The following is a 56375-nucleotide window of genomic DNA, read 5'->3' on the forward strand; positions in this document are numbered from 1 at the left end:
CGAAGCCGAAGCGCGTCGCGCCACCAGCCTGCTCTATCACGTCGCCAGCGCTGTGAGCCTCGCCTGGGAGGCCGGGCACATCGACGAGATGCGTGGCGACGCGCGCCGGTTGCTGTTGTCGAAGCTCGTCGTGGAGCATCGGCTGACGCCGGCCGATCCGTTCCGGCTTGAGGATCGAAAGACCGATGACGCGATCGCGACGCTGCTACTCGGCGACCGCGTCGCCGGCATGGCTGAGGTTGGCGAACTGCTTGGACCGAAATAGCCTCGCAAGCATGCCGCAACGACGAGGCGCGATATTGGCGATACATGATGTTGTTTCGAAGCGGTCGCTCCGAGTCGGTGCACCCTCTCCCCTTGTGGGAGAGGGTGGCATGATCGAGCGAAGCTCGATCATGCCGGGTGAGGGGTCTGTCTCCGCAGCGACGATGCGCTTGTGGGGACGAACCCCTCACCCAAGAGAATGTGACGCAGGCGTTGGTGTAGCCCTCTCCCGCAAGGGGAGAGGGCGTAGTCATCGGCGCAAGCTCCTGGTGAGGCGCTGGCGCCAAGCACGTCATCGCTTTCGGCAACAAGGCTGTGAAGCTTGCTGCGTTTTTCAAAAACCGATCCGCTGAGCACGCAATCGCATGGTGGAGAAAGCGTGATCCGTAGACGCTTGAAGCGCGTCACTGCGACGAGAGCGAGTCGCCCGACAGGCCGTCAATGCACTGCGAGCGAGCTTTGCGAGCCGTCCAATGCTGGTGAATTGCCAGCGCCAATCGGCGAAATTCGCCAGCCGCTTCAAGCTGATTTGGCCTGTCCAGTCTCTTCGCGAAAAATATCTCTGTTTCTCTTTTTCAGAAATCATGGTTGTCTATCGCTATCCTGTCCCGAGCAGAGGGGCGTTTCGGCCGATCGTCACGATCCGTGGGGCAGGGATGCGATGGCCGTGGGTGCGACAGTGGACGACTGCCGCAGCCGCGGACGACGAAATCGTGTGGTCCTGGCGTCCCGGTGCTGGCGCCGAGCGCAACGCGCCTCGCGCGTTGTCGCGACACGGGGGCAACAAAGCCGGTCCCCGAGGAGATCACGTATAAGGCGTAAGCCCATCGCGCAGGGAATGCCGGTTGATCGGCTGATCCTGTGGTGACTGCCGCCTGCTTTCTTTTCTGCAGGCGGGCCATGGGTGAGGCCTTCACCCGGCATTCCCTGCGCCCTCTCGATTTTCTGAGAGCGGCCGATCGATGCAAAGCTCGGGCGTATTCGCCGCGAGAACGCGAGATCGTGTCCTCCCGCTGTTTGAGATGTGAATCAGGAATAGGCGTGGACGAGCGCCACTGTCGCCCCGGCCTTGAGCCCTCTCAAGGCCGGGACGACAGCCGGATCTATATTCTCAATCATCGAACATCGGCGGTGGCACGAAGCCGCCGAATTCGCGCTCGATCAACTCGGCGAGTTTGAGCAGGGTGCGGTCTTCCAGCCATGGCCCGACGATCTGCACGCCGACCGGGAGCCCGTCCGCCAAGCCGAGCGGAATCGCGGTGGCGGGCAGGCCGGGCAGGGTAGCGATGCCGGGCCAGGCGAGCTGATCGGTATAGACGTGGTCGACGCCGTCGATCTCGATGCGGCGTTGCTCCTGGTCCGCCGAGTGGTCATGCGGGAAGGCGGGGATTGGCATGATCGGACAGATCACGGCATCGAAGCTTTCGAACAGTTTGGCCCATTGCGCCTTCAGTCGCGCACGGGCGCCGTCGCCGATCAGCCAGTCGCGCTGGCTCAGCACGAGACCGCGCAGCCGCTCCGCGGCAAGGCTCACATCCTCGGCGGGCAGGTTGGCCGCGGCCTGTTGCGCGCCGGCGTAGGCGTCCGGCGGCATGCCGGCGCTCAGTGCCGACAGCAGCAGCCGCATGTAGAGCCGGCTGGAGGCCGCGAAGTCCGGCAGCAGCGGGCTTTCGCGTATCACCATCACACCGGCCTTCTCGAGATTGGCCGCGAGCGTCTCGATCGCGCCGCGCACCGCTCTGTCGGTCGGCATCACCGGATCGCTTGCGATCAGCAGCACCCGAAAATCTTTCAGCGAGGTGTGGCGGGGCGCCGGCAGCTCCAGCCGATAGGCCTTGCCGACGTCGAGCGGGTCCGGCCCGGCCATGACGTCGAGCAGGAGCGCAAGATCGGCGGCCGAGCGCGCCATCGGGCCGATCACGCTCAGATCGCGCTGGACCGGTATGGCGGGCAAGGTCGGGGGGAGATGTCCGCGCGTGGCCGCGAGGCCATGGGTCGGCTTGTGCGCATAGACCCCGCAATGGAAGGCCGGCGCCCGCAGCGAGCCGCCGATGTCCGAGCCGAGCGACAGCGGACCGTATCCGGCCGCGAGCGCCGCCGAGGAGCCGCCCGACGAGCCGCCGGGCGTGCGGCCGAGATCGAAGGGATTGTTGGTGGTGCCGTAGATCTCGTTGTAGCTCTGCCAGTCGCCGAGCGCGATCGGCACGTTGGTCTTGCCGAGAATGACGCCGCCCGCCTGCTTCACCCGCGTGATCGCCAGCGCGTCTTCCGTCGGCCTGAAATCCTTGTGCTGCGGAAAGCCCCAGGTGGTCGGCAGGCCGGCGACGTTGAACGATTCCTTGACTGTCAGCGGCAGTCCGAGCAGCGGCTTGGTCTCGCCGCGGGCCAGCGCGGCATCGGCAGCGCGGGCGGCCTCCAGTGCCCGATCGAAGTCGCGCACGCAGACGGCGTTGATCTTGCCGTCATGCCGCTCGATGCGCGCGATCGCATCCTGCGCCAGCTCGACGGCCGAGACTTGCCTTGCTGCGAGCGCTTGCGCAGCCTCAACGGCGGTTGCGAAACTCCATTGCGATGTGGCCAAGGCGAACTCCCCGTTTTGCGCATCGGATGTGCCAGGAGAGTTCTTTAGCCGAAGCGGGCGGCCTTTGCTGGACCAAATTGCTACGCGGCGGGCTTGCCCGGCAGCATGCGTTCCATGATCCGGTCGCGATAGACGAAGATATGGACCAGCGCCGCGCCGACGTGGATCACGATCAGCGTGAGCAGTAGCCATTCCGCCGCCTGATGCAGCCCGTCGATGGCGCGGCCGGCTGCTGCGTTGTCGGAGGCCAGCATCGGTATCGGAAACAGATAGAAGAATGATACCGACCAGCCGCGGAACGAGGCGAACAGCCAGCCGGTCAGCGTGGTCGCGAGCACCGCGACGTAGAGCATCCAGTGCACGACTTCGGAGCTGAGCCGCTGCCAGGTGGGCAGCGTGCTCTCCGGCGCGACCGGATGGGTCAGCCGCCAGATGAGACGCAGCACGATCACGATCAGGATGGTGAGCCCGAACGAGACATGGAACGTCATCGGTGCGCCCGGCTGCATGCCGCGATGGAGGTCCGGCATCAGCCAGCCGATCGGATATTGTATGGCGAGCAGTGCGACCACCAGCCAATGGAACACTTTGGCGGGCGTACCGTAATGCAGCTGAGGCGTCATGGCCTGCTATCCTTTCCTGATGCGGCGTCGTTACGGCTGGAAGTTGCGCATTGAAGAATGCGCCATCGGATTGATGCCGCCGGTCGGCGTGTGCTCGCTGGACGATGGATCCCCACCCGGCACCGGGAAGGCATAGCCGACGATGCTCTTCACGACCCAACGATCGGAAGACGACGTCAGGCCGTAGCCGACGCCGAAATTGACATCGAACACGCCGACCTTGAAGTCGGTAACCGCGAACAGCGTGTGTTGTTGCTCCTGGAGCGGCGAGAAGGAGCCGATCTTGCCGAAATCGGCGTAATATTCGAAGCCGGCAAACAGATCCTCGCCGAATTTGCGCACCAGGCGGACGGCGGGAGCAAAATCCGCCTCGCCATATTTGCCGAAGCCGACATCGACGATCGGGTTGACGATGAACTCGTAGTCGGCGTTGCGCCAGCCGATGATGGGACGAACTTCCAATGCCCAGCGCGTCTGCGAGAAGCCCGGCGCGTCGTTGGAGAGCTCGAAATTGAGGCCGTAGAAAAAGATCTTCTGCTCGGCATGCGGCGTCACGAACAGGGTGCGGATCTTGAAGTAGTCCGAGTAGAAGCGGTTGTCCTGCACCGAGAACGGCAGATAAAGCCCGAGCTCGAACCAGTCGGTGACGCCATAGGCGAATTCCGGCGTGCCGTTCAGGCTGTGATTGGAGACGATGCCGCCCGGAAACGGCGGCTCCTTGATGCCGAGCGGGATGTAGTTCAGGTGCTGCTGGATCGTGAACTGCCCGGGGGCAGCGATTCCGGCATTGTAGACCTGGATTTCATCGGTGGCGTGAGCAGCCGGCGACAGCGCCAACCACCATGTTGCGAAGGCGAGCGAGATCGAGGCGCGACCAGGCGTCGAACCGAAAAAGCGTACCATCAATTTCCCCAGTTAGGCTGCGCCGATGAGAATGCCGACGCCGAGCACGATGATGCCGCCCAGCACGATCTGGAACACCGCCTGTAGGAACGGCGTATCCATGTAGCGGGCGCGGATGTAGGCGATTGCCCACAATTCGAAGAACACGACGATGCCGGCGATCGCGGTCGCAATCCAGAACGCGTTCGACCATGAGTCCGGCACGAGATAAGGCAGTGAGTGGCCGAGGCCACCGAGCGCCGTCATGGCGCCGCAGACGGCGCCGCGAAGCCAGGGGGAGCCGCGGCCGGTCAGTGAGCCGTCGTCGGAGAGTGCCTCGGCAAACCCCATGCTGATGCCGGCGCCGATCGAGGCCGCGAGGCCGACCAGGAAGGTTTGGAAGTTCTGATGGGTGGCAAAGGCGGCCGCGAACAGCGGCGCCAACGTCGAGACCGAGCCATCCATCAATCCGGCGAGACCAGGCTGGACATATTGCAGGACGAAGATGCGGCGCCGCGTCTCGTCCTCCTTCTCGCGTACGCCTTCGGTCAGGATCTTGTCGGTCAGCTTCGCCGCGACCTGTTCATGTCCCTTCTCGGCCTCGGCGAGATCGCCGAGCAATCGGCGCACGCCGACGTCCTGGGCCTGCTCGGCGGCCTTGGCGTAGAAGCGCTCGGCCTCGAACTCCATCGTGCCGACTTCCTTGCGGATGGTGTCGAGCGACAGGTTCTTGGTGAGCCAGATCGGGCGACGGCGCAGAAATCCCTTGACGTCATCGCGGCGGATGGGGGGGAGATTGGGGCCGAAGCGCTGCTCATACAGCTCCAGCAGCATGTGACGATGGCCCTTTTCTTCCTCGGCCATCTGCTCGAAAAGTCTTGCCGAATCCGGGTATCTTTCCGCCAGGTCCTCGGCGAAGGTCATGTAGATGCGGCCGTCTTCCTCTTCCGCCGAAATCGCGATCGCCAGGATCTCGCGCTCGGTCAGATCGGCGAAATTCTTCATTCCAAAGTCCCCGGATGGCCCAGTTCAACGCCTTCTCTTTTAGAACGTTTCTAAAAGCTATATGGGATTTGCCGCCAACCGGTCAAATTGCTGCCGCGCCGGTTACGCGAAACTTTTGCAGGCGTGGCCGCGCGGCCACGGAACCCGTTGATGCGGTCGCCGTTCGAGTTCCGCATTTCGGATCAAAGCCCGGGAGTTGTTATGGAGACCGTTAAATTTCGCATGAACGATCCGCGGCTCGCGCCACGGCGGACCAAGATGGACATCCCGGGCTGGGCCGGCGAGCGTGAGCCGCGCGCAGACGGGTCGCATGAGCAGGTCTGGCATTGCGTGCCATTCTCAGAAGGCGCGCAATATGGCATCGAGCTGTTCTATCCATATGATTTCGAACTGCACGTCACCACGCGGGACGGCAAGCTGAATCTCACAGGCGATTGGGGCGAACCTCCGTCGCCTACCTTGCAATGGCCGCCGTTCCGCAACTTCGGCGATAGTTTCTACACCTATCAGATCCTGCTCGATCTCAAGGCGCCGAAGGGGTTTGCGATCCGGACCGAGCCGCATCCCCGCTTCTATACCGATCGCACCGATACCGTGCCGATTGCGGTGCCCGCGCTGATCCGCAATTGGTGGCCGATGCTGTTCTTCTGCGTGTTCAAAGCGCCGGCGGAGGGACGCACGCATATCTTCCGGCCCGGCGAGCCGTTCGCCCAGGTGATCGTGATCCCGGAGGAAGCGAATTTTGCGATCGAGCCGATGGGCCCGGATGAAGCGGCCGAGCGCGAGCTGCAGGCGCGCCGAATCCATGCGAGCCGTCCGAACTTGGCGCAGGGCACGGAATGGACGTCCACCACCGACACGGTGTTCGACGGCACTTACCGTCATCTGCACCGCGCCGCGAAGGACAAGGCTCGCAAGTCCTGACTCCTGCCGCCCTAAGAAGAAGGCGCCGGTCCCGTCGGGGCCGGCGCCTCATCGTCACACCATTCGGCCTGCGATCAATAGCCGTCGTAATACCAGTGATGGTGATGATGATGGTGATGATGATGGTGGTGGTACCAGCGGCGCGGCGGGACCACATAGACGCGTGGTCCGTACCCGTAGTAGGCACCGCCGCCCCAATAGCCGTGATGGTGATGATGGTGGTGATGATGGTGGTGGTGGTGGTACCACTGCGCCAACTCGACCTTCGGCTCCGTTGCCGGCGCCTGCTCGTCGAGCGCCTGCAGCACCTTCGCTGCATTCGGAATCGGCTCGAGCAGATCGGCGTAGGAATTGGCCTTCAAGACATCGGCGGGTGCCGGTGCCGGCGAGGCCTGTGCTGTGCCGAGCGCGCCGATAGCGGCCACCGCGCCCAACAAGCCTGCGATCTTCTTATCCATAAATTCTCCTCTTGATGCGCATCGCCCGGATGCGGAAACGCCAGCCCATCATGTTCGTTCCTCGATTCGCTTATTGGTTCAGCACGGCGTCGAAATTCAGGCTGTCAATTCATTCATGCTGTCAATTCGTTCATAAAGCGAAGCAGCAACTGATTAACAGACTCCGGCTGCTCCTGCTGCACCCAATGTCCGGCACCATCGATCAACTCGCACATCGTCATGTTGGTGCAGACGCGCGTTTGCATCGCTTCGAACGCACCAGGTTTCTGATACGTGCCCCAATCCTGCTTGCCTGAGATGAACGCCGACGGAATCTCGATGCGGCGGTCGGACCACATCTGCAGCTCCGCGTCGAAAGCCCCGGATGTCCCGCAGCGATACCATTGCAGTCCGCCCTGGAATCCGGTGCGTTCATATTCGGTGCTGTAGAAGCCGAGTTCCACATCCGGCAGCCATCTGTTCGCGGCAATCGTCCGTTGGTCCGGCATCGCTTCTGCAACCGTTTCCGCCATCGTCTTGTCGAGGTCCATCACATAGTAGGTAGGAAGCTTGGCAAGCTCCGCGGCCGACCACGCGCGAAGCGGATAGGGCTGGTTGCCCGGCCAGTCCGCGCTTTTGTGGTGATAATAGCCGCGCAGGAATTGATGCAGCCCTTGCGGCGCCCGATGCATGTCGGCGTTTGCCTGTCGCGTCGTGTAGTACCATTGATAGTGCTTGCGCGGCCGCGGCAGCGCGGCGAGCGCGCCATGCACGGGATCTTCTGCTGGAGGCGCGGCAGGCCTTTCGGCCGTGTCGAATGGCAGCGACGGCGGCCCCGCGAACGGCGCGCTCATCATCACGACCGACCGGAAGACGTCGGGGCGAATCATGGCGCACCACGCCGCGACGGCGCTGCCGAAATCATGCCCGACCACGGCATCGACCTTGCGATAGCCGAACGCATAGACCAAACCGAGCGCGTCGCGTACCAGATTGGTTAGCCGGAAGGGCGCGAGATCGCCGTCGTAGTCCGCGCTCCATCCGCGCGTTCGTCCATAGCCGCGCTGGTCTGGCGCGATCACGTGATAGCCCGCCGCAGCGAGGGCCGGCATGATTTTGCGCCAGCTGAAAGCGAGTTCCGGAAAGCCGTGCAGCAGCAGGATGCAAGGACGGCCTTTGGTCTCGAAGCCGGCTTCCAGCACATGCACCGAGAGGCCATTGATGGCTTCGACTTGGCGGGAGCGAATCGTAGGAGGGAGTGGCGGCGGTGGAAGGGAGGTCATTGTTGTGTTTCTCCGCTATGGCCGGGCTTGACCGCCCGCGCGACCGAAGCCTCTATGGAGAGCCCGGCCATCCACGTCTTCTTTCGCAAGACGTAGATGCCCGGCACAAGGCCGGGCATGACGGAATTTGCGGAAGGAGGGCTATGCCGTGGCCTTCTTCGGCCAGTAGCGCTCGCGCAGGTGGCGTTTGATGAGCTTTCCGGTTGGCGTGCGTGGCAGCTCCGGCTCAAAGTCGATCGACCGCGGACATTTGATAGCGGATAGATGCTCGCGACAGAACAGAATGAGCTGCTGCTCGAGCTCCTTGCCGGCACGGCTCATGTCATGCGGCTGCACTACCGCCTTGACCTCTTCGCCCATCTCCTCGTTCGGGACGCCGAACACGGCGACGTCGGCGACGTCAGGATGGGTGATCAGGACGTCTTCGGCTTCCTGCGGATAGATGTTCACGCCGCCGGAGATGATCATGTAGGACTTGCGGTCCGTCAGATAGAGGAATCCGTCGGCATCGAGGTAGCCGACATCCCCGAGCGTCGACCAGCCCTTGTCGTTGTAGGCGCGCTGCGTCTTCTCGGGATCGTTGTGATAGGTGAATTGCGGTGCGTCGGCGAAATAGACCGAGCCGATTTCGCCGGTCGGCATTTCCTCGCCGTTCTCACCGAGGATCTTGACTTTGCCGACCACGGCTCGCCCCACGCTGCCGCGATGGGCAAGCCATTGCTCCGACGTGCATACCGTGACGCCGTTGCCTTCCGATCCCGCGTAATACTCGATCAGGATCGGGCCCCACCAGTCGATCATTCTCGCTTTGACGTCGATCGGGCATGGTGCGGCGGCGTGGATCGCGCCCTTCAATGACGAGACATTGTAGCGGGTCCGCACCTCGTCCGGCAGCTTCAGCATGCGCACGAACATCGTCGGCACCAGCTGCGATTGCGTCACCTTGTGTGTCTCGACCAGCCGAAGGAACTCTTCTGCGTCGAAATGCTCCATGATGATCGATGTGCCGCCGAGCACCGTCACCATCATGTTGAAGCGCAACGGGGCGGCATGATACAGCGGCGCAGGCGACAAATAGATGCTGTCGGCGTTCATGCTGCACATGTCGGCGCACAGCACGCGCAGGAACGGGTTCGGTTGATCGATGCGGCTGTTCTCGAACGCCTTCTTGATCCCCTTCGGCCGGCCTGTGGTGCCGGACGAATAGAGCATGTCGTAACCCGCAACCTCGTCGGCAATGGGCGCCCTCGGCTGTGCCGCGGCTTCCTTGTCCCAGGAGCGAAAGCCGGGCTCAGCCTCGTCGAGCATGAAGAAGAGCGGCTCGTCCGCTGCGCCGGTCACGAGCTCCCTGACCTGCTCGGCGCATTTCGGCGAGGTGATGAAGACCTTCGCGCCGCAATCCTTGATGATGTAGGCGATCTCGTCCTTGGTCAGGTACCGGCTGATCGCGGTGTAGTAGAGTCCCGAGCGCTGCGCCGCCCAGGCGATTTCCATGAACGCCAGCCGGTTCTCCATCAGGAAGGCGATGTGATCGCCCGGCTTGAGGCCTAGGGCTCGAAACAGATGGGCGCCTTGATTGGAGAGCTCGTCGAGCTCGCGATAGGTGATCGCCTTGCCGCTTCCGGCCATCTGGTAGGCGATCTTGTCGGGTGAGTTGCGGGCGTGGATCGATGGATGGGTCACGGGCACACCACGGAGAGAATTGATAAGGTGTCGTCCCGGCCCTGCGCCGGGACCCATAGCCACAGAACTCTGTGGGTACACCGAGCTGAGGCTCCAACTCGTCGCCAAATTGAACCAGATGATTATGGGTCCCCGCGTTCGCGGGGACGACGCCATCGATGCGGCTGACGCCTACAACCGCTCCACGATCGTCACGTTCGCCATTCCGCCGCCTTCGCACATGGTCTGCAGGCCATAGCGCTTGTTGCGCTGCTTCAGCGCATGCACGAGCGTGGTCATCAGCTTGGTGCCGGAGCCGCCGAGCGGATGTCCGAGTGCGATCGCGCCGCCATTGACGTTCAGCCTGTCAGGATCGGCCCCCGTGGTTTTCAGCCACGCCGCCGGCACCGAGGCGAAGGCTTCGTTCACCTCGAACAGGTCGATGTCGTCGATGCTCATGCCGGCCTTTTCGAGCGCCCGCTTGGTCGCGTGCAGCGGAGCATCCAGCATGATGACGGGATCGCCGCCCGTCATCGTCATGTGATGGACACGGGCGAGCGGTTTGACGCCGAGCGACTTCAGCCCGCGCTCGTTGACAACCAAGACGCCGGAGGCGCCATCGCAGATCTGGCTTGCGGTCGCCGCCGTCAGCTTGCCGTTCTCGGCGATCAGCTTCACACTCTTGATGCCATCGAGGCTGACATCGAAACGGATGCCTTCGTCGATATGGTGCGTGTCGCTCGAGCCGTCGGCGCGAGTGATCTCGAGCGGAACGATCTCGTCCTTGAAATAGCCTGCCTGCGTCGCAGCGATCGCGCGCTGGTGACTGTTGTAGGCAAATTCGTCGAGCTCGTCTTTGGACAGGCCGTATTTCTCGGCCATCATTTCCGCGCCGGTGAACTGGCTGAACTGGATGTTCGGATAGCGGCTCTCGATGCCGGGGCTCTTATAATGCCCAAAACCATTCTTGGCCGGCAAGGTCGAGGCGAGGCCCATCGGCACCCGCGTCATCGACTCGACGCCGGCGGCGATCACTACATCCATCGCGCCCGACATCACGGCTTGCGCGGCAAAATGCAGTGCCTGCTGCGAGGAGCCGCACTGCCGGTCGATCGAGGTGCCCGGCACGCTCTCGGGCAGCTTGGACGCGAGCACCGCGTTGCGCGCGATGTTGTTGGACTGCTCGCCGGTCTGCATGACGCATCCCATGATGACGTCTTCGATCTGGTCGGGAGCGGCGCCGGAGCGCTCGACCAGCTCGTTCAAGACCTTGGCGGCGAGATCGGCCGGATGCCAGCCAGCCAAGCGGCCTCCCTTGCGGCCGCCCGCAGTGCGCGCAGCCGCGACGATATAGGCTTCCGCCATGGCGTTTCCTCCCTAGACTTGGTCTTCTGTGATTGGTCTCGATTTAAACGAGCAATTAGGGCTTAGTCAATCGATCAATTAAATCTTGTGATCTGGGACGCCTTCGGCTTATCTGGCTCGATCTTTTGGAAGGCGAAGATGGGACCTCAGCTCCAGAGCAGCGCGCCGAATAAGCTTCCCGCGGGGCGGAATGCCACGGCGGAGAAGCTCCTGGTCGCGGCCAGCGAGCTGATGATCGAGCGCTCCTCGATTGACGTCTCGCTCAGCGACATTGCCCAGAAGTCCGGCGCGAATGCTGCGCTGGTCAAATACCATTTCGGCAACAAGGACGGATTGTTGCTCGTGCTGCTGGCGCGCGACGCCGCCACCGAAGTGGCCAATCTCGAATACCTGCTGGCCCAGCCGATCTCGCCGACCGCAAAGCTGAAATTGCATATCGGCGGCATCATCCGCGCCTATTACCGCTTTCCCTATATGAACCGGCTGATCCATTACCTGCTGCACGAGAGCAGTGCTGAGGCGGCCGATGAGGTGTCGAAATTCTTCGTCGCGCCGCTCCTGGACTTTCACCGCCGCCTGCTCGCGGAGGGCATCGAAGTCGGAGAGTTCCGCGAGGTCGATCCGGTGCTGTTCTACACCAGCCTGATCGGCGCCTGCGATCATCTGTTCTTCGGCCGCCACGCCATGTCGCGCGCGACCGGCGTCGGGCCCGTGACCGATGAAGTCTGCCGCCAATACGTTGCCCATATGGAGGCGCTGATCTGCGGCGGAATACTCAAGAGGGCGAGTGGCGAATAGCGAAAGCGAGCAGGGCAAAACTTCCTTTTCCCTATTCGCTACTCCCTATTCGCCACTCGCCAATCCGAAGAAACGTTGAGGGAGAAAAACACCCATGCAGCTCAAAGACATTCCCGTTCTTGTCACCGGCGGCGGATCGGGGCTCGGTGCCGCGACCGCGCGGGCGATGGCGGCCAAGGGCGCCAAGGTCGCCGTGCTCGACCAGAGCAAGGAGAACGCGGAGAAGGTTGCGGCCGAGATCAAGGGGGTCGCCCTCCACGCCGACGTCACCGATGAGGAGCAGGTCAAAGCCGCCATTGCCAAGGCCGAGGCCGCCCACGGCATCGCCCGCGTGCTGGTGAACTGCGCTGGCATCGGCGGCTCGCAACGTATCGTCGGCAAGGACGGCGTCTACCCGCTCGCCAAATTCGCGCGCATCATCAATGTCAACCTGATCGGCACGTTCAACGTGCTGCGGTTGTTCGCCGAGCGTCTCGTCACCGCTGAACCCATCGGTGAGGAGCGTGGCGTCGCGATCAACACGGCGAGCGTCGCGGCCTACGAAGGCCAGATCGGTCAAATCGCCTATTCGGCATCCAAGGGCGGCGTGGTCGGCCTGACGCTGCCTGCGGCGCGCGATCTCGCCAGCCAGAAGATCCGCGTCAATACGATCGCGCCGGGTCTGTTCCTGACCCCGCTGCTGATGGGCCTGAACGAAGAGGCGCGCAAGAGCCTGGGCGCGCAGGTGCCGCATCCGGCGCGGCTCGGCGATGCGTCGGAGTACGGCAATCTCGCGGTCCACATCGTGGAGAATCCCATGCTCAACGGCGAGACCATTCGTCTCGATGGCGCTATCCGCATGGCGCCGCGCTAACTACGCGCTCTGCTGTCGTCCCTGCGAAAGCAGGACCCATACCGCGTGACGTTACCATAGGAATCAGGCGGCCGACATGGTGCTCCATAACGACATCCCGTGGTTATGGGACCCGGCTCGCGCTTCGCGTGGCCGGGACGACGGGGACAGCAAGCTCGTCTAACACCGACGAACGAACATCAGATCCGCAAAGGACGATTGCATTCGGGAGACGCAAGATGGACGGAAACGCTGCGGCTGTGCTGGATAAACCGGCCTTTCGCAAAGTGGATTGGCTGAAGCGCGATATCGCGGTGGAACGGCGCCCCGATGGCGCCATCGTCATGAAGTCGCGGATCCCGCTGCAGGATTACGAGCCGCACATTCCGGCATCCCTCGCCAAATGGGCGAAGCTGGCACCCGAGCGCACCTGGCTGGCACAGCGCACGGGACCGGAGCGGCAATGGCGCAAGATCTCCTATGGTGAAGCCAAGCGCATGGTCGACAGCCTGACGCAAGGCCTGCTCGACCTTGGCCTCGAAGAGGGGCGGCCGATTGCGATCCTCTCGGGCAATTCGATCGGGCACGCACTGCTGACGCAGGCCGCCATGCAGGCACGACTGCCGGCCGCGCCGGTGTCGCCGGCCTATTCGCTGATGAGCCATGATCACCTCAAGCTCAGATATTTGTTCGACCTGATCAAGCCGGCCGCGGTGATGGTGCAGGATGGGCCAACCTTCGAGAAAGCGCTGAAAGCACTCGAGCTCGATGGCGTTACCGTGATCCATGTCGCGCGTCCGTGCGACGGCATCGAGAGCATCGGCTTTGCCGAGCTGGCCGCCACGCCCGCCACCGCGGAGGTCGAAGCCTCGATTGCGAGGATCACGCCGGACACGATCGGCAAGCTGCTGTTCACCTCGGGCTCGACCGGCATGCCCAAGGCCGTCATCAACACCCAGCGGATGATGTGCGCCAATGCCGCGATGATGATGCAGGTGCGGCCGCGCGGATCTGATGCGCCGATCTCGACCGTGCTGGATTGGATGCCATGGAATCACACCATGGGCGGCAACGCGCTGTTCAATCCGCTGCTGATCGAAGGCGGCACGCTCTATATCGACGACGGCCGGCCGCTGCCCGGCCAGTTCGAGGAGACGATCCGGAACCTGCGCGAGGTGTCCCCGACTTACTACGCCAACGTGCCGGCAGGCTATGCCGCACTCGCCGCGGCGATGGAGCGGGACGACGCCTTGTGCCGCAGCTTCTTCAGGGATCTCGGCATCATGGCCTATGGCGGCGCGCGCCTGCCGGACGATCTCTATGACCGGATGCAGGCGCTTGCGGTGAAGACGACGGGCGAGCGTATCGTGTTCTACACCGGCTGGGGCTCGACCGAGACCGGGCCGACCTCCACCGGCACCTATTGGAACACCGAACGCGTCGGCCTGATCGGACTGCCGTTCCCCGGCGTCGAATTGAAGATGGTGCCGACGGGCGCCAAATACGAGCTGCGGCTGCGCGGGGCCAACGTGATGCCGGGCTATTTCGGTCAGCCGGAGCTCACCGCGAAGGCCTTCGATGAGGAAGGCTTCTATTGCATCGGTGATGCCGGGGTGTTCGTCGATCCCGACGATCCGGTCCAGGGAATCATCTTCGCGGGGCGCGTCGTCGAGGATTTCAAGCTGACGACCGGCACCTTCGTGCATGTCGGCTCGCTTCGCACCGATGCGATCGCGGCCGCCACGCCCGTGATCCAGGACGCTCTCGTCACGGGACAGGACCGTGACCATGTCGGCCTGCTGGCCTGGCCGAATCTGCACGCGTGCCGGCAATTGGTCGGCGATCCCAATGCCGGCTTTGACGATGTCGTCAGACACCCTGCGGTGATCGCCTGCCTCAAGCGCGGGCTCGAAGCTCACAACGAAGAGTGCGAGGGCGCGACCAGCCGGCGCATCGCCCGCGCGATGCTGATGGTGGAGCCGCCCTCGATCGACGGGCACGAGCTGACCGACAAGGGCTACATCAACCAGCGCGCGGGCCTCGAGCGCCGCGCGGCGCTGGTCGATAAGCTCTATGCCGATCCTCCCGGCGACGACGTGATCGTGCTGCAGTGAACGACGTCTCGCAATACGATGTCATTCCGGGGCGAGGCGAAGCCTCGAACCCGGAATCCAGAGCCTATTCATATCGAGATTCCGGGTTCACGCTGACGCGCGCCCCGGAATGACAGCCAAAAAAGGTGGGCGATGAATTTCGATTTCTCCGACGACCAGAAGCAGCTGCGCGATCAGGCCTGCAAATTCCTCGCCGAGAAGTGCCCGCCCAAGGCGGTGCGGGTCGTGCTCGATGGCAAAGAGCCTTACGATCGCGAGCTATGGAAGGGGCTGGCCGAGATGGGGTTTCTCGGTGTCGCCATTCCCGAAGAATTCGGCGGTGCCGGTGCGGGCCATCTCGAGCTCTGCGTGATCGCCGAGGAGATGGGCCGTGCCTTGGCGCCGGTGCCGTTCTCCTCGACCGTGTATCTGGCGGCCGAGGCCCTGATGCTCGCGGGGAGCGAGGCGCAGAAGCGAAAATGGCTGCCCAAGATCGCCTCCGGCGAGGCGATCGGCACGCTCGCTTTGTTCGAAGGCGCCGGCAATCCGTCGTCGAAGGCGATCAAGCTGGAAGCATCGAATGGTGTGCTGAACGGCAGCAAGAAGCCGGTCGCCGATGGCGCGATCGCGGATTTTGTCGTTGTCGCCGCGCGCACCGCGTCCACCGGCCGCGACAGCGATGTTTCGCTGTTTTTGGTCGACGTGAAGGCCGGCGGCATCGAAGCCAAGTCGCTTACCAATCTCGACCCGACACGCGGCCAGGCCGAGCTGACCTTCAGCGGCTGCAAGGCCGAGCCGCTCGGTACGCCCGGCGAAGGCTGGAGCCTCGTTACGCAACTGCTCGACCGCGCTGCGGTCCTGATTGCCTTCGAGCAGGTCGGCGGCGCCGACCGTGCGCTGGAGATGGGCCGCGACTATGCGCTCGACCGCATCGCCTTCGGCCGGCCGATCGGCTCGTTTCAGGCGGTCAAGCACATGCTGGCGGACATGTATGTATCGGCCACGCTTGCGCGCTCCAACTGCTATTACGGCGCCTGGGCGCTCTCGACCAACGCGCCTGAATTGCCTGAAGCGGCAGCCTCGGCGCGCATCAGCGCGACGCAGGCGTTCCAGCACTGCGCCAAGAACAACATCCAGGTTCATGGCGGCATGGGCTTCACCTGGGAGTTCGACTGTCACATGTATTATCGCCGCGCCAATGCGCTGGCCTTGGGCCTCGGCAGCCTGAGCTACTGGGAAGATCAGTTGATCGAGCGCATGCGCAAGCGCAATGCCGCTTGAACCATGGCTGTCATTCCGGGGCGTCCGCGTCGCGGACGAACCCGGAATCCCGAGATGAACAACTTCTGGATTCCGGATCGACGTGCTTCGCGTGTCGTCCGGAATGACGGAAAGGGGAACGAAATGAACTTCGACGATACGCCGCAAGAGGCTGCCTTCCGCGCTGAAGCGCGCGCCTGGATCGCCGCCAACGCGCCGAAGCAATACGAAGCCGAGCTGCGCGCGTCTTCGCTCGGCCGTACCGCGCTCACGAATGCCGATATCCTCGAGGTCGCCAAGGCCTGGCAGAAGAAGAAAGCCGATGCCGGCTGGGCGTGTCTGCACTGGCCGAAGGAATATGGCGGCCGCGGCGCCTCGCCGATCGAGCGCGTGATCTGGCAGCAGGAGGAGGGCCCCTTCGGCAAGCTCTCCGCGATGTTCATCATCGGTCACGGCATGTGCGGTCCGACCATGATGGCCTACGCCTCCGAGGACCATAAGCGGCACTATCTGCCGCCGCTGGCGTCGGGCGAGAAGATCTGGTGCCAGCTGTTTTCCGAGCCCGCCGGCGGCTCCGATGTCGCGGGCCTGCGCACGCGCGCGGAGAAGCGCGGCGACGAGTGGGTCATCAACGGCCAGAAGATCTGGACCTCGGGCGCACATTATTCCGACTACGGCATCCTGCTCACCCGTACCGATCCCACGGTCCCGAAGCATAAGGGACTGACGATGTTCTTCCTGGACATGAAGAGCAAGGGCGTGGAGGTGCGCCCGATCAAGCAGGCAAGCGGGCACTCGGATTTCAACGAGGTCTATTTCACCGACGTGGTGATCCCGGATTCGCAGCGGCTCGGCGCGGTCGATGACGGCTGGAACGTCGCGCTGACCACTTTGATGAACGAGCGCATGTCGATCGGCGCCGGCGTTGCCACCGGCTTTCCGGAACTGTTCGAGTTCTGCTCCAATCTGAGGCTCGATGATCAGCTGGCGATCGAGGATCGCAACGTGCGATCCAAGCTCGCGACTTGGGCCGTCAAAGCGAGCGGCCTGAAATACACCAGCTTCCGCGCGATCTCGGCGCTCTCGAAGGGCGAGCGGCCAGGCCCGGAGAATTCGATCGGCAAGCTGGTCGCCGCCTCCATGGTTCAGGACATTGCGACCTTCGCGCTCGATCTGCAGGGGGCGGCGGGCGTGCTGAGCGGACCCGAAGCCGAGCTCGCCGGCAAATTCCAGGCGATGCTCTTGCGTGCGCCGGGCACCCGCGTCGAGGGCGGCACCGATGAGATCATGCGCAACATCATCGCCGAGCGCGTGCTCGGTCTGCCCGGCGACATCAGGGTCGACAAGGATCTGCCGTTCAATCAGGTCCCGACCAAGGGACGGAACTAACGGGTCATTCCCGGGCGGTCGCACAGCGACCGAACCCGGAATCTAGAGCTTATTATATCGAGATTCCGGGTTCGCGTCTGCGACGCGCCCCGGAATGACGGTGCCGGGAAGGATGGGATGATGAACTTCGATGACACCCCAGAAGAAGCCGCGTTCCGCGCCGAGGCGCGGAGCTGGATCGCGGCCAACGCGCCGAAGGAGCTCGAGGCGGAGCTTGCCAGTTCGTCGCTTGGGCGCATCCGCCTCAAGCACGCCGATATCGTCGAGGTCGGCAAGCACTGGCAGAAGAAGAAGTTCGAGGGGGGCTGGGCTTGTCTGCACTGGCCGAAGGAGTATGGCGGCCGCGGCGCTTCGCCGATCGAGCGTGTGATCTGGCAGCAGGAAGAAGGTGTCTACGGCAAGCTGACGCAGCCGTTCCAGATCGGCGAGGGGATGTGCGGCCCGACCGTGATGGCCTATGGCAGCGAGGCCGATAAACGCCGCTATCTGCCGAAGCTCGCCTCGGGCGAGGAGATCTGGTGCCAGCTGTTTTCCGAGCCCGCTGCCGGCTCCGACGTCGCGGGCCTTCGCACCCGTGCGGAGCGGCGCGGAGACGAATGGGTGATCAACGGCCAGAAGATCTGGACCTCCGGCGCGCATTATTCCGATTACGGCCTCCTGATCACGCGCACCGATCCCAACGTGCCCAAGCACAAGGGGCTGACGATGTTCTTCCTCGACATGAAGAGCAAAGGCGTCGAAGTCCGTCCGATCAGGCAGGCCAATGCCATGCAGGAATTCAATGAGGTCTATTTCACGGATGTGGTGATCCCGGACAGTCAGCGGCTTGGCGCCATCGGCGACGGCTGGAACGTGTCGCTCACGACGTTGATGAACGAGCGAATGTCTATCGGCGCCCGGCTCGCGACGGGCTTCCCGGAGATGTTCGCGTTCTGCGCCAACCTGATGACCGAGACCGGACTTGCGATCGACGACCGCGCAGTGCGCAGCAAGCTTGCCTCATGGGCGGTGAAGGCGAGTGGACTGAAATACACCAGCTACCGCACCATGTCGGCGCTTTCGAAGGGCGAACGGCCTGGGCCGGAGAATTCGATCGGCAAACTGGTGGCCGGCACCATGCTGCAGGACATCGCGGCCTACGCAATGGACCTCGAAGGCGCAGCCGGCGTTCTCACAGGCACCGACGAAGCGACGACGCATGGGCAGTTCCAGCAGATGCTGCTCACGTCGCCATCGATGCGGATCGCGGGCGGCACCGATGAGATCCTGCGCAACATCATCGCCGAGCGCGTGCTCGGACTGCCGGGCGATATCCGGGTCGACAAGGACGTCCCGTTCAACAAGGTGCCGACGAAGGGGCGACGCTAGATTCGGTGCCGGTGTTCGGTGCAAAATGGCGCCGCTATTTTCATGGCGACGCCGCGGCCTCGGAATAATATTGAGTTTCGAGCAGCCGTGCCATCGGTCAGGAAAGGTTCTGCATGACGATCGCCGCCAAACCCGAACAAGACGCCATCACCACGCTCGAATCCTTGATGCGTGCGCGCTTCTCGTGCCGCAGCTTTCGGCGCGATGCGGTGCCGCGCGCGACCATCGAACGCATTTTGTCGGCCGCGCAAACCACCGCCTCCTGGTGCAACAGCCAGCCCTGGCGCGTCGAAATCACCTCGGGCAAGGCGACCGACAAGTTCCGGCAGGCCATGTACGCTGCGGCCTCGAGCGGCAGGCCTACAGTCGGAGATTTCGAGTTTCCGCGCGAATACAGGGGGGTCTATCTGGAGCGGCGGCGAGAGAGCGGTTTTCAGCTCTATAATGCGGTCGGCATCGCGCGCGGCGACAAGGCCGGCTATGCGAAGCAGGCGCTGGAGAACTACAATTTCTTCGGCGCGCCGCATGTTGCGATCATCCACACCGACGAGGCGCTGGGGGTCTATGGTGCGGTCGACTGCGGCGGCTATGTCACGAGCTTCATGCTGGCGGCACAGGCGCTCGGCGTGGCGACTGTCCCGCAGGCGGCGCTCGCCTTTCATTCCGACGTGGTCCGGGAGCATTTCGGCCTGGACGAAGACCGCAAAGTGGTTTGCGGCATTTCGTTCGGTTATCCCGACCGCGACCACAAGGCGAATTCATACCGCACCAGCCGCGCCGCCATCTCCGAGGCTGTTCGTTTCTTAGATGACTAACGACGTCTTCGACGATCAACGGCCTCGTTTACCGCATTGCGCCAGGCGCGCCCTCAATCCGGCGTCGGCCCATGGGGCGTGCCGGCGAATTTCGGAACCGAAGCGCGCCGGCAGATCATTGCACCTGCGACTCCCTGCAAGTCATTGCCTTTAATGAGGGCGTCTCATGAGGGACTTGAATTTGAAGTTCCGATGACGCGTGCGCGGAAAAATTGATCGGAAGTTCAAATTCGCCCGTTAGTGGCAAAGGCTTCCATTGCGGTGCTTGCCCAAGCTCTCCTTGAGTTCGTGAGCCTCCAGCAGCGATATTGACAAAACCCGTTCCAACATCTTGAGTTGCATGGCTCGGGCGTCGACGATGCAAAATTGCAGACGCTCAATGATCTTCTCGAGTGAAGCTTCGGTCACGGCTCAAACCCTCAAAAAGTCAGCGATGGATCCCACGCAGATGTCGCCTGAGCGCGCAGCTCTGGAACTGGACGAGACGACGGTGCTCGGCCATCGTCTCCTGAAATCGTTCCACAAGCTGCGTCTGAAGCGGCATCGCAAGCAACTCATCGCGATGGCTGAATGGCTGGTGGAAGAGGAAGAAAAATATCCGGCAGAGCCTGACGACTGAGGTCATCGAGACCTTGCCACGTCAGCGTCGGCCGGTTGAGGCCGATCTGCTGGCACAGCGATTTCCAAGTTGCTTCATCGCAATCGACAAGCACCGCCAGCACCGACATCCCGTCGATCATGCGCGGTAGCCCCAGCGGGCGAGCCTTCCAGCCGCAGCGCTCGAAGCGCGGCAGCCACCAGCTCTCCAGCACGATGGAGAAACCGCTCAGGCCGATCGAAATGCCGTATTCCATGATCGCGGTGAGCAGCAGCATGTCGATCCGTGGTCCAGCATGTTCGCCGCGCCGCTCCGGAATGACGAAGATGCGCGACAGTTCGTAGATGTCGGGGCGGTGGATGGGCCCGCGAATGTTGAGATACGGGAATATCTCGCTCATCAAGGTCGGCAGCAAAGTCGGTACCGCTCGCATCGCGCCGATCAGTTGTCCCTGATCGAGGCAGAACAAGTAGACCGAATCCTCGGTGTCGAACTGGTCTATTTCTCGCCCATCCGGCCGGTCCAACGCCATCCATTTGCGCTGCTTGACGTAGATGTCATGGCGCAGCCGGAAGTACGGGTCGAAGTAGGACTCGTAGAGGTGTCTGTTATCCTTTCGAACGACGTGGATCTCAGGCATCGCAGCTCCCGCTTGAATAGTTTATCAAGCTTGAGCATGCCCAAGTGATCGAGATCTTCTACTGGTAGAAACGCCAGCACATCACCTCTTCATTGACACAATTAGAGGATGATCTCTCCGTTAACGAGCGCCGTCGCGACGGTCGCGGTCTTGTTGTTGGTCATCAGCTTGCGCTGCGCCTCTTCGAGATGCCAGCGCACGTTGCGTTCGGAGAGGCCGAGTATTCGTGCCGTCTCCCAAGCAGTCTTGCCTCGGGCCGCCCAGCGGAGGACCTCGGCCTCGATCTCGGACAGTCGCCGGCCCGGTTTGGCGACCGATGGACGCGCCAACGCGCGCAAGCGGCCGTAAGTGAAGATGCTAATCAGATGCACCGCACTCTTGCTCTCGGCGTCGAGATGCGGTTGCTCGCCGGCCAGGCTGATCGCCCCGACGGCATCGTCGTAATGAATCGGGATGCAGAAGCCCTGGTGAAGGCCGAAGTCCCGCGCCCGCATCATCACCTCATGTGCCGAACGATCTCGCTCGCAATCATACGGCGCTTCCGACCACAGGAAGGGGTTCAGGGTCGCCAGACAGTGGCGCGGGATCGGATCGGCGATATGGAGGTTTTGGCGCGTGTAGAACTCGAACCATCCCTCCGGCCAACCATTGGCCAGCGTCAGTTGATCGAGCGATTGGCTCGAGGTCGGTATGCCGGCGATGATGTAGGCATAGAACCCGATCTCGCCGATGAGTCTTTCGAACTGGGAGATGACGCTTGCGCTCGTCGTCGACTTCTCGAGGGCGTCGACAAAGTCGAGCGCGCGGCGTCCCCAATATGCATCAGTCCCGTCCATGCTGCAGATCTCCGCCCACGGTCAAGCTAGCCGCCGACGGATGGCTGTCAATGATAAACTACAGCTAAGCTACACATGCTGTTAGCAACCGGTGCGGGATGCGGCGTATCTAACTAAAATGCGCGCCGCCGACCGCCCAATCTGCTCGTCTTTGTATACTGCTCAACTTGTATGCCTGTTCAAAATCTCGGCGGGCGTTTCTCTGCAAAGGCCTTGATCCCTTCCCGGATCTCCGCGCCAGACATGCTATCGCGGTGCCGCTGTGCGGCGGCCTCCTGGTCAAGGCAGCCACGGGCGAATTCGTTGATCGCGCGCTTCATGCCAGCCATCGCGACCGGTGCATTGCCGGCAAGCTGGCTGGCGAGCCGGTCGACTGCAGCATCGAGCGTCTCGGCCGGCACCATGGTCGTGAGATAGCCGATGCGCAGCATCTCCTGGGCATCGATCTTCTCCGCCGTGAGGAACAAACGCTTCGCATTGTCGGCTCCCAGCCGCGAGACGTAACGCCTGATCCCGCTCGGATAGTAGTGCAGCCCGAGCCGCGCGGCCGGCATGAACATTTCAGCCGTATCGATCCCGATCCGGAAATCGCAGGCGAGGGCGAGATCGGTCGAGCCGCCATAGACGCCGCCATTGAGTCGGCAGATGGTGGGAAGCGCCAGGTCTTCGAGCCGGTTGACCACGACCTCGAAATTGGCGCCGGGGTTGTCCTGCTCGGTGCTCTCGGCACGCTGGGCGATCGAGCCGAGGTCATAGCCCGCGCTGAACGCACGGCCGGTGCCGGTCAGCACCAGCACCCTGATGGCCGCGTCGGCTTCGATGCGATCGAATAGCGCAAGCAGCGCCTCGAGGTCCTCGCGTTGCAGCCGGTTCAGGTGCCGCGGCCGGTTGAGGCGGATGGTCGCGCGGGCGCCCTCGATGGACAGCAGCGGCGGGGTGCTCGTCTCTGCGGCGGCCTGGTCGGCCTGTGCATTCGTCATGTCGTATTCTCCAATGCGCGCCGTTTGGCCTCGGCGTCGATGCTCTGAACAAGATCGGGATGGCGGGCCATCAGCAGCCGGAAATCGACGAGGTCGAGCATCAGGAGCTTGGACAGCTTGGTCGTCGAGATGTTGGCCGACCGCAGATTGTTGCCGAGCAACGCCATCTCGCCGAAAAAGGCGCCTTCACCGAGCCGTACCTTTTTACCGGGCAGGTCGACTTCCACCTCGCCGGTGGCGATGAAGTACATGCAGTCGCCCGGTTGACCCTTGCGGATCACCATGGTCCGCGCCGGCAGGTCGATCGTGCGTAACATGTGAGTCACGTCAGCGATCGCGGAGGGGCCGAGCGTCGCAAAGAACGGAACCTTGCCGACGGATTCCCAGGTCTTGAGGAAGTTGTCCCGCTTGGTCTCGGCGGCAAAGCCGGTGGCGAGAATACCGGTCCATAGTCCGAACACGCCGAGACCCGAGATCATCACCATGGCTGCGATCACCCGTCCGAGCGGCGTGACCGGTACGACGTCGCCATAGCCCGTGGTGGTGAGGGTGGCCACCGCCCACCACAAGCTTTGCGGCACGCTGCCGAAGGTGGCCGGCTGTGCCTCGTGCTCCAGCATGTATTCGGCGACGGAGCCCAGAAACAGGACCAGGAGGAACAGGGCGAGGACGCTCAGCAGGGGTCTCGCTTCCACTACCAGCACCCTGCGCAGCTGCTGCAATCCCGGAATAGCTGGGATGATCTTCATCATCCAAACCATGGCCAAGACCCAGGCGGACCGCTGGTCGACGCCGAACAGGAGCGTGACCGGCACGGCCAAGGCCGAGGCGCTGTCAAGCACGCCAGGCTCGGAGCAGAGATAGGCGAGCGCGTAGCGGGACTGCAGCGCCGCGTGAACTCTCACCCCCCATTCGAAGACAAAGAAGGCGAGGCAAGCCCAGAGCACGCCGCAGATGGAACGCGGCGCGGCGTCATATACCGCATCCACCGTGAGCAGGACCATGGCGGCAACGCCGATGACGACCGCCGCATAGCTCGCCCTCGTCGCCTGACGACCGGCCGTGGCGGCCATGAACGCCGCCAAAGCGGGAAAATGCAACGGTTTGGACATCGAAAATGGGGGCCTGTCGCGATGAAAATCCCGCCTGGGGTGTTTACGGATAATGGCAGGCCAAGGTGCCTGTCAGGGTAAGCCGCGTCAACGACGCGCCCTATGTCCGCTATCGGGCGCCCTGCGGAGCGGAATTTCACCGCAAACCGCCGGAAGCCGGTTAAAACGTCGCTTTTTCGCCGTATATCACGAGTCCTGGCTGACATATTGAGATGGGGGCGGAAACGCTGGTACGGCTCCGCCTCCGCCGTGGATCCAGAAAGTCTGGTTGATCCGAATGGATACCTCACACCTCGTACAGCACGCAGGCGCCGCCGGCAGCCTGTTTGCGTCGATCTTCGTGGTTGCGACGCTCTCGATGCGGACGATGATCCCGCTACGGGTCTTTGCGATCCTGACCAATGTCGTTTTGATCGCGACCGCTATTCCGACCCACAACTATGCGGTCTTGGCGCTTCACGGCGTGCTGCTGCCGTTGAACAGCTACCGCCTGCATCAGATGCTGCAGCTGGTTCGTGACGTGAAGCGGTCGGTCAACAGCGATCTGTCGATGGAATGGCTCAAGCCGTTCATGACCGAGCGGAAATGCACCGCCGGCGAAGTGTTGTTCTACAAGGACGAGAAGGCGGACAGCATGTATTACATCGTCAGTGGCCGCTTTCGCCTGGTCGAATCCGGCATCGTGCTGCCGGTTGGCGCCATCGTCGGCGAGTTCGGCATGATCTCGCCCTCCAACACGCGGACACAGACGCTGGAATGCGACGAGGACGGCTTGATCCTCTCGGTCAGCTATGACCAGGTCGAGCAGCTCTATGTGCAGAACCCCGCCTTCGCCTTCTATTTCCTGCGGCTCGCGAGCGCGCGATTGTTCCAGAACATCGAAACCCTGGAGCGACGCTTGGCCCAGCAGACCGCCGCGGCCGCTGTGACCGTGAAGTCGGCCTGATCGGGAGGCTGGTGCGGCTGTGACGAGCATTCTCTCCTCACTGCGTTACCTGCTTGCCGATGTTCTCGGCGATGACGATGCGCCCGTACCATTCCTGCCCGAGAATCTGCCCGAGGCTGCGGCGGCCATCGTCGCGGAAGGCGTTCATCTGCTGATCGACTATCAGGGGCCGAGCTATGCCCAGCTCTATGTCGATCGCGTCAAGCGCTTCATCGGTCGGCCGCATGTCGATGCGGCTCTGCTGTGCGAGATCGCGCGCCTGCTCGCGCTGCGGATGGCCTATGAGGATTTGATCCGGATCGCGCAGCTCAAGCTGACGGCAATGGAAACGGGCCATGCGGCCCGAGCTCACGCCGCCGCAGAGGTGCGGCGGTTTCGACTCGACGAATTGGTCGGCGTGCTGCCGAAGTTCGCCGCGGATTCGCTGATGAGCACGTTCGAGAAGATCGGCTGGTTGCGCCGGAGGCGCGTATCGGTCCGCTTTTCGACCGCCTCCAAACGGGCAGTCGGCCGGTTGAAGCTTTTCGCCGGGCTCAAGCGGTGGCGACTGCAGTCGGTGCGATACGCCGAGGAGCGGATTTGGGTCGAGCGCTGGCTCCACATGATTGCCCGCTGCTTGGATAAGCAGCCAGCCTCGGCCGCCGCGGTCGTTGAAACTGCGACCATGATCCAGGGGCAGGGCGACGCCTACTGGCAGGGCCTCGCCGATTGGCACGCAATCGTCGGAGGGCTGGCCAAGCCGACCTTCGATGGCGGGTTGCCGCTTGCCGATCTCGCCGAGGCGATCGCGGAAGCGCGGGCGGCGGCGATGCCCGATCCCCGTCAGGCCTCGCTCAAGCGCACCATCGCCCAGATCCGGGCGCGGACTCTCGCAGACCATCCCGGCGCTAAGGCCGCCGAATGAAGCTGCGACGAGGTCGCAGTCCGGGGCTGGCGTATTCCGGCAGTATCCAATTTCGCAATCCTCCAGATGGCGAGACCAATTTTCTAGAGAGCGAGCACGCGGACCGTCTTCTGACCGCGCGATGCACAAATTTACCCTATGGACGGGCCGGTGCAGCGAGGTCGGCTGCTGAGTTCCCTTTTTCGTGCAAATTTGCATCAGAGATGTCATAAATGCAGCACACGCGTCGAACTGGCCGGCCTTCGAACCGATGCCGCTGAACGCCTCCCGTTCCCGGTGCGTCCAAGGTGAGTCGTAGCGAGAGCGTCAGCTTTGTCTTTTCCCTCTTTGTCGTCGTCGGTTCCGCTCGGTGCGCTGCTCGGCTGGATGCTGCTGCTCACCTTCAAGCACATCATCGGCGATTTCGTCCTGCAGAACGCCTGGATGGCCCACGGCAAGGATCAGAGAAAGGGCTGGGCTCTGCCGCTCCTGGTGCACTGCCTGATCCACCTTGCCGTCGCACTGGCTCTCATCCTGATCGTTGCGCCAAGATTCTGGTTCGTCGCCTTCGTCGACTTCGTCATCCACATCACCATCGATCGCGCCAAGGGCATCTGTTCGTCCCATTTCGGTATGACGCTGGAGCATCCCTGGTTTTGGACCCTGATCGGGGTCGATCAGGCGTTGCATCACCTGACCGGGTTCGGACTGTCGATTTTCATGGCTGCGAACGGCTGATCCGGCTCATAAACGGGTCGCCGCGCAGCGATCGACGCTGTGTCAATGGTCTCCGTACAACTACTGGCCATCGTGGTTAATCCTTCGTTAGCGATTCCCATGCAATCTGCGCATGAGGGGATCGACCGATGTTTCCAAACCGCGACGCGTTTGACGAGTCCTGCCCGGTCGGCGAGGAACTGCTGGGCGAGATGTATCGCGCCAATGAGAACGGCCTGCCGGCACTGGTCGACAGCGTGTCAGGTGACGTAAGGGCGATGCTGGCGCTGTTCTGCTACCGGCGAAGCCATCTGCATTCGCTGGCCCTCGCGATCGCCGCAAGCTGCAGCGAGCGCGACCTGCTGCAATGTGGCGGAAGGGTCGGCGGCGTGCTCTACGCCCAATCGCGCGACAGCAAGGGTTTGCGCGCGGGCGCCGCCTCGGGCGGTCGCAAGCCGATCTCGCTCTCGACCAAGCCTCTCTCGGTCCTCGCTCCCCTGGATGACGATCTCGACGATGATCTGGCGCCGGCCGCAGGCTGATCGGCCAGCCCACGTCACGTGAGCCCTTCCTGCGCAAGACCTCGGTGAACGGTTCCGGCTGGGCGAGCCGGTGCGTGATCAGAGCTTCGACAGGCCGTATTTTCGGCGCGCCATGTTGCATTCGGGATCGCCGGGCATGCAGGTGCGGCACACCTCCGGCCGCAACGCATAGATGCCGCAGGCGGTGGCTTCGCCGATCGTCCCCTGCAGCGCCGCGCAGCGATTGCCGTCACAGCGCATGCCCGACAGCCGCGCGTTGACGAACGCCGCCGGAATCAGATCCAGCGCAGCATCCTCCTCGATCGTGAAGCGCGGCCAGTTCTCCGAATAGGCGCAGCAGGCGCCGCAGGCCTGGCACGGGCTCGCCGTGGAAGCTTGCAGGTCAGACATCCTTTGGTGCCTCCCAGACCAGGCTGCGCCGCCATTTCGCGCGCAACGCCTCGCGTCTTTCAGGGTATCTCTGGTCGAGATAATCCGCCTCGACCACCCGGTCGGTCCGGAAGCTGCGGAAGTCGCGCCGCAACTCGCACCAGGCGGCGAGAATGCGCACCGCCTCGTGATAGCCGATCGCGATCGGCCAGATCGTGCGCTCGCTGTGGCGGCCCTGCTCGTCACAATAGCGCAGCGCGATCTTCTTGCCCTCGTGAATCTGGGTGCGCGTGCGCGCCATGTCGATGCGGTCGGGCTCGCGGGCCCAGGGTGGCCGCGCGCGGCTTGCGGGTTCCAGCACGAACGGCCGCAGCCGCTCCGGCACGGTGTCCGCGATCTTGGCCATCAGGTCCTCGGCGGCGCGCGCCAGCACCGGGTCGGCATGTCCGATCACCCATTGTGCACCGAGCACGGCCGCCTCGATCTCGTCCGGCGTCAGCATCAAGGGCGGCAGGTCGAAACCCTTCTCAAGAATATAGCCCATCCCCGCTTCGCCGCGGATCGGCACACGCTGGCCGATCAGGGTTGCGATGTCGCGATAGATGGTGCGTTTCGATGTCTCCAGTTCGGCCGCGATCGCGTCCGCGGTCAGCGGGTTTCGCGATCGTCGCAGCACTTGAATGATCTGAAACAGCCGGTCGGCGCGTCTCATGGCTCGTCCTGCGAAGGCTCCCTGATGCTGACAGCATGTTGGCAGCAGCTGGGTTTTATACCGAGCTCATGCTGCAATTGAAGGGGTGATATCGATGATGATGGCTTATGGCCTGGGACTTTGGACGGCGCTACAGCCGCTGCTGACACCATGGTGGCAGCAGGGTCTCGATAGCGTTCGGCGGCTGTTGAAGAAATCGGGAGCGCTTCGATGATCACGCTGTTTGGCTTGGGCGCAGGCTTCAGCCTGCCGGAGATCAGCCCCTTCGTCACCAAGACGGAGGTGCAGTTGAAGATGGCGGGCCTCGCCTATCGCAAGCAGCGGGCGATGCCGCCGTCCTCGCCGAAGGGACAGTTGCCGTTCATCGAGGACGACGGCGAACTGATCGCGGATTCGACCTTCATCCGCGCCCATCTCGAGCGCAAATACGCGATCGACTTCGATGACGGCTACGATACGGCGGCCCGTGCGCAGGCCTGGGCGTTCGAGCGCATGCTCGAGCACCATATCTATTTCGGGCTGGTCGGCGCGCGCTGGGTCGATCCGGTGAACTTCGCCAAGGGGCCGTCGCATTTCTTCGACGGCGCGCCCGACGACAGGCGCGAGCGGCTGCGCGAGGACGCGCAGTTCCGGGTTGCCGAGAACTACCTGATCTCGGGGCTCGGCCGCCATGCGCCCGGCGATGATGTCGAGCTCGCCGCGCGCTCGGTGCGTGCGCTGTCGGTTCAACTCGGCGACAAGCCCTATCTGCTGGGCGACAGGCCGTGCGGCACCGATGCAACCGCATTTGCAATGCTGGCCGGCCTGCTGACGCCGTACTTCGAATCGGAGCTGCGCCGGCGCACCGAAGGCTTCGCCAACCTCGCAGCCTATGTCGAGCGGATGATGGCGCAGTACTATCCGGAGTTTGCGTGGCGCACGGCGGCGGAAGCGGCCTGATCAAAACGTCGTCGCCGGCTGGCCCTTCAATCGGGTCAGCTCGGCCTCGAGCTCTGCGATACGGGCGTCGCGAGCGGCCAGTGCTGCCGCGACATCGGCCGCGTCGAATTTTTGTGGAATGTGCTGCGGGCAATTGGTGTCCCATGCCGATATCGTGAACAGGATCGCCTGTTCCGACCGCGCCTTGTAGCCCTGTGGCATGAGGCTGCGGACCAGCGCCGGATCGTCCTCGATCGCGCGCGCCTCGCCCCAGATCTTCACGCGCCTTCGGTGCGCGTAGTCCATGATGAAGATGTGCGCCTTGGGGTTTTCCGACAGGTTGCCCTGCGTGATGTATTGCCGGTTGCCGCTGTAGTCGGCAAAGCCGAGCGTGCGCGCATCGAGCACCTTGAGGAAGCCCTTCGGCCCGCCGCGATGCTGAATAGAGGGCTGGCCGTCCGCCGAGGCGGTCGAAAGATAGAAGCTCGTGGTTTGGGCGAGGAACGCGGCCAGATCGGGATCGATCGCGGTGCGCCAGCCGCGGCCCTGCTCGACATGCGCATAGGTCTCGCGCGAGCCCTTTCGCGTCTGGATCGCCTTCACCGCCGGTGAGAAGGCCACGTCACTCGGATAGATCAGGGTATCCGTCATTGGAGTTGCTCCTTGACCGGACCGGTCGTCCGGCCCGCCTCCCTTCGGAAAATGGTCGGCGCAGTCCTCTGAAACAATCCATCCGCTTGACACTTCATCGTTGCCGGATATGCAATAATCCGCATGGACCGGATCGACGCCATGCAGGCCTTCGTCACCGTGGCCGAGCTTCAGGGCTTTGCGCCGGCGGCGCGAAAACTCCGGCTGTCGCCGTCGGCGGTGACACGGCTGGTGGCAGCGCTCGAAAAGCATCTCGGCGCGCGGCTGATGCAGCGGACCACGCGCTCGGTGGCGCTGACCGATGCCGGCCGCCGCTACCTGGAACGCGCCCGGCGCATTCTTGCCGATATCGAAGAGGCGGAGCTTGCGGCCGAAGGCGAGCGCCAGAAGCCGAGCGGGCGGCTGGTGGTCTCAGCCCCGGTCGGTTTCGGCCGGCTTCACGTCGGCCCGGTGATGAGCGCTTATCTCAAGCGCTATCGCGAGGTCGCGGGTGAGTTGCGGCTGGAGGATCGCGTCGTCAACCTGGTCGAGGACGGCGTCGACCTTGCGGTCCGCATCGGCCAGCTGCCGGATTCCTCGCTGGTCGCCCGCCACGTGGGAGAGATGCGCCGGATCGTCGTCGGCTCGCCCGCCTATCTGAAAGCGCGCGGCGAGCCGCGGTCGCCGGAGGCGCTGGCTGAACACCAGACGATCCAGTTCGGGCCTGCGTCGGATTGGCGCTTCGTGAAAGATGGTCACCAGTTGCGCGTGCCGACCGTGCCGCGCTTCGTCACCAACAATGCCGACGTGGCGGTCCAATATGCGGAAGCCGGCGGTGGGTTGACGCGCGTGCTGGCCTATCAGGCGGCAGATGCGATCCGGCGCGGCCGGCTTCGAATCGTGCTGGCGAAGTTCGAACAGCCCAAGCTGCCGATCCACATCGTCTATCCGACCTCGCGGCTGTTGTCGGCGAAAGTGCGCGCCTTCATCGATCTCGTCACCGAAACCTGCGACTGGCGCTTCGGCTGAACCTCTCACACCCTCTTCGGCACCACGCGGAAGCTGCCGTTCGCGCGCGCGATTATGGTCTCATCCGCCTTGATCAGGCTCTGCGCGAAGCAGATGGTGTGGCCGGTCTTGATCACGTCGCTCTCCACCGCCAGCCATTGCCCGGTCTGCGCGCTGCCGACATAGTCGACCGCAAGATTGATCGTGACCAGCGACACCTCCCATCCGAGCGCCTGGGCGCAGCTATAGCCCATCGCATTATCGGCGAGCGACGCGATCAGCCCGCCATGAATCAGGCCGCGCGCGTTGGTGTGCGGTGTGGCAAGCCTGAGTCCCAGGATGACGGCCTTCTCCGTCTTGCGCGCGTAGAGCGGCTCCCAAGGATCGGTGAACGGGCTCTTGCGGAAATGCGGCTCGAATCCCGGCGGGATCGCCTCGAAACTCATATGCGTCTTCCCCGGCTCTGTCGGTTGCCCGCATTGAACGCCAGCTGTGCGCGGTTTGCACCGCCTACAAAGTTTTAAACGGCTTTTGCGTCACGCCGTCTTCCGCTTGATACTTTGGGTTGTCCGCCGCCAACGGTGCGTTCAGAGCGCGCGGTTGCGCCTGCAACTTTCTTCGCATTCCCTGCATCTGGCGATGCTATAGCTTGGCCTCGCCGGGCAGTCGCGCGCGATGCCGCGGCGCTTGCAATGATGTTTATATCATATAACAATGAACCAAAGGGCCCTCGAAGGCCCGTCATGAGGAGACGATCTCGATGAGGAAGGCGCTTCTGGCGTTGTGGCTTGCTGCCGCCGTGACGCCCGCGTTCGGGCAGGAAAAGACGTTCGACCTGAAGATTTCGCACTGGGTTCCGGCCTCCCATCCGCTGCAGAAATCGTTGGAAGACTGGGCTGCGGCGGTCGAAAAGGCCTCCGGCGGCACCATCAAGTCCAAGGTGTTTCCGGCCCAACAGCTCGGCAAGGCCTTCGACCATTATGACATGGCGCGCGACGGCATCGCCGACGTCACTTACGTCAATCCCGGCTATCAGCCTGGCCGTTTCCCGATCGTCGGCGCCGGCGAACTGCCGTTCCTGGTCTCGGACGCCAAGGGCGGCTCCGAAGGGCTGGATGCGTGGTACCGCAAATATGCCGAGAAGGAGATGAAGGACGTCAAATACTGTCTCGCCTTCGTCCATACCCCGTCGTCGCTGCACACAAGGACCAAGAAGGTCTTGGTGCCCGAGGACATCAAGGGCATGAAGATCCGCCCGGCGGACGCGACGATCGCGAACTTCGTCACCCAGCTCGGCGGGACCAATGTGCAGTCCTCGGCGCCCGAGGTGCGCGACATCATCGAGCGAGGCGTCGCCGATGGCGTCTTCTTCCCCGCAGGCTCGCTGGTGCTGTTCGGCGTCGACAAGGTCACCAAGTATCACATCGACGCGCCGATGTACGTCACGACCTTCGTGTTTGTCATGAACAAGGACAAATACAACCAGATGTCGGACCGCCAGAAGAAGGCGATCGACGACAACTGCACCACCGAGATGGCCGGCAAGGTCGGCGAGCACTGGGGACAGTTCGAGGACGCCGGCGTCGACAAGATCAAGGCCGAGTCCGGTCAGGAGGTCTACAAGCTGACGCCCGAGCAGACCGCGCTGTGGAAGAAGGCCTCCGAGCCGCTGTTCAAGACCTGGGCCGACGGCGTCAAGAAGACCGGCGTCGATGCCGATGCCGCCATGGCCGAGCTGAAGGCCTCGCTCGCCAAGTACAACGCGCTGGCGCAATAGCACCCGCGTTGATCCCACATCATTCGTCCTTCGAGATGCCCGCCTTTGGCGGGCTCCTCGGGACGAGGGCTGAATTCCGGGCGAAATCAAAGTTCCTCGTGGTGAGGAGCGCCGCTCGCGGCGCGTCTCGAACCATGAGGCCCGAGACGATCGAACCTCCCGCATCCGCCTTTCCTCTTTCGAGCTGCGGCGGACGGGAGCGGAAAGACAGGGGCCATCCGCTTGCTACGCAACAGCTCGCGAACGAACTTCTAAGGACGGTGCATGCCTGACGCACGGATAGAGATGTCATGAATCGCGCTGTGATGGACCGGATCATCGACGGGATCGAGTGGATCGCCGCGTTCTTCGTCGGCATCGTCGCGCTCGACATCTTCCTGTCGGTGCTGCTGCGCAACACCTTGAACTACTCGATCCCGGACTCGTTCGATATCGGGCGCATGCTGCTCGGCATCCTCATCTTCTGGGGCATTGCTGCGACCTCGTATCGCGGCACGCACATCACGGTGGATCTGGTCTGGGGCAATGTCGGGCCGCGCTATCAGCGCTGGATCGACATCTTTGCGACCCTCGTGCTGCTGTTCGTGGTGACGGTGCAGACCTATACGCTGTTCGACAAGGTGCGCGGCACCTATCAGGACAACGTGCTGACCTTCGACCTGCACATGCCGACCTGGCCGTTCTTCGCGATCGCCTGGATCGGCGACGTCTCGGCGGTGCTGCTGATCGCGATCAGGACCTATCGGCTGATCTTCCATCCCGAGGACATCCATGACCCCAAGGTCAAGGTGACGGAGTAAGTCTTGATGAGCACGGATGCGGTCGCCCTCATCGGCTTCGTATCGCTGTTTGCGCTGATGCTGTTGCGCGTGCCGGTGGGCATGGCGATGGGGCTCGTCGGCGTCTCCGGCTTCGGTTATCTCGTTTCAGGTCCCGCCGCGCTCAAGCTGGTCGGCCAGACCTCGATGCGCACGGTGACGGATTACACCTTCGGCGTAATCCCGATGTTCCTGCTGATGGGGACCTTCGTCTCCAATTCCGGCATGAGCCGCGAGCTGTTCCGCGCCGCCAACGGCTTCGTCGGCCATATGCGCGGCGGGCTCGGCATCGCCACCGTGGCCGCCTGCGGCGGCTTTGCCGCGATCTGCGGCTCGTCGGTCGCGACCGCCGCCACCTTCTCCGCGGTCGCCTATCCGGAAATGCGCCGCTTCGGCTATCCGCAATCCTTCGCCACCGGCGTGATCGCGGCCGGCGGCACCTTGGGCGCGATGCTGCCGCCGTCGACGGTGCTGGCGGTCTACGGCATCATTACCGAGCAGGACATCGGCAAGCTGTTCATCGCCGGCATCATTCCGGGCCTGCTCGCGATGAGCATGTATATGATCACGATCGCGGTGATCGGTCGCGTCATGCCCGGCTTTCTGCCCAAGGGCGAGTCGCTGCCCTGGCGCAAGCGCTTCCAGGGTTTGCGCGACATCTGGGCGCCGGTGCTGTTGTTCCTGTTCGTCATCGGCGGCCTCTATGGCCTGCCGTTCCTGCCGCGCTTCACGCCGACCGAAGCCGGCGGCGTCGGCGCCACCGGCGCGTTCATCATCGGCGTCGTCACCGGGAGGCTCGACAAGGACAAGATCCTGGCCTCGCTGCTGCAGGCGACCCGCACCGCGGCCGCCGTGTTCACGGTGCTGATCGGCGCGTTGATCTTCGGCTATTTCCTCACGGTGACGCAGACGCCGCAGAAGGTGACGGAGTTCCTCACCGGCTTAGGGCTCGGGCCGTACGGCGTGCTGGCACTGATCATGGTGATGTATCTCGTGCTCGGCTGCCTGATGGATGCTATGGCGATGATCATCCTGACCGTACCGATCATCTTCCCGGTGATCCAGCATCTCGGCTTCGATCCGATCTGGTTCGGCGTCATCATCGTGATGACGGTCGAGCTCGGCCTGATCCATCCGCCGGTCGGCATGAACGTGTTCGTGATCAAGAGCGTGGTGAAGGACGTGTCGTTCTCCACGATCTTCAAGGGTGTGCTGCCTTTCGTCGTCACCGACCTGATCCGGCTGGTGATCCTGATCGCCTTTCCGCTGCTCGCCACCTGGTTGCCGCAACAGATGATGGCCCGCTGATGACTCCCGTGCTGCAGACGAAATACGTCTTCACCATCACCGCGCGGATCGGCCAAGTCACCTCCGCCGGCGAGATCGGCACTGGCGTCAGGCGGATCATCCCGATCACGGGCGGCGAGGTGAAGGGCCCGGGTCTGGATGGCGCAGGCATTTGGGGCAACGTCTGCGCCTTCGGCGCCGACTTCCAGATCATCCGCCCCAACGAGCTGATCGAGCTCGAGGCGAAATACGCCTTCGAGACCGAGGAGGGTGCGATCGTCTACGTCGAGAACCGCGGCATCCGCTTCGGGTCGGTCGAGCTGCTGCAGAAGCTCAAGCGCGGCGAGCCGGTCGATCCCGCGCTGATCTATTTCCGCACCACGCCACGCTTCGAGACCGGCCACGAGAAATATCGCTGGCTGATGCAGCACCTCTTCGTCGCCTCGGCCGCCCGCCACGCCGACCGCGTGGTGGTCGATGTGCACGTGGTGTTATGAAGGCGAAGCCTGCCTCCGTCATTGCGACGCGGTCACGCGCCGAAATCTCATCCGCTAGGCCCGACCAAGCGGACCCAGGAGAGCTGTCGCCAATTCGCTCGTAGTGAACAACCGAACCTTGACCTAAATCAACGGTCCATCGCGGACGGTGCCCACAATAGCGCCATGCCTCCTCATGGCCATCAATGTCCGCTCATTTCGATAGCCCCTTCGTCGTCTTCGCGATTGCGCTGATTGCACAAGCCGTCGCCGCCTACGCCGGCGACTTCCTTCGCAAGCGCGCCGTTTCCTTCAAGCAAGGCGAGCGTCACGATTTCAACACCGTGCAGGCTGCTACGCTGACGCTGCTGGCTCTCATCATTGGATTTACGTTCTCGATGGCGGTCAACAGGTACGATCAGCGCAAGGCGTTGGAGGAGGCGGAAGCAAATGCCATCGGCACCGAATATCTGCGCGCCGATCTGTTGCCCCCGGACGGCCGTGTGCGCGCGCGCACCATGTTGAGAAGATATCTCGAGCTGCGCATTGCCTTCTACGAGCAGAGCGATGAAGCCGGCATCGACCAGCAGACCGTGCAGGTGCAGGACCAACTTTGGGCTCTGGTCGCGCTGGCAGCAGCGAGCCAGCCGACACCGACGACGGCGCTGGCGATTTCCGGCATGAACGACGTCCTCAACGCGCAGGGATATACGCAGGCGGCCTGGTGGAATCGAATACCCGTCGGGGCATGGGCAATGATGGCGCTCATGGCAATCTGCTGCAACTTGCTGGTGGGCTACGGCGAACGCCGACAAGGGGAGCTCCTCCTGTTTGTCTTGCCAGTCGTGGTCTCCGTTTCGCTGTTCCTCATCGCAGATATCGACAGCCCAAGCGGCGGCGTCATTCGCGTGCGTCCTCATAATCTTCTAGCGATCGCGCAAATCGTCAAGGCGAACTAGCCGCGGCACGAGGCAATCCGGGATGCATGTGGTGCTGTAGGCGCAAGGCCGCGGCTACGCCGCCGTCATCGCGGGACGCGCTCACGCGCTGAATCTCTCCGCTGCGTCCGACCAAGCTTACCTCATGAGAGCTGTCGCTACTTCGCTAAAGGCCACAAACGAACGTCGGCAGAGCCGTGCCTAGAGGTCAGCCAGGTGCCATAGCCGGAAGTAATCGACTCAATTCTCTTGGCCGCTAAAACGTCGATTGATCTCCATCAACGTTCTGGCCGCCAAATATCACGATATTTGCAATCCACTGGGAGCACCATGGGAAGGAGATACGACGTGAAACAAGCCCTAGCGATATTGGCTGCAATCGCGTTCATGGCCGCGAATGTATCATCTGCGTTCAGTCAGGCGGCCCCGGCCACTAAGACGGACACGAAAAGCGGAAAGAAGAGCTCCAACGCCGGCACAACGGCCCCGACCGGTTCCAGCCAAACGAAGAAGTAAAGACGGCGGTGCTCCTGATCGGCGTTCGGGATCAACCTATCGGGAAGACAAATTGAGCTTTGGTAGATGTAGTCCGTAGTCCGTAGGGTGGGCAAAGCGAAGCGTGCCCACCGCCACGCAGCGCGCTCGATCGGTGGTGGGCACGGCGCGTTCGCGCCTTTGCCCACCCTACGGACTATTTCCAGCCATATGCGATAGCCCTGCCCGCAACGGGGAGGGGAGCTAACCGTGATCGCGGGAAGGGTCGAGCCGTTCCCGAAGATATGCTCTTTGGCCTCCGCAGGAGAAGACGAAATTGCAGTCGCCAACTGCGTGGTGGTCGATGTGCAAGTGGTGTTGTAGACGCAAGGGCGCAGGCACGCTCCCGTTACCCCGGGACGCCCTCACGCGGCGGAAACTTCGTCCGCAATGCCCGACTCAGCAGATCTCACGAGGGTTGTCGCTCATTCGCTATTGAGCCATGAGCGGACCATGGCCGCCCTGTGTCTCATTGCGCTTGGGGGCCGTCTGGTTATTGATCCATCGCAACAAGGAGTCGTCAGAGGTTTACTAACTAATCTCCATCGCGAGGCGATGCACGCCCCCCTCACATCAGCGCGCCGGCCTTAGGATGGATTTTGATGCTCCGCTTGCGCACGCTCGACGCTCCAACACCGTTTCTCTTTTTCACCGGCAAGGGCGGTGTCGGCAAGACCTCGCTGGCGTGTGCTACTGCCATCGGTCTCGCCGATCGTGGTTTGCGTATCCTCCTGGTCAGCACCGATCCTGCATCGAACCTCGACGAGATCCTGGAGATCAGCCTAACCGATAGCCCGCTGTCGGTGCCGCACGTGGCTGGGCTCTTCGCGATGAACATTGACCCGGAGGCAGCAGCCGAGAGCTATCGAACCCGCGTGCTCGAGCAACTCGGGCCAGCGGCTACTCTTGAGGAGAAATCGACTGTTCGCGAGCAACTTTCCGGCGCTTGCACCACTGAGATCGCCGCCTTCGATGAGTTCGTAGGACTGCTGGATGGCGATATGACGGGCTTCGACCATATCGTTTTCGATACGGCCCCGACCGGACACACGTTGCGGCTTCTTAGCCTGCCAAAGGCATGGACCGGCTTTCTGAAAGACAATGATCGAGGGGCATCCTGCCTCGGCCCACATTCAGGGTTGAAGATGCAGGAGGATCGCTTTCGCCAGGCACTTCAGGCACTGGGCGATCCCAAGCGGACGACCATCGTCCTCGTCACCCGGGCCGATCGCGGGGCGATACGCGAGGCGGCCAGAACTTCGGGCGAGCTCGATGCGCTCAATCTCTCGAACCAGACACTCGCCGTCAACGGGCGCTTTCGTGCCACGGACCGAACCGATGCCGTGGCAGTTGCCCTTGAGCGGGATCAGGACGAGGCTCTCGCCGCGATGCCAGCGTCGCTGACGAAACTACCGCGCGACGAAATCCCATTGTTTGGCTTTGATATCGTGGGTCTGACGGCCCTTAGGGCGGTGTTGTCGGCATCCAGTGCATCGCCTCCGATGACGGCCAGCGCGCCGGATGCCGAGCCGGTTGACCTGCCAGGTCTCGACCGGTTGGTCGATGAGATCTCCCGGGGCAAGCATGGCCTCATCATGGTCATGGGCAAGGGAGGCGTCGGAAAGACGACGATTGCCGCTGCCATCGCCGTGGGGCTCGCCAAGCGCGGGCATGCCGTCCACCTCAGCACGACCGATCCTGCAGCCCACGTCACTTTCGTCGTCGAGGGAGTGATGCCGGGCCTCACCGTGGATCGGATTGATCCTCGCGTTGAGACGGAACGCTATGTCGCGAAAATATTGGCGAGCCGTGGCCGCGACCTAGACGAACAGGGCAGGGCGCTGCTTCTTGAGGACCTGGCTTCGCCATGCACTGAGGAAGTCGCAGTGTTCCATGCCTTCTCCCACATTGTCGCGGAGGCACGAAGCGCGTTTGTGGTGCTCGATACGGCTCCGACAGGCCACACCCTGCTCTTGCTCGATGCGACCGGTGCTTATCATCGCCAGATGACAAGCCAACTGGACCCAAGCGGACCGGGGCGTATCGTTACGCCGCTGATGAGGCTGCAAGATCCTGCCCTCACCCGGGTGGTCCTGGTGACCTTGCCCGAGACAACTCCAGTTTCAGAGGCTGCTGCTCTTCAGGAGGACTTGCGGCGCGCCGGCGTCGAGCCGTTCGGTTGGGTCATCAACAAATGCCTCGTAGGTTCGGGAACTCACGATCCCTTGCTGCGGATGCGGCTCGCGAGAGAGAGGATACAGATTGCTCGTGTTCAGAATGGACTGGCAAAACGAGCATTCATGATCGGCTGGCGAAGCAAGCCTCCTATCGGTGTGAAGGAGCTTGAGGCGTTGTCATGATCGACTCCGATTCCCTCAATGGCCGGCACAAGCTCGCGATGGCGATGAGGAAGCTCCGGCGCGAATGGGCAAGGCGCCATATGCGGTTGCCCTGCGACTGAAGGGGCGAGGCTGCGCGCCAATGGGCCCGTACCGTGGCCTGGATTGCTTCGCTTCGCTCGCAATGACGGGACCTGGCTCCCGCCTGTCGGGCGAATCACCTCGCCAATTTTGTGGGAAGTCATTGCCGGCGACGCCGTTGAGAAGCGAGAAATTGCCTGCGCGGAAAAGCTCATTTTGTAAGCGCTCTCAACGCATGGCGATGCGCGCCGTCCAATCGACGTAATTTTCAACTTTCGTTTTTCCAGAAATCGTGCATCATGCCTTTCATCCCGCCTCGACGAGAGGGGCGTTGCGCGCGATCGTCACGACACGCGGGGCGGGGAGCGATGGCCGCGATGATGCCGCAGCGCGTGTTTGGCGCGCCGACGAACGGCAGCTTGCGGACGTGAAGTCGTAGCCCGTAGGGCGGATTAGCGGAGCGTAATCCGCCGCTTCGGATTCAGTTGGCAGCATGCGTGATGTCCTGACTACTAAAGGCCACAAACGGACGTCGGCAGAGCCGCGCCTGGAGGTCAGCCAGGTGCCATAGCCGGAAGTAATCGACTCAATTCTCTTGGCCGCTAAAACGTCGATTGATCTCCATCAACGTTCTGGCCGCCAAATATCACGATATTTGCAATCCACTGGGAGCACCATGGGAAGGAGATACGACGTGAAACAAGCCCTAGCGATATTGGCTGCAATCGCGTTCATGGCCGCGAATGTATCATCTGCGTTCAGTCAGGCGGCCCCGGCCACTAAGACGGACACGAAAAGCGGAAAGAAGAGCTCCAACGCCGGCACAACGGCCCCGACCGGTTCCAGCCAAACGAAGAAGTAAAGACGGCGGTGCTCCTGATCGGCGTTCGGGATCAACCTATCGGGAAGACAAATTGAGCTTTGGTAGATGTAGTCCGTAGTCCGTAGGGTGGGCAAAGCGAAGCGTGCCCACCGCCACGCAGCGCGCTCGATCGGTGGTGGGCACGGCGCGTTCGCGCCTTTGCCCACCCTACGGACTACAGATTCTTTCTCAGGTCGGAGAGTAGATGTTCAAGCGCGCCTGTGGCGATATAGGCCGTTCCGCGGTCACACTTGACGTGTTCTCTTACGGTCTTAGCAGGATGGATAAGATTGCGATAATTGCGAGCAAGGGTCAGTGCATCCTTTGTGGAACTGAAAATCAGTCCAATTTTGGCGGCCACTTCGGTGTACGAAAAAAGGTCCCACGTACTATCCGTCAGGTTTGAAGCATTGGGTCGTTTCGAGGGCCATGTGATGGCACCGACAGCGGTGGCTATAGCGCCCGGCTTCTTGGTTTCGGTGGTTTGTAGTCCATAGAGAAGCAAGGCTTCACAGCAGCTGCCGGCAATGATGGTGGCTCCTTTCCATTCGCCGGACTGAAGGTCTGTCGCGACTGCCGAAATATCCAAGCCTATCATTTCTTGAAGGCTCGCATCTGTTATGAATGACAGATCATGAACGATCGATGGAGCCGCGTCTTTGAGAGTTGCAATCAACCGCCATGCATTGTTGAGTGCGCCGCCAACAGGTCTCAGGCCCTCAGGATTGCTGGTTCGTCGAAACTGATCCATGCCAATACGTATTGTGCCGATCGCAGCAATTAGGATTGCAGAATCATCCGGCGATAGACGGATTAGCTCATCTGGAAGCTGGTCGTATAGGTCAAGAAAACCTGCCACGGCGCCGATATAGGAATGGACGGTCGCATGGCTCAGATTCTCGGGCGTTTTAAAGGTTGTGGCAAGGTATCCTGTGATCTGGGAAGGGAATGCTCTGGGCATGATACGTGCTCACTGACGGCGAATAGAAGAGCAGATAATCTAGGCTGCCGGCTTGAATTGGCATAGACATAAGCCCCTAACGTGCAAAGGGCCGCGAGCGATGAGCGTTTGCCGTTATCACCTGTCGCAAATGGCGCTGGAATCACAAATGATTGCCGATTGACCTGCGCGGATCTTACATCAGTGTTGTTCCCGCCTGTCGGGCAAATCACTTGCGGCTATTGCGCGGTCGCTTAGCGCGAAGCTTCGTCGGGTGTGATAAACTCCTCGCCCCGAAAAACTCATTTCGCGAGCCGTTTCAAGGAGGCGCCGCGCGGGATCGATACCACGAAATTTTTCACTTTCGTTTTTCCAGAAATCGTGCATCATGTCCGCATCCCGCCTCGACGAGAGGGGCGTTGCGCGCGATCGTCACGACACGCGGGGCGGGGAGCGGTGGCCGCGAGAGGTCGCAGCATGTCCTTTATGGAGATGCGGACGAACGATGCTCTTGCGGACGTGAAGTCGTAGCGTCCTGACACCCCGACGCTGGTGTCCCGCGCAACGCGCGTCAGCGCGTTGTCGCGAATGGTGGCCAGAAAGCCCGGTGCACCAGGGAGACTACGTATAAGCGTTAAAACCATCGCGCAGGGAAGGCCGGGTTGACTCGGCTGAGCCTGTGGTACCTGCCGCCTGCATTTTTTTTCTGCAGGCGGGCCGCGGGCGCCAGCCGGCGCCCGGCCTTCCCTGCGCCCTCTCGATTCTCGAAGGGGCATGTCGTTTCGCAGGACTCGGGCGCGATCCGCCGCGGGAACGCGGCGTCATATCTTTGCCGCAGCGCACAACATCATGGCGCGATGCGCGTGTTGACTCCCGGCAAAATCGTTATAAAACATAACTATTCTGAATAGGACACAATAGAGCCGATGGGAAACGCCGACACCGCATCAGCGCAGGACTCCGCGCTGCTCCAGATCGAACAGCGGGGCGCCGTCCTCACCGTCGGCCTCAACCGGCCGTCCAAGCGCAACGCGCTCAACGACGCCATCATCCAGGACATCGGCGACTGCTTTGCCGGCCTGCCGGATGATGTCAGAGCCGTCGTCATCCATGGCATCGGCGACAACTTCTCCTCCGGCCTCGATCTCTCCGAGCTGCGCGAGCGCGACGCCACCGAAGGCCTCGTGCATTCGCAGACCTGGCACCGCGTCTTCGACCGCATCCAGTATTGCCGCGTGCCGGTCATCGCGGCGCTGAAGGGCGCTGTCATCGGCGGCGGCCTCGAGCTCGCCTGTGCCGCGCATATCCGCGTCGCGGAGCCGTCGGCCTATTTCGCGCTGCCGGAAGGCCAGCGCGGCATCTTCGTCGGCGGCGGCGGCTCGGTGCGATTGCCGCGGCTGATCGGGGTCGCGCGCATGATGGACATGATGCTGACCGGCCGGGTCTATTCCGCGACCGAAGGCTCGGCCTATGGTTTCGCGCAATATCTGGTCGACGCCGGCACCGGCCTTGCCAAGGCGATGGAGCTCGCCGAGAAGATCGCGAGCAACGCGCCGCTGACCAATTTCGCCGTGCTGCAGGCCTTGCCCCTGATCGCGGAAACAAATCCGCAGACCGGCCTGTTGATGGAGTCGCTGATGGCCACCGTCGCGCAAAGCGACAAGGAGGCCAAGCGCCGCATCCGCGCCTTTCTCGATCACAAGACCGCAAAGGTGAAACCGACGTGACATGAACGCGCCAATCATAACAAGCACACAGGGAGGAATGAACGAGACGCCGGCGCATAAGCCGGATGCCCATCCCTTGCGCGCGATCTCGTTCAACGACCCCGCGGTGAATATCGAGCGCCGCGCCGACGGCACCCTCTATCTCCGGCCCAAGCGGGCGCTTGCGGACTATCCGCGGCGCATCACCGATCGGCTGCATCATTTCGCCGAGACCGCGCCGGACCGCGTGTTCATGGCCGAGCGCGTTGGGCCTACGGGCTGGCGCGAGCTGACCTACGCCACGCTGCTGACCGCGAGCCGGCACCTTGCCTCGGCACTGCTGGCACGCGGTCTGTCGCCGGATCGTCCCGTCATGATCCTGTCCGGCAACTCGATCGACCATGTGCTGGTCGCGTTCGGGGCGCTTTATGCCGGCGTTCCATTCTGCCCGGTGTCGCCGGCCTATTCACTGGTATCGCGTGACTACGGCAAGCTTGCCTACCTGATGAAGCTGCTGACGCCCGGTCTCGTCTTCGCCGATGACGCCGGCAAATTCGCCGATGCGCTCATCGCCAACGTGCCTGACGGCACCGAGATCGCGGCCTCGTTCGGCGCGGTCCCGGGCCGCGCGGTGACGATGCTGGCGGATCTGATCGCGACGCCGCTTCATTCGGGGCTCGCTGCCGCCCACGACAGCATCGGCCCGGACACGATCGCAAAATTCCTGCTGACCTCCGGCTCGACCGGCAATCCCAAGGCGGTCATCAATACGCAGCGGATGATCTGCGCCAACCAGGTGATGATCCGCGAGACCCTGGCGTTCCTGAAGGACGAGCCGCCGGTCATCGTCGACTGGCTGCCCTGGAATCACACCTTCGGTGGCAATCACAATATCGGGCTGACGCTGTACAACGGGGGCTCGATGTATCTCGACCAGGGCAAGCCCGTGCCTGGAGGCATCGAGGAGACGGTGCGGAATCTGCGCGAGATCTCCCCGACGGTCTATTTCAACGTCCCCAAGGGCTATGAGTCGCTGCTGCCCTATCTGCGCGACGACGCAGCTTTGCGGAAGAAATTCTTCGGCCGCTTGCACGCGATGTTCTTCTCGGGTGCGGCGATGGCGCCGCATGTCTGGAACGAGCTCGACGAACTCTCGGTCGCCGAGACCGGCACGCGGGTGCCGATGCTGACCGGCCTCGGCTCGACCGAGACCGCGCCGTTCTTCATGTCGGTCAATCCGCGCACCAGCCGCTCCGGCCATGTCGGCCTGCCGGTGTCGGGCAACGAGGCCAAGCTCGTGCCCAACAACGGCAAGCTCGAGGTGCGCGCCAAGGGGCCGAATGTGACGCCGGGTTACTGGCGCCAGCCGGACGTCTCAGCGGCAGCCTTCGACGAGGAAGGCTTCTACAAGATGGGCGATGCGCTCAAGCCCGCCAACCCGGAAGATCTCGACGCCGGCTTCGATTTCGACGGCCGCATCGCCGAAGATTTCAAGCTCGCCAGCGGCACCTGGGTCTCGGTCGGTCCGCTGCGCGCCCGCTTCATCGCGGCCTGTGCGCCGCTGGCGCGCGACGTCATCATCGCCGGCATCAACCGCGATGAGATCGCAGCCATCGTCGTGCTCGATCTCGACGGCTGCCGGCTGATCAACGCGACCTTGCCGCTCGACGATCTCGCCGCAACGGCCGCCGATCCGCTGATCCGCGCGGCGTTCCGCGAGCGCTTCACGAAATTCCTGACGACGGCGACCGGCTCGTCCAACCGGATCACCCGCGCGGTGCTGCTTGGAACGCCGCTCCTGATCGACAAGGGCGAAGTCACCGACAAGGGCTCGATCAACCAGCGCGCCGTGCTGGAGAATCGGAAAGAGCTGATCGAGCATATCTACGCGGCCACGCCGTCCGACGACATCATCGTCGCCGGCTGAGCAGCGCATCAAAGGGAGACCAATCATGTTGTTGAAGGATCAGGCTGCGATCGTCACGGGGGGCGCCTCCGGACTTGGCGCTGCGACCGCCCGCAAGCTTGCCGCACAGGGCGCCAAGGTCGCCGTGTTCGACCTCAACGCCAAGCTGGCCGAAGAGGTCGCCGCGGAAATCAAGGGCACGGCCGTCGTTTGCGACGTCTCCGATGCCGCAGCGGCGGAAGCCGGCATCGCGCAGGCGGCCAAGGCGCACGGCCCGGCGCGGGTGCTGGTGAACTGCGCCGGTATCGGCGTTGCCAAGCGTGTGATCGGCCGCGACGGCCCGATGCCGCTTTCCGATTTCGACAAGGTGATCAAGGTCAATTTGATCGGCTCGTTCAACATGCTGCGGCTTGCAACCGCTGAGATGTCGAAGCTCGAGCCGCAGGCCACCGGCGAACGCGGCGTCGTCGTCAATACGGCCTCGGTTGCGGCCTATGACGGCCAGATCGGCCAAGCGGCGTATTCGGCGTCGAAGGGCGGCATCGTCGCGATGACCCTGCCGATCGCACGCGAGCTCGCGCAGTTCGGCATCCGCGTGATGACCATCGCGCCCGGCCTGTTCCTCACGCCGCTGCTCGCCAACCTGCCGCAGGAGGCACAGGACTCGCTCGCCGCCGCGATCCCGTTCCCGCGCCGGCTCGGCAACGCCGACGAGTTTGCCGCCCTCGCGCTGCACATGGTCGAGAACCCCTATCTCAACGGCGAGGTGGTGCGGCTCGATGCCGCGCTGCGCATGGCCCCGCGGTGAAGTCGCGGCACCAACTGACAATGGACCGTCATTCCGGGACGACGCGCAGCGTCGGGCCCGGAATCCATTTGGCGTCGGCGCCGGTGGTGAAATGGATTCCGGGCTCGGCTCTTCGAGCCACCCCGGAATGACAGCGGAAAGAGATCGGCAGCTGAAATGTTCATCCACCGCCGCGACGTGCAGATCCAGTGGGGTGATTGCGACCCTGCCAACATCGTCTACTACCCGCGCTATTTTGCGATGTTCGACGATTCCACCTCGGTCATGTTCGAGGCGGCCGGCTTCTCCAAGCAGGACATCGTCCGCCGCTACGGCCTGGTCGGCATTCCCATGGTCGACACCCGCGCGAAGTTCTACATCCCCTCAACCTATGGCGACTGGATCACGATCGAGAGCCGGATCGAGAGTTTCAAGCGGTCGTCATTCGAGGTCATTCACAAGGTCTACAAGGGCGAGGCTTTGGCGATCGAAGGCTTCGAGACCCGCGTCCTGGTCGGGCGCGATCCCGACAACCCCGACAAGCTGAAATCGGCGCCGATCCCTGAGGAAATAAAGGTTAAATTCATGCAGGGCTGACTCCTGCGGCATTGTCGCCTAAAGAGGGGCTCGACTTCAGCTGAATATTGCGCTCTGAACAGCAAAACGCTCTGAACAGCGAAACAATGAAGGGAGGACAATCGATGAAGAAGGCCTATTGGGCGGCGGCTGCAGTCGCGACCGTGCTCGGTATCGCGTCAGCGTCGGCCGAGACGAACGAGATCGTGATCGGCATCACCACCACGACCACCGGCCCTGGAGCGGCGCTCGGCATCCCCGAGCGTAACGCGCTGGAATTCGTGCCGAAAGAGATCGGCGGCGTGCCGCTGAAGGTGATCGTGCTCGACGACGGCGGCGATCCGACCACCGCGACCACCAACGCGCGGCGCTTTGTCACGGAGTCCAAAGCCGACATCATCATGGGGTCGGCGGTGACGCCGCCCACCATCGCGGTATCGAATGTCGCCAATGAGGCTGGCGTTCCGCATTTCGCGCTGGCGCCGTTTCCGGTGACGCCTGAGCGCGCCAAATGGTCGGTGGTGATGCCGCAGCCGGTGCCGATCATGGGCAAGGTGCTGTACGAGCACATGAAGGCGCACAACATCAAGACCGTCGGCTATATCGGCTACTCCGATTCCTACGGCGATCTTTGGTTCAACGACCTGAAGAACCAGGCCGTGCCGATGGGCATCACCATCGCCGATGAGGAGCGTTTCGCGCGTCCCGACACGTCGGTCACCGGCCAGGTGCTCAAGCTGGTCGCCGCCAATCCGGATGCGATCCTGGTCGGCGCCTCCGGCACCGCCGCGGCGCTGCCGCAGACCGAGCTGCGCGAGCGCGGCTATACGGGTCTCATCTATCAGACCCACGGCGCTGCCAGCATGGACTTCATCCGCATCGCGGGCAAGGCAGCCGAGGGCGTGATCATGGCCTCCGGCCCGGTGATGTCGCCGGAAACCCAAGCCGATAGCGCGCTGACCAAGAAGCCCGGTCTGGAGCTCAACAAGGACTATGAGGCCAAGTATGGCCCGAACAGCCGCAGCCAGTTCGCCGGCCATTCCTATGACGCCTTCGAGATCCTGAAGCGCGTCATTCCGGTGGCACTGAAGACTGCCAAGCCCGGCACGCCGGAGTTCCGCGAGGCGATCCGTCAGGCGCTGTTGACCGAGAAGGACCTGGCCGCCAGCCAGGGTGTCTACAACTTCACCGAAACGGATCGCTCCGGCCTCGACGACCGCGCCCGCATCATCCTGACCGTGAAGGACGGGAAGTACGTCCCGGCGGAATAGGCGAAGATCGCTTCATTCGATCCACGCAAACGAAAGGCCGGCTCGTCGAGCCGGCCTTCAGCGTCTCGGTCTGCTCTCTGTCGTCTAGCCCGCTGCCGTCTCGGCAAAGCCGAGATAGCTGGCGGCCACGCGCTGGTCGGTCGCGATCTCGTCCGCCTTGCCGTTCAGCACGAACTCGCCGAGCTCCATCACATAGGCGCGGTCCGCTACCTGCAACGCGGCCTTGGCGTTCTGCTCGACCAGCAGCACCGAGACGCCATCCTGCCGCAGCTTGGCGATGATCTCGAAGATGCCGGCGACGATGATCGGGGCAAGGCCGAGGCTCGGCTCGTCCAGCATCAGCAGCTTGGGTGCGCCCATCAGTGCGCGGCCCATCGCCAGCATCTGCTGCTCGCCGCCGGACAGGGTGCCGGCAAGCTGCTTGCGCCGCTCCTTCAGCCGCGGAAACAGCGTGTAGACGTGCTCGAACCCGGCAGCGGTGCGCGCCTTGTTCATGCGGAACGCGCCGAGCTGCAGATTGTCCTCGACGTTCATGCTGGCGAACAGCTCGCGATGTTCGGGCACGAGACAAAGACCCAGCGCAACGCGGTCCTCGATCTCGAGCCGGGCCAGGTTCTCGCCGGCAAACGTGACGCGTCCCTTCAGCGGCAGCACGCCCATGACGGCGCTGAGCAGGGTGGTCTTGCCGGCCCCGTTGGCGCCGATGATGGTGACGATTTCGTTGTCACCGACCTCGAGCGAGACCGAGCGCACCGCTTCGACCTTGCCATAGGACACATGAGCGTCCGTAACCGACAGCAGCACGCTCATGCGGTGGCTCCGAGATAGGCCTTGATCACCTCTGGATTGGTCTTGATCGCGGCTGGCGTTCCTTCCGCGATCTTGGTGCCGAAATCGAGCACCACGATGCGATCGGCGAGGTCCATCACAAATCCCATGTCGTGCTCGACCAGGAGCACCGACATGCCGCCGGCGCGCAGTTCACGTAATAGCGCGGCGAGCCGCTGCTTCTCCATGTGGCGCAGGCCCGCGGCAGGCTCGTCGAGCAGGAGCAGCATCGGATCGACACAGAGGGCTCGCGCGATCTCGACGATGCGCTGTTGCCCGAGCGACAGCGAGCCCGCGAGCTGATCCATCTGGTCGGCGAGACCGACGCGTGCGATCTGCCGCGCGGCTTCCGCGAGCAGCTTCGCCTCGTCCCCGCGGTCGAGCCGCAGCATGCTGGACAGTGGCCCGGCGTGCCCGCGCAGATGCGCGCCGATCGCGACATTCTCCAGCACGGTCATGTCGGGCACCAGCTTGACGTGCTGGAAGGTTCTGGCGATGCCGAGCTTGACCACCTCCTGCGGTGGCGCCTTGCCGATCGGTTTGCCCAGCATCGAGACATTCCCGGAGGTCGCCGGCAGCACGCCGGTGATCAGGTTGAAGGTGGTGCTCTTGCCGGCGCCGTTCGGGCCGATCAGCGCCACGATCTCGCGCGCCTGCACCTCGAAGGAGACGTTGTTGACTGCGACCACGCCGCCGAACTGCTTCCTGGCGTTGTCGACCTGGAGCAGCACCTCGTGCGGGGCGGCTTGGCGCTCGCGCGCGGGCAGCGTGAGCGAGGTCGCGGGCTTTTTCCCGAGCGGTTTGAGCGGCAGCCATGCCGTCAGCCACGGCCACAGGCCGGTCGGTGCCAGCTGCAACAGCCCCACCAGCAGAATGCCGAACACGATCGTCTCGAGCTGGCCTTCGCCATGCAGCAGCAGCGGCAGATAGCTCTGCAGCACTTCCTTCAGGATCACGACGATCGCGGCGCCCAGCACGCCGCCCCACACATAGCCGGCGCCGCCGACCACCGCGACGAACAGATATTCGATGCCGGCCTGGGCGCCGAAAGGAGTCGGGTTCACCGCGCGGGTGAAGTGGGCATAGAGCCAGCCGGAGAGGCCGGCCAGCACGGCGGCGTAGATGAAGACCAGGAGCTTGGCGCTGGGCGCATAGACGCCGAAGGCCTCGGCCGCGATGTGGCCCCTCCGCAGTGCGCGGATCGCGCGGCCGGTGCGAGAATCCAACAGGTTCATCGTCAGCAGCGCCGCGAGCAGCACCCCGATCCAGATGGCGTAATAGATCGTGCCGGCATCGAGCATCTTCAGCGAGCCGATCGCAAGCGGCGGAATGCCGGAAACGCCGTCATTACGGCCGAGAAATGCGAGCTTGCTGAAGAGGTAGAACAGCCCAAGCCCCCAGGCGAGGGTGCCGAGCGGCAGATAGTGGCCTGACAGGCGCACGGTGACGAGTCCGAGCAGCACCGCCGCTGCGCCGGAGACCAGGAGCGACAATGGCAGGGTCAGCCAGGGCGATACGCCATAATTCGCGGACAGCACGGCCGTGGTGTAGGCGCCGAAGCCGACAAAGGCGGCCTGGCCGAACGAAGTGAGCCCACCCACGCCGGTGAGCAGCACGAGCCCCATAGCGACCAGCGCGGACAGGCCGATATTGTCGAGCAGCACGATCCAGAACGGCGGTACGCCCGGGATGAACGGGATCGCCGCCATGATGGCGGTAAAGATGAGGAGGGGCCAACGCTCGCGCATCGCGCTAGTCCTTTTCTTCTTCCACGGCGGGCGCGGCCAGCGACCGCAGCACCAGCACGGGGATCAGCAGCGTGAAGACGATCACTTCCTTGAAGTTCGAGGCATAGAAGGAGGAGAATGCCTCCACGATGCCGACGACAATCGCCGCGACTGCAGTGAGCGGATAGCTGACGAGCCCGCCGATGATCGCCGCGATGAAGCCTTTCAGGCCGATCAGAAATCCGGTGTCGTAATAGAGCGTCGTGATCGGCACGATCAGGATGCCGGAGAGTGCACCGATCGTGGACGCCAGCAGGAATGCGATCTGGCCCGACAGCGTGGTGCGGATGCCGACCAGCCGCGCGCCCAGCCGATTCACGGCGGTTGCGCGCAGCGCCTTGCCGTAAAGCGTCAGCCCGAAGAACAGCCAGAGCGCGACAATGAAGGAGACGGTAAGGCCGTACACCGCCATGCCTTGGCCGGTGAAGCGCAAGGGACCCAGCACGGCTGAGGCGGTGAGCAGGGCAGGGCCGCGCTGGCCCTCGGCGCCGAAGAACAGCAGTCCGAGGCCCTGCAGCGCCAGATGGCAGCCGACCGAGGCGATCAGGAGCACCAGCACCGACGTGTGCGCCAAAGGCTGGAACACGATGCGATAGAGCGAGACCCCGATCGCCGCTACGATCAACAGCGAGAGGACGAGGTTGATGCCGACAGGCGGCCGTTGGCCGGCGGCCCAGATCGTCGCGGCCAGCACCAGGCCTGGGAAGACGACGTTGACGGCGAAAGCGCGCGCAATGCGCGGCAAATGCAGCGATTTGCGCGCTGCGTAAAGATCGAAGGCGAAGGCGACGACGCCCATGGCCAGCGCCAGCTTGGCGGTACCAGGCATCTGGCCGGCTGCCAGCGAGGCGTAGGTCAGCGCGCCATAGGTGACGAATTCGCCCTGGGGGATCAGGATCACGCGCGTCACCGCGAACACCAGCACGAGCGCCAGCCCGAGCAGCGCATAGATCGCGCCGTTGGTAATGCCGTCCTGCAGCAGGAACAGCATGATCGTTGTGTTCAAGGCTGGACGCTCCCCCTTTGATGACCGATCGCGGCCGGCATTCGTCGCCGTTGTGTCGCAGCAGTTGAAATCGGCTGCCGGTGTTTGGTATGAGGGATAACAATTATCAAGTATAATCTCAAGGCCGCTGTTTCGCTGCGGTCTTTTGGGAGGGGGAAGCCGACGCCATGACTTTCATGGACTGCAATGGCAGATAGCGTCAAAAATCAAGCCGTAAGCAGCCAAGCCAAGAGCAGCCAAGTCAAGACCAGCCAGGGCTCGAAGGAGCCTGCCGGACCGGCTGACGAGACGCAAGCTGTGCGGCTTGGCGAGCTGTCCGACCTGCTCGGCTACGTGCTCAAACGCGCCCAGCTCAAGGTGTTCGAGGACTTTCTGCATTGCGTCGCGCCGCTGCAGCTGACCCCGGCGCAGTTCTCGGTGCTGCTGTTGCTTGACAATAATCCCGGTCGCAACCAGACCGAGATCGCCAACACCCTCGGCATCCTCCGTCCGAACTTCGTGTCGCTGCTCGACAGCCTGGAAAGTCGCGGCTTCTGCACCCGGGTCCGCTCGCCCCATGACCGCCGCTCGCACATCCTGGTGCTCACCGAGAAGGGGCGCGGCGTGCTGGCGCGGGCGAAAAAGCTGGTCGTCTCCAAACACGAGGCAAGGCTGAACGAGCTGCTGGGCCCGGACGGGCGCGACACGCTGCTCGCAATGCTGACCAAGATCGCGCGGGAGTTTTGACGCCGAGCCGTCCTCCCCGAGCCGTCCTTCCGGGCGCAGGTCCTATAACCACAGCGACGTGGAGAGAGTGACGCCTCAATCCACCAAGATCACCCTGACGTCGTTCACGTTGGTCAGCGTCGGCCCGGTCAGCAGCAGATCGCCGGTCGCAGCAAAGAACGCGGTCGCGTCATTGTTGGCGAGATAGGCCTTCGGATCGAGGGCCCTTTCGCGCATCGCCGCGAAGGTCGTGCCGTCGACGATCGCCCCGGCAGGATCGGAGGCGCTGCCGGCGCCGCCATCGGCGCCGTCGGTGTCGCCAGCGAGCGCGGCGATGTCCGGCGTGTCCTTGAGCAGGTCGGCGAGCGCCAACGCGTATTCTTGGTTCGGGCCGCCGCGGCCATTCCCGGTGACGGTGACGGTGAGCTCGCCGCCGGAGAGGATCGCGACGCGCCGTCCATGCGCGCGGGCATCAAGCGCCAGCCTCACATGCTCGGCAGCGACCTCGCGCGCCTCGCCTTCGAGATCGGCGCCGAGATCGATCACCTCGTAACCGGCCTCTCTGGTCTTCACGATCGCCGCGTCCAGCGAGGCCCGCGGGCGCGCGATCAGTTCGAATCTGGCACGTGCAAACGCGGGATCGTCCGGCTTGCAGCTTTCGTTGTCGGGGTTCTCGAGCGCGCGCGCAATCGCCGGCTCGATCGCGAGCTTGTACTTCGCGATGATCGCACATGCGTCAGCAAGCGTCGTGGGATCGGGGACCGTCGGCCCCGATGCGATCGCGGACGGATCGTCATGCGGTACGTCCGAGATCGCAAGCGTTACGATCGCGGCCTTCTGCCCGGCGCGCGCCAGCCGGCCGCCCTTGATCCGCGACAGATGTTTGCGCACCGTGTTGATCTCGCCGATCGGCGCGCCGGAGCGCAGCAGCGCTCGCGTCAGTTGCTGTTTCTGCGCGAACGTCACTCCGTCCGCGGGCGCAATCCAGTTCGCCGAGCCGCCGCCGGAGAGCAGCACCAGCATGAGGTCGTCGGCGCCGGCCGTTGCCGCCAGTTGCAGGGTCTCATCCGCCGCTTTCAGTCCGGCTTCGTCGGGCATCGGATGGCCGGCTTCGATCACCTTGATCCGCCGCGTCGGCACGCCGTGGCCGTGGCGGGTGGTGGCGATGCCGGTCAGCCGTGCGGGATCGAGCGCGAGCACATCGAGATAGTGCCGCTCCGCGGCCGCAGCCATCGCCGCGGCCCCCTTGCCGGCGGCGAGGCAGATGATGCGGCCCTTCGGCACCGCCGGCAGGTGGGAGGCAAGCACGATATCCGGATGTGCCGCGGCGACTGCGGCGTCGAAGATCGTGCGGAGCAGTGGACGGCGACTGCTCACGCGACGCCGTCCTTGGTGGGAAGAGCGATTATTTGCCCAGCTCTCCGCTCATGACCTCGCCGAACAGCTGCCAGCGTTCGCCCTTGAACTGCATCAGCTGCAACTGCTCGATCGGCTGAAAGTCGTCGGCCGCTGTGGTCACGGTGACGCCGGGCAGCAGGCCGCCTTGCGGAAATTGCTTCAAGCTTGCCGCCTGCTTCATCACATTGGCGCGGGTCAGATCGTCGCCGCATCGTTTCAGCACCTCGACCATGGTGGTCGCGATGTTGTAGCCGGTCAGCGCCGACGAATCTATGGGATTGGTCTCCGGCAGGTATTTGGCGAGCAGTTCCTTGAAGGCGCCCAGGCCGGGATCGTTGGCCCATTGCGGATCTGAGGCGTCCTTGGCATAGGCTGCCGAGATCACCCCTTGCGAGTTCTCGACGCCGGCAGGGCGCATCACCGCCGCCGTCGAGGCGCTCACATTGGCGATGATGGTCAACGGCTTCCAATTCATTTCGCCGAGCTTCTTGATCGCCTGGGCGCCCGATTTCGGCGTCGTGAACAGCACGATCACGTCGGGATTGGCGGCCTTGATCTTGACGATGTGGGACTCGACGGTCGGTTCGGAGACTTCATAGCTCTCCTCCAGCACGAGCCGGCTGGGATCGCCAAGGCCATCCTTCAAACCCTTCAGGTAATCCTTGCCCATGTCATCGTTCTGGTAGAGCACGGCGATCTTGGCACCGGGCTTCTCCTTCAGAAGATATTTCGCGTAGATCCGGGCCTCCGACTGGTAGCTTGGCAGCCAGCCCATGGTCCACGGAAAGGTTTTCGGCTCGTTCCACTTGGTGGCGCCGGTGGCCACGAACAGCTGCGGGATCTTCTTGGAGTTGAGATATTTCTGGATCGCGGTGTTGGGCGCGGTGCCGAGCACGCCGCCCAGGAACAGCACCTCGTCGCTCTCGACCAGCTTGCGCGCCTGTTCAACCGTCTTCGGCGGCGAATAAGCGTCGTCATAGGAGATGAAGGTGATCTTGCGGCCGTTGATGCCGCCGTCGTCGTTGACCTTCTTGAACACCGCGGCCATCGCCTTCCCGACGGAGCCGTAGGCCGAGGCCGGGCCGCTATACGGGACGATGTTGCCGATCTTGATCTCGGTGTCGCTGGCGCCGTTGTCGTATTTCGACTCGGCGAATGCGGGGCCGCCGGCGGCGCCGACCAGGGCCAAGCCGAGCAGCGCCGATACGGCGCGACGGGTCGCGGGGATAAACATCTCCAACTCCTTTTTAGATTTGTTCTTGGAGCTGCCTTCTCGGAAGGTCCGGCAGCTCGTTTGCGTTCCTCAACAGAGTTCTACCTAGCTCATGAACGTGACTGGCGTAAATGCGAAAGCGGTGGACGCACCGATTGGCTGATGAGTGGTTTAACGAAATCCTTGCAAAGAAAAGCCTCCCGCGACGTGACGTCGCAGGAGGCTGAGGCCTGGATCGGATGTGTTGCGTCTAGCCGCCGACGTCAGCTGAGATGACGTCGCCGAACAGCTGCCATCGTTCGCCGGTGAAACGCATGAGCTGCAGCTGGCTGATCGGAGCAAAGTCGGTTGCTGAGGTATTGATCGTAATGCCAGGCAGCAGCACCTCGGTTCGGAAGTCGCGCAAGCTGGCGGCCTGCTTCATCACATTCTCTCGGGTCAGATTGTCGCCGCACTGTTTCAGGACCTGCACCAAGGTCTGCGCCACGCCGTAACCGACCACTGTGCCATTGTCCAATTTGTCGCCCTCCGGAAAATCCTTGGTCATGAACTCCAGATAGGCCTTCATGCCGGGATCATTGACCCATTGCGAATCGGTCGTGTCTTTCACGTACTGCGCCGAGACGATGCCTTGGGCATTGGCAAAGCCGGCGGGCTTGATCACGCTGCCGACCGAGGCCGAGACATTGTTGAGGATGTGCAGCACCTTCCACTCGACTTCACCGACCTTCTTGATCGCTTGCGCGGCGAACTTCGGCGTCGCGATGTCAACGAAGACATCGGCGCCCGATGATTTGAGCTTGACGATGTGACTGTCGATGGTCGGCTCGGTGGTCTCGTAGCTCTCTTCGGCGATGATCATGGTCGCGGCCTTGGCGCCGAGTCCGTCCTTCAAGCCCTTCAGATAGTCCTTGCCGTAATCGTCGTTCTGATAGAGCACGGCGATCTTGGCGTCGGGCTTTTCCTTGAGGAGATATTTGGCATAGATCCGCGACTCGGCCTGGTAGCTCGGTTGCCAGCCCATGGTCCAAGGGAAGTCTTTCGGGTCGTTCCACTTGGTGGCGCCGGTCGCGACGAACAACTGCGGGACTTTCTTCGCGTTCATGTATTTCTGGATCGCCGAGTTCGACGGCGTTCCGAGCGAGTTGAAGATCAGCAGGACCTCGTCGCTCTCGACCAGCTTGCGCGCCTGCTCGACCGCTTTTGGGGGCGAATAGGCGTCGTCATAGGAGACGAAGTTGATCTTACGGCCGTTGATGCCGCCTTCGTCGTTGATCTTCTTGAAATAGGCGGCTTCGGTCTTGCCGATGATGCCGTAGGCGGAGGCCGGGCCGCTATAGGGCATGATGTTGCCGATCTTGATCTCGGTATCGCTGGCGCCGGGATCGTATTTCTTTTCGGCGGCCGATGCGCCGCTCGCGGCAACGACGAGAAAGGCCGCCGTCACAGCGGCTGCCCTGCAGATGATGGTCATGTGTTTCTCCCTCTGATTTTTCTTACGCACGATTTTAGATGACGTGTCGTCGGCCCTTTTTTGAAGGCTCTTCTTGAATGCGGGATCATAGCAGAGATCGATGGCGAATGCCCACGCCGACACGCTGCACGCGTCACGGTGCAGTGCGGCAGACGTCGTGCGCGGCGCGCGCCGTCTTCAAGGGGAAGAGACGAATCCGGGCCAGTGGCGCGATTGCAAAGAAAAGCCCCGCATCGCCGGGGCTCGTTGGAGATGGTATTCGTTGCGGGATCGGCTTGCCGCGGCGCGGCTTACTTCTCCAATTCACCGCTCATGATATCACCGAACAATTCCCATTGCTGGCCCTTGAAGCGCATCATCTTGAGCTGTTTGATCGGGGCAAAATCGTCGGGCGCGGTGTTGATCTTGATTCCCGGCAGCAGCGTGTCCGGCTGAAAGTCTTTCAGGCTCGCTGCCTGCTCCATGACGTTGGCGCGGGTGAGATCGTCGCCGCACATCTGCAGTACCTTTACCAGCGTCTGCGCCGCGCCATAACCATAGACGGTCGCGCTGTCGAGCTTGTTGCCCTCCGGATAGTACCGTTGGAGAAATTCGGCAAACTTCTTCATTCCGGGATCATTGTCCCACTGCGGATCGGCGGCATCCTTCGCATAGGCAGCCGACAGGATGTCTTGCGCGTTCTCATAGCCCGCCGGCTGGATGACGCTGCCCACCGAGGCCGAGATGCTAACCAGGAGGTGCGTCGGATGCCAGTCGATCTCGGCGAGTTTCTTGATCGCTTGGGCGGCGAATTTCGGCGTGGCCACGCTGAAGAAGACGTTGGCGCCGGAGGCCTTCAGCTTGACGATGTGGCCGTCGATCGAGGGTTCTGAGGTCTCGTAGCTCTCCTCCGCGACGATCATCGAGCCGGCCTTCTCGCCGAGCCCGTCTCGCAGGCCTTTCAAGTAGTCCTTGCCGAAATCGTCGTTCTGAAACAGAACGCCGATCTTGGCGCCGGGCTTTTCCTTCAACAGGTACTTGGCATAGATGTGCGCCTCGTTCTGATAGCTCGGCTGCCAGCCCATGGTCCACGGAAAGTTCTTTGGATCGTTCCATTTTGTGGCGCCGCTCGCGACGAAGAGCTGCGGCACTTTTTTTGAGTTGAGATATGTCTGAATTGCCGAGTTCGACGGCGTGCCCAGCGGATTGAAAACC

General features: G+C 63.0%; 53 protein-coding genes (2 of these 53 running past the window's edge). 28 read left to right on the top strand and 25 right to left on the bottom strand.

What is annotated here, in order from left to right:
- Positions 1–265 carry the 3' end of an acyl-CoA dehydrogenase family protein gene (locus QXZ85_RS24480; protein ID WP_316175022.1) on the top strand. Its footprint begins 1520 nt before the window's first position, so the window shows 265 of its 1785 coding nt (coding positions 1521–1785); the start codon falls outside the window, past its left edge; it ends in the stop codon at positions 263–265.
- Between the two features lie 1110 nt (positions 266–1375).
- Here QXZ85_RS24480 and QXZ85_RS24485 read toward each other — a convergent pair.
- The 4 genes from QXZ85_RS24485 to mbfA all read right to left on the bottom strand — a co-directional run bounded on the left by QXZ85_RS24485 (position 1376) and on the right by mbfA (position 5355).
- On the bottom strand, positions 1376–2845 hold the full coding sequence (locus QXZ85_RS24485) for an amidase (protein WP_316175021.1): 1470 nt from the start codon (positions 2843–2845) through the stop codon (positions 1376–1378).
- Positions 2846–2925: 80 nt separating this feature from the next.
- Positions 2926–3468 (bottom strand): cytochrome b, encoded by a 543-nt coding sequence (locus QXZ85_RS24490; protein WP_315702851.1) that lies wholly within the window; start codon positions 3466–3468, stop codon positions 2926–2928.
- Positions 3469–3498: 30 nt separating this feature from the next.
- Complete coding sequence (locus QXZ85_RS24495; protein WP_315766105.1) at positions 3499–4371, bottom strand: hypothetical protein; 873 nt, start codon at positions 4369–4371, stop codon at positions 3499–3501.
- 12 nt (positions 4372–4383) lie between these two features.
- Positions 4384–5355 (bottom strand): iron exporter MbfA, encoded by a 972-nt coding sequence (mbfA, locus tag QXZ85_RS24500; protein ID WP_315702853.1) that lies wholly within the window; start codon positions 5353–5355, stop codon positions 4384–4386.
- Positions 5356–5556: 201 nt separating this feature from the next.
- Between mbfA and QXZ85_RS24505 the strand changes: the two genes are divergently transcribed.
- A complete protein-coding gene (locus tag QXZ85_RS24505) occupies positions 5557–6279 on the top strand; it encodes a hypothetical protein (RefSeq protein WP_315702854.1) in 723 nt (240 codons plus the stop codon).
- Between the two features lie 74 nt (positions 6280–6353).
- On the opposite strand, the gene QXZ85_RS24510 is transcribed toward QXZ85_RS24505, so the two are convergent.
- The 4 genes from QXZ85_RS24510 to QXZ85_RS24525 all read right to left on the bottom strand — a co-directional run bounded on the left by QXZ85_RS24510 (position 6354) and on the right by QXZ85_RS24525 (position 11026).
- Positions 6354–6737, bottom strand: a complete 384-nt coding sequence (locus QXZ85_RS24510) for a hypothetical protein (protein WP_316168395.1) — start codon at positions 6735–6737, stop codon at positions 6354–6356.
- Positions 6738–6850: 113 nt separating this feature from the next.
- The gene (locus QXZ85_RS24515) at positions 6851–7924 is read right to left on the bottom strand and encodes an alpha/beta hydrolase (RefSeq protein ID WP_315745328.1); all 1074 of its coding nucleotides are present in this window, start codon (positions 7922–7924) and stop codon (positions 6851–6853) included.
- A gap of 216 nt (positions 7925–8140) precedes the next feature.
- Positions 8141–9682, bottom strand: coding sequence for an acyl-CoA synthetase (locus QXZ85_RS24520; RefSeq protein WP_315769729.1), 1542 nt, complete (start codon positions 9680–9682; stop codon positions 8141–8143).
- Between the two features lie 171 nt (positions 9683–9853).
- Positions 9854–11026 (bottom strand): acetyl-CoA C-acetyltransferase, encoded by a 1173-nt coding sequence (locus QXZ85_RS24525; RefSeq protein WP_315702857.1) that lies wholly within the window; start codon positions 11024–11026, stop codon positions 9854–9856.
- Between the two features lie 138 nt (positions 11027–11164).
- Between QXZ85_RS24525 and QXZ85_RS24530 the strand changes: the two genes are divergently transcribed.
- The 8 genes from QXZ85_RS24530 (at position 11165) to QXZ85_RS24565 (ending at position 20200) form a co-directional block, all read left to right on the top strand.
- Positions 11165–11824, top strand: coding sequence for a TetR family transcriptional regulator (locus QXZ85_RS24530; RefSeq protein ID WP_315702858.1), 660 nt, complete (start codon positions 11165–11167; stop codon positions 11822–11824).
- Between the two features lie 94 nt (positions 11825–11918).
- A complete protein-coding gene (locus QXZ85_RS24535) occupies positions 11919–12677 on the top strand; it encodes an SDR family NAD(P)-dependent oxidoreductase (protein ID WP_315702859.1) in 759 nt (252 codons plus the stop codon).
- A gap of 218 nt (positions 12678–12895) precedes the next feature.
- The gene (locus tag QXZ85_RS24540) at positions 12896–14770 is read left to right on the top strand and encodes an AMP-binding protein (RefSeq protein ID WP_316175018.1); all 1875 of its coding nucleotides are present in this window, start codon (positions 12896–12898) and stop codon (positions 14768–14770) included.
- Positions 14771–14902: 132 nt separating this feature from the next.
- Positions 14903–16030, top strand: a complete 1128-nt coding sequence (locus QXZ85_RS24545) for an acyl-CoA dehydrogenase family protein (RefSeq protein WP_316175016.1) — start codon at positions 14903–14905, stop codon at positions 16028–16030.
- Between the two features lie 123 nt (positions 16031–16153).
- Positions 16154–17398, top strand: coding sequence for an acyl-CoA dehydrogenase (locus QXZ85_RS24550; protein WP_315702862.1), 1245 nt, complete (start codon positions 16154–16156; stop codon positions 17396–17398).
- 120 nt (positions 17399–17518) lie between these two features.
- Positions 17519–18766: an acyl-CoA dehydrogenase gene (locus tag QXZ85_RS24555; protein ID WP_315702863.1), complete on the top strand. Its 1248-nt coding sequence runs from the start codon at positions 17519–17521 to the stop codon at positions 18764–18766.
- Between the two features lie 167 nt (positions 18767–18933).
- Positions 18934–19581: a nitroreductase gene (locus QXZ85_RS24560; protein ID WP_315703188.1), complete on the top strand. Its 648-nt coding sequence runs from the start codon at positions 18934–18936 to the stop codon at positions 19579–19581.
- 379 nt (positions 19582–19960) lie between these two features.
- The gene (locus QXZ85_RS24565) at positions 19961–20200 is read left to right on the top strand and encodes a hypothetical protein (protein ID WP_315702864.1); all 240 of its coding nucleotides are present in this window, start codon (positions 19961–19963) and stop codon (positions 20198–20200) included.
- Here the strand turns inward: QXZ85_RS24565 and QXZ85_RS24570 are convergent.
- The 4 genes from QXZ85_RS24570 to QXZ85_RS24585 all read right to left on the bottom strand — a co-directional run bounded on the left by QXZ85_RS24570 (position 20136) and on the right by QXZ85_RS24585 (position 23747).
- Complete coding sequence (locus tag QXZ85_RS24570) at positions 20136–20819, bottom strand: acyl-homoserine-lactone synthase (protein WP_315702865.1); 684 nt, start codon at positions 20817–20819, stop codon at positions 20136–20138. The genes QXZ85_RS24565 and QXZ85_RS24570 overlap by 65 nt on opposite strands.
- 101 nt (positions 20820–20920) lie before the next feature.
- Entirely contained in the window at positions 20921–21655 is a 735-nt protein-coding gene (locus tag QXZ85_RS24575) for a LuxR family transcriptional regulator (RefSeq protein WP_315702866.1), read from the bottom strand.
- Between the two features lie 179 nt (positions 21656–21834).
- On the bottom strand, positions 21835–22635 hold the full coding sequence (locus tag QXZ85_RS24580; RefSeq protein ID WP_315702867.1) for an enoyl-CoA hydratase/isomerase family protein: 801 nt from the start codon (positions 22633–22635) through the stop codon (positions 21835–21837).
- On the bottom strand, positions 22632–23747 hold the full coding sequence (locus QXZ85_RS24585) for a cyclic nucleotide-gated ion channel (protein WP_316175014.1): 1116 nt from the start codon (positions 23745–23747) through the stop codon (positions 22632–22634). The genes QXZ85_RS24580 and QXZ85_RS24585 overlap by 4 nt, the downstream gene beginning before the upstream one ends.
- Positions 23748–24024: 277 nt before the next feature.
- Between QXZ85_RS24585 and QXZ85_RS24590 the strand changes: the two genes are divergently transcribed.
- The 4 genes from QXZ85_RS24590 to QXZ85_RS24605 all read left to right on the top strand — a co-directional run bounded on the left by QXZ85_RS24590 (position 24025) and on the right by QXZ85_RS24605 (position 26835).
- Positions 24025–24693 carry a cyclic nucleotide-binding domain-containing protein gene (locus QXZ85_RS24590; protein WP_315702869.1) on the top strand — a complete coding sequence of 223 codons (669 nt, stop codon included), beginning with the start codon at positions 24025–24027 and terminating at the stop codon, positions 24691–24693.
- Positions 24694–24712: 19 nt separating this feature from the next.
- A complete protein-coding gene (locus QXZ85_RS24595) occupies positions 24713–25597 on the top strand; it encodes a DUF6537 domain-containing protein (protein WP_315702870.1) in 885 nt (294 codons plus the stop codon).
- Positions 25598–25963: 366 nt separating this feature from the next.
- The gene (locus tag QXZ85_RS24600) at positions 25964–26314 is read left to right on the top strand and encodes a DUF3307 domain-containing protein (RefSeq protein WP_315703189.1); all 351 of its coding nucleotides are present in this window, start codon (positions 25964–25966) and stop codon (positions 26312–26314) included.
- Between the two features lie 128 nt (positions 26315–26442).
- Positions 26443–26835, top strand: coding sequence for a hypothetical protein (locus QXZ85_RS24605; protein WP_315702871.1), 393 nt, complete (start codon positions 26443–26445; stop codon positions 26833–26835).
- A gap of 78 nt (positions 26836–26913) precedes the next feature.
- On the opposite strand, the gene QXZ85_RS24610 is transcribed toward QXZ85_RS24605, so the two are convergent.
- Both QXZ85_RS24610 and QXZ85_RS24615 read right to left on the bottom strand, forming a co-directional pair.
- Positions 26914–27225 carry a YkgJ family cysteine cluster protein gene (locus QXZ85_RS24610; RefSeq protein WP_315702872.1) on the bottom strand — a complete coding sequence of 104 codons (312 nt, stop codon included), beginning with the start codon at positions 27223–27225 and terminating at the stop codon, positions 26914–26916.
- Entirely contained in the window at positions 27218–27916 is a 699-nt protein-coding gene (locus QXZ85_RS24615) for a YafY family protein (RefSeq protein ID WP_315702873.1), read from the bottom strand. The genes QXZ85_RS24610 and QXZ85_RS24615 overlap by 8 nt, the downstream gene beginning before the upstream one ends.
- Positions 27917–28126: 210 nt before the next feature.
- Between QXZ85_RS24615 and QXZ85_RS24620 the strand changes: the two genes are divergently transcribed.
- The gene (locus tag QXZ85_RS24620) at positions 28127–28855 is read left to right on the top strand and encodes a glutathione S-transferase family protein (RefSeq protein WP_315702874.1); all 729 of its coding nucleotides are present in this window, start codon (positions 28127–28129) and stop codon (positions 28853–28855) included.
- Here the strand turns inward: QXZ85_RS24620 and QXZ85_RS24625 are convergent, their stop codons facing one another.
- On the bottom strand, positions 28856–29485 hold the full coding sequence (locus QXZ85_RS24625; RefSeq protein WP_315768770.1) for a pyridoxamine 5'-phosphate oxidase family protein: 630 nt from the start codon (positions 29483–29485) through the stop codon (positions 28856–28858). It lies immediately after the preceding gene.
- A 123-nt stretch (positions 29486–29608) separates the two neighbouring features.
- On the opposite strand from QXZ85_RS24625, the gene QXZ85_RS24630 reads away from it, so the two are divergent.
- Positions 29609–30493 carry a LysR family transcriptional regulator gene (locus QXZ85_RS24630; RefSeq protein WP_315702876.1) on the top strand — a complete coding sequence of 295 codons (885 nt, stop codon included), beginning with the start codon at positions 29609–29611 and terminating at the stop codon, positions 30491–30493.
- Between the two features lie 5 nt (positions 30494–30498).
- Here the strand turns inward: QXZ85_RS24630 and QXZ85_RS24635 are convergent, their stop codons facing one another.
- Entirely contained in the window at positions 30499–30918 is a 420-nt protein-coding gene (locus QXZ85_RS24635) for a PaaI family thioesterase (RefSeq protein WP_315745300.1), read from the bottom strand.
- A 314-nt stretch (positions 30919–31232) separates the two neighbouring features.
- On the opposite strand from QXZ85_RS24635, the gene QXZ85_RS24640 reads away from it, so the two are divergent.
- From QXZ85_RS24640 to arsA, 6 genes are all read left to right on the top strand, one after another.
- Positions 31233–32249, top strand: a complete 1017-nt coding sequence (locus QXZ85_RS24640; RefSeq protein WP_315768772.1) for a TRAP transporter substrate-binding protein — start codon at positions 31233–31235, stop codon at positions 32247–32249.
- 290 nt (positions 32250–32539) lie between these two features.
- Positions 32540–33049 carry a TRAP transporter small permease gene (locus QXZ85_RS24645; RefSeq protein ID WP_315702879.1) on the top strand — a complete coding sequence of 170 codons (510 nt, stop codon included), beginning with the start codon at positions 32540–32542 and terminating at the stop codon, positions 33047–33049.
- A 6-nt stretch (positions 33050–33055) separates the two neighbouring features.
- Positions 33056–34375, top strand: coding sequence for a TRAP transporter permease (locus QXZ85_RS24650; protein WP_315702880.1), 1320 nt, complete (start codon positions 33056–33058; stop codon positions 34373–34375).
- Complete coding sequence (locus QXZ85_RS24655) at positions 34375–34851, top strand: DUF3237 domain-containing protein (protein WP_315745298.1); 477 nt, start codon at positions 34375–34377, stop codon at positions 34849–34851. Before QXZ85_RS24650 ends, QXZ85_RS24655 begins: the two co-directional genes overlap by 1 nt.
- A gap of 185 nt (positions 34852–35036) precedes the next feature.
- On the top strand, positions 35037–35789 hold the full coding sequence (locus QXZ85_RS24660) for a hypothetical protein (RefSeq protein ID WP_315745296.1): 753 nt from the start codon (positions 35037–35039) through the stop codon (positions 35787–35789).
- A 1115-nt stretch (positions 35790–36904) separates the two neighbouring features.
- Complete coding sequence (arsA, locus tag QXZ85_RS24665; RefSeq protein ID WP_315745294.1) at positions 36905–38662, top strand: arsenical pump-driving ATPase; 1758 nt, start codon at positions 36905–36907, stop codon at positions 38660–38662.
- A gap of 1097 nt (positions 38663–39759) precedes the next feature.
- Here the strand turns inward: arsA and QXZ85_RS24670 are convergent.
- Positions 39760–40545: a hypothetical protein gene (locus QXZ85_RS24670; RefSeq protein WP_315745425.1), complete on the bottom strand. Its 786-nt coding sequence runs from the start codon at positions 40543–40545 to the stop codon at positions 39760–39762.
- Positions 40546–40725: 180 nt separating this feature from the next.
- Complete coding sequence (locus QXZ85_RS24675; RefSeq protein WP_315745424.1) at positions 40726–40914, bottom strand: hypothetical protein; 189 nt, start codon at positions 40912–40914, stop codon at positions 40726–40728.
- 536 nt (positions 40915–41450) lie between these two features.
- Here QXZ85_RS24675 and QXZ85_RS24680 point away from each other — a divergent pair.
- The 5 genes from QXZ85_RS24680 to QXZ85_RS24700 all read left to right on the top strand — a co-directional run bounded on the left by QXZ85_RS24680 (position 41451) and on the right by QXZ85_RS24700 (position 46770).
- A complete protein-coding gene (locus tag QXZ85_RS24680) occupies positions 41451–42251 on the top strand; it encodes a crotonase/enoyl-CoA hydratase family protein (RefSeq protein WP_315702884.1) in 801 nt (266 codons plus the stop codon).
- A gap of 37 nt (positions 42252–42288) precedes the next feature.
- On the top strand, positions 42289–44157 hold the full coding sequence (locus tag QXZ85_RS24685; protein ID WP_315745423.1) for a feruloyl-CoA synthase: 1869 nt from the start codon (positions 42289–42291) through the stop codon (positions 44155–44157).
- A 25-nt stretch (positions 44158–44182) separates the two neighbouring features.
- Positions 44183–44944 carry an SDR family NAD(P)-dependent oxidoreductase gene (locus tag QXZ85_RS24690; protein WP_315702886.1) on the top strand — a complete coding sequence of 254 codons (762 nt, stop codon included), beginning with the start codon at positions 44183–44185 and terminating at the stop codon, positions 44942–44944.
- A gap of 156 nt (positions 44945–45100) precedes the next feature.
- Positions 45101–45520, top strand: coding sequence for a thioesterase family protein (locus tag QXZ85_RS24695; RefSeq protein ID WP_315702887.1), 420 nt, complete (start codon positions 45101–45103; stop codon positions 45518–45520).
- A gap of 104 nt (positions 45521–45624) precedes the next feature.
- Positions 45625–46770 (top strand): ABC transporter substrate-binding protein, encoded by a 1146-nt coding sequence (locus QXZ85_RS24700; RefSeq protein ID WP_315702888.1) that lies wholly within the window; start codon positions 45625–45627, stop codon positions 46768–46770.
- 84 nt (positions 46771–46854) lie between these two features.
- Here the strand turns inward: QXZ85_RS24700 and QXZ85_RS24705 are convergent, their stop codons facing one another.
- From QXZ85_RS24705 to QXZ85_RS24715, 3 genes are read right to left on the bottom strand one after another with little or no spacing between them, the layout of a single operon-like run.
- Positions 46855–47580: an ABC transporter ATP-binding protein gene (locus QXZ85_RS24705; protein WP_315768776.1), complete on the bottom strand. Its 726-nt coding sequence runs from the start codon at positions 47578–47580 to the stop codon at positions 46855–46857.
- Complete coding sequence (locus QXZ85_RS24710) at positions 47577–49346, bottom strand: branched-chain amino acid ABC transporter ATP-binding protein/permease (RefSeq protein ID WP_315702890.1); 1770 nt, start codon at positions 49344–49346, stop codon at positions 47577–47579. Before QXZ85_RS24710 ends, QXZ85_RS24705 begins: the two co-directional genes overlap by 4 nt.
- A gap of 4 nt (positions 49347–49350) precedes the next feature.
- On the bottom strand, positions 49351–50391 hold the full coding sequence (locus QXZ85_RS24715; RefSeq protein WP_315702891.1) for a branched-chain amino acid ABC transporter permease: 1041 nt from the start codon (positions 50389–50391) through the stop codon (positions 49351–49353).
- A 186-nt stretch (positions 50392–50577) separates the two neighbouring features.
- Between QXZ85_RS24715 and QXZ85_RS24720 the strand changes: the two genes are divergently transcribed.
- Positions 50578–51117 (top strand): MarR family winged helix-turn-helix transcriptional regulator, encoded by a 540-nt coding sequence (locus QXZ85_RS24720; protein WP_315745421.1) that lies wholly within the window; start codon positions 50578–50580, stop codon positions 51115–51117.
- A 75-nt stretch (positions 51118–51192) separates the two neighbouring features.
- On the opposite strand, the gene QXZ85_RS24725 is transcribed toward QXZ85_RS24720, so the two are convergent.
- The 4 genes from QXZ85_RS24725 to QXZ85_RS24740 all read right to left on the bottom strand — a co-directional run.
- Complete coding sequence (locus tag QXZ85_RS24725; RefSeq protein WP_315702893.1) at positions 51193–52473, bottom strand: glycerate kinase; 1281 nt, start codon at positions 52471–52473, stop codon at positions 51193–51195.
- A gap of 28 nt (positions 52474–52501) precedes the next feature.
- Positions 52502–53728 carry an ABC transporter substrate-binding protein gene (locus QXZ85_RS24730; protein WP_315702894.1) on the bottom strand — a complete coding sequence of 409 codons (1227 nt, stop codon included), beginning with the start codon at positions 53726–53728 and terminating at the stop codon, positions 52502–52504.
- Between the two features lie 229 nt (positions 53729–53957).
- Entirely contained in the window at positions 53958–55181 is a 1224-nt protein-coding gene (locus tag QXZ85_RS24735; protein ID WP_315763594.1) for an ABC transporter substrate-binding protein, read from the bottom strand.
- Between the two features lie 290 nt (positions 55182–55471).
- Positions 55472–56375, bottom strand: partial view of an ABC transporter substrate-binding protein gene (locus tag QXZ85_RS24740; RefSeq protein WP_315768778.1) — the 3' portion only. 323 nt of this gene lie beyond the right edge of the window; the window shows 904 of its 1227 coding nt (coding positions 324–1227); its start codon lies off the right edge, out of view — the gene reads right to left on this strand; its stop codon occupies positions 55472–55474.

The sequence above is a fragment of the Bradyrhizobium sp. SZCCHNGR1005 genome (genome assembly GCF_032489995.1).
Lineage (GTDB): Bacteria > Pseudomonadota > Alphaproteobacteria > Rhizobiales > Xanthobacteraceae > Bradyrhizobium.

Excerpts from the sequence above, each read along its gene's own strand:
- QXZ85_RS24585 (WP_316175014.1), bottom strand. The coding sequence starts at position 23,747 with ATGTCCAAACCGTTGCATTTTCCCGCTTTGGCGGCGTTCATGGCCGCC.
- QXZ85_RS24710 (WP_315702890.1), bottom strand. The coding sequence starts at position 49,346 with ATGCGCGAGCGTTGGCCCCTCCTCATCTTTACCGCCATCATGGCGGCG.
- QXZ85_RS24600 (WP_315703189.1), top strand. The coding sequence starts at position 25,964 with ATGCTGCTGCTCACCTTCAAGCACATCATCGGCGATTTCGTCCTGCAG.
- QXZ85_RS24570 (WP_315702865.1), bottom strand. The coding sequence starts at position 20,819 with ATGCCTGAGATCCACGTCGTTCGAAAGGATAACAGACACCTCTACGAG.
- QXZ85_RS24735 (WP_315763594.1), bottom strand. The coding sequence starts at position 55,181 with ATGACCATCATCTGCAGGGCAGCCGCTGTGACGGCGGCCTTTCTCGTC.
- QXZ85_RS24635 (WP_315745300.1), bottom strand. The coding sequence starts at position 30,918 with ATGAGTTTCGAGGCGATCCCGCCGGGATTCGAGCCGCATTTCCGCAAG.
- QXZ85_RS24675 (WP_315745424.1), bottom strand. The coding sequence starts at position 40,914 with ATGATGCACGATTTCTGGAAAAACGAAAGTGAAAAATTTCGTGGTATC.
- mbfA (WP_315702853.1), bottom strand. The coding sequence starts at position 5,355 with ATGAAGAATTTCGCCGATCTGACCGAGCGCGAGATCCTGGCGATCGCG.
- QXZ85_RS24660 (WP_315745296.1), top strand. The coding sequence starts at position 35,037 with ATGTCCGCTCATTTCGATAGCCCCTTCGTCGTCTTCGCGATTGCGCTG.
- QXZ85_RS24625 (WP_315768770.1), bottom strand. The coding sequence starts at position 29,485 with ATGACGGATACCCTGATCTATCCGAGTGACGTGGCCTTCTCACCGGCG.
- QXZ85_RS24580 (WP_315702867.1), bottom strand. The coding sequence starts at position 22,635 with ATGACGAATGCACAGGCCGACCAGGCCGCCGCAGAGACGAGCACCCCG.
- QXZ85_RS24550 (WP_315702862.1), top strand. The coding sequence starts at position 16,154 with ATGAACTTCGACGATACGCCGCAAGAGGCTGCCTTCCGCGCTGAAGCG.
- QXZ85_RS24505 (WP_315702854.1), top strand. The coding sequence starts at position 5,557 with ATGGAGACCGTTAAATTTCGCATGAACGATCCGCGGCTCGCGCCACGG.
- QXZ85_RS24640 (WP_315768772.1), top strand. The coding sequence starts at position 31,233 with ATGAGGAAGGCGCTTCTGGCGTTGTGGCTTGCTGCCGCCGTGACGCCC.
- QXZ85_RS24630 (WP_315702876.1), top strand. The coding sequence starts at position 29,609 with ATGGACCGGATCGACGCCATGCAGGCCTTCGTCACCGTGGCCGAGCTT.
- QXZ85_RS24705 (WP_315768776.1), bottom strand. The coding sequence starts at position 47,580 with ATGAGCGTGCTGCTGTCGGTTACGGACGCTCATGTGTCCTATGGCAAG.
- QXZ85_RS24525 (WP_315702857.1), bottom strand. The coding sequence starts at position 11,026 with ATGGCGGAAGCCTATATCGTCGCGGCTGCGCGCACTGCGGGCGGCCGC.
- QXZ85_RS24610 (WP_315702872.1), bottom strand. The coding sequence starts at position 27,225 with ATGTCTGACCTGCAAGCTTCCACGGCGAGCCCGTGCCAGGCCTGCGGC.
- QXZ85_RS24510 (WP_316168395.1), bottom strand. The coding sequence starts at position 6,737 with ATGGATAAGAAGATCGCAGGCTTGTTGGGCGCGGTGGCCGCTATCGGC.
- QXZ85_RS24690 (WP_315702886.1), top strand. The coding sequence starts at position 44,183 with ATGTTGTTGAAGGATCAGGCTGCGATCGTCACGGGGGGCGCCTCCGGA.
- QXZ85_RS24620 (WP_315702874.1), top strand. The coding sequence starts at position 28,127 with ATGATCACGCTGTTTGGCTTGGGCGCAGGCTTCAGCCTGCCGGAGATC.
- QXZ85_RS24555 (WP_315702863.1), top strand. The coding sequence starts at position 17,519 with ATGAACTTCGATGACACCCCAGAAGAAGCCGCGTTCCGCGCCGAGGCG.
- QXZ85_RS24720 (WP_315745421.1), top strand. The coding sequence starts at position 50,578 with ATGGCAGATAGCGTCAAAAATCAAGCCGTAAGCAGCCAAGCCAAGAGC.
- QXZ85_RS24490 (WP_315702851.1), bottom strand. The coding sequence starts at position 3,468 with ATGACGCCTCAGCTGCATTACGGTACGCCCGCCAAAGTGTTCCATTGG.
- QXZ85_RS24695 (WP_315702887.1), top strand. The coding sequence starts at position 45,101 with ATGTTCATCCACCGCCGCGACGTGCAGATCCAGTGGGGTGATTGCGAC.
- QXZ85_RS24545 (WP_316175016.1), top strand. The coding sequence starts at position 14,903 with ATGAATTTCGATTTCTCCGACGACCAGAAGCAGCTGCGCGATCAGGCC.
- QXZ85_RS24650 (WP_315702880.1), top strand. The coding sequence starts at position 33,056 with ATGAGCACGGATGCGGTCGCCCTCATCGGCTTCGTATCGCTGTTTGCG.
- QXZ85_RS24730 (WP_315702894.1), bottom strand. The coding sequence starts at position 53,728 with ATGTTTATCCCCGCGACCCGTCGCGCCGTATCGGCGCTGCTCGGCTTG.
- QXZ85_RS24565 (WP_315702864.1), top strand. The coding sequence starts at position 19,961 with ATGATCTTCTCGAGTGAAGCTTCGGTCACGGCTCAAACCCTCAAAAAG.
- QXZ85_RS24535 (WP_315702859.1), top strand. The coding sequence starts at position 11,919 with ATGCAGCTCAAAGACATTCCCGTTCTTGTCACCGGCGGCGGATCGGGG.
- QXZ85_RS24605 (WP_315702871.1), top strand. The coding sequence starts at position 26,443 with ATGTTTCCAAACCGCGACGCGTTTGACGAGTCCTGCCCGGTCGGCGAG.
- QXZ85_RS24655 (WP_315745298.1), top strand. The coding sequence starts at position 34,375 with ATGACTCCCGTGCTGCAGACGAAATACGTCTTCACCATCACCGCGCGG.
- QXZ85_RS24670 (WP_315745425.1), bottom strand. The coding sequence starts at position 40,545 with ATGCCCAGAGCATTCCCTTCCCAGATCACAGGATACCTTGCCACAACC.
- QXZ85_RS24615 (WP_315702873.1), bottom strand. The coding sequence starts at position 27,916 with ATGAGACGCGCCGACCGGCTGTTTCAGATCATTCAAGTGCTGCGACGA.
- QXZ85_RS24680 (WP_315702884.1), top strand. The coding sequence starts at position 41,451 with ATGGGAAACGCCGACACCGCATCAGCGCAGGACTCCGCGCTGCTCCAG.
- QXZ85_RS24645 (WP_315702879.1), top strand. The coding sequence starts at position 32,540 with ATGAATCGCGCTGTGATGGACCGGATCATCGACGGGATCGAGTGGATC.
- QXZ85_RS24530 (WP_315702858.1), top strand. The coding sequence starts at position 11,165 with ATGGGACCTCAGCTCCAGAGCAGCGCGCCGAATAAGCTTCCCGCGGGG.
- QXZ85_RS24540 (WP_316175018.1), top strand. The coding sequence starts at position 12,896 with ATGGACGGAAACGCTGCGGCTGTGCTGGATAAACCGGCCTTTCGCAAA.
- QXZ85_RS24685 (WP_315745423.1), top strand. The coding sequence starts at position 42,289 with ATGAACGAGACGCCGGCGCATAAGCCGGATGCCCATCCCTTGCGCGCG.
- QXZ85_RS24575 (WP_315702866.1), bottom strand. The coding sequence starts at position 21,655 with ATGGACGGGACTGATGCATATTGGGGACGCCGCGCGCTCGACTTTGTC.
- arsA (WP_315745294.1), top strand. The coding sequence starts at position 36,905 with ATGCTCCGCTTGCGCACGCTCGACGCTCCAACACCGTTTCTCTTTTTC.
- QXZ85_RS24495 (WP_315766105.1), bottom strand. The coding sequence starts at position 4,371 with ATGGTACGCTTTTTCGGTTCGACGCCTGGTCGCGCCTCGATCTCGCTC.
- QXZ85_RS24560 (WP_315703188.1), top strand. The coding sequence starts at position 18,934 with ATGCGTGCGCGCTTCTCGTGCCGCAGCTTTCGGCGCGATGCGGTGCCG.
- QXZ85_RS24590 (WP_315702869.1), top strand. The coding sequence starts at position 24,025 with ATGGATACCTCACACCTCGTACAGCACGCAGGCGCCGCCGGCAGCCTG.
- QXZ85_RS24700 (WP_315702888.1), top strand. The coding sequence starts at position 45,625 with ATGAAGAAGGCCTATTGGGCGGCGGCTGCAGTCGCGACCGTGCTCGGT.